The 55,077-nt window shown below is 73.4% G+C and carries 54 protein-coding genes and 2 pseudogenes (2 of these 56 only partly in view); 37 read left to right on the forward strand and 19 right to left on the reverse strand.

The window, feature by feature from the left end:
• On the forward strand, positions 1-913 hold the 3' portion of the coding sequence (locus OG509_RS34295) for a CoA transferase (RefSeq protein WP_406186467.1). The gene continues 902 nt to the left of window position 1, outside the view; 913 of the gene's 1,815 nt are visible here — the last part of the coding sequence; the start codon falls outside the window, past its left edge; its stop codon occupies positions 911-913.
• Entirely contained in the window at positions 910-2,616 is a 1,707-nt protein-coding gene (locus tag OG509_RS34300) for a class I adenylate-forming enzyme family protein (protein ID WP_406186468.1), read from the forward strand. The genes OG509_RS34295 and OG509_RS34300 overlap by 4 nt, the downstream gene beginning before the upstream one ends.
• A 100-nt stretch (positions 2,617-2,716) precedes the next feature.
• Here the strand turns inward: OG509_RS34300 and OG509_RS34305 are convergent, their stop codons facing one another.
• From OG509_RS34305 to OG509_RS34320, 4 genes are all read right to left on the reverse strand, one after another.
• On the reverse strand, positions 2,717-3,535 hold the full coding sequence (locus tag OG509_RS34305; protein ID WP_406186469.1) for an ABC transporter substrate-binding protein: 819 nt from the start codon (positions 3,533-3,535) through the stop codon (positions 2,717-2,719).
• Positions 3,493-4,359, reverse strand: coding sequence for a metal ABC transporter permease (locus OG509_RS34310; protein WP_406186470.1), 867 nt, complete (start codon positions 4,357-4,359; stop codon positions 3,493-3,495). The genes OG509_RS34305 and OG509_RS34310 overlap by 43 nt, the downstream gene beginning before the upstream one ends.
• Positions 4,356-4,991 carry a metal ABC transporter ATP-binding protein gene (locus tag OG509_RS34315; RefSeq protein ID WP_403726341.1) on the reverse strand — a complete coding sequence of 212 codons (636 nt, stop codon included), beginning with the start codon at positions 4,989-4,991 and terminating at the stop codon, positions 4,356-4,358. Before OG509_RS34315 ends, OG509_RS34310 begins: the two co-directional genes overlap by 4 nt.
• A gap of 131 nt (positions 4,992-5,122) precedes the next feature.
• Positions 5,123-5,812, reverse strand: coding sequence for a DUF4389 domain-containing protein (locus OG509_RS34320; protein WP_406186471.1), 690 nt, complete (start codon positions 5,810-5,812; stop codon positions 5,123-5,125).
• Positions 5,813-5,974: 162 nt separating this feature from the next.
• Here OG509_RS34320 and OG509_RS34325 point away from each other — a divergent pair, with 162 nt between their 5' ends.
• A complete protein-coding gene (locus tag OG509_RS34325) occupies positions 5,975-6,955 on the forward strand; it encodes a GlxA family transcriptional regulator (protein ID WP_406186472.1) in 981 nt (326 codons plus the stop codon).
• Positions 6,956-7,026: 71 nt separating this feature from the next.
• Complete coding sequence (locus OG509_RS34330) at positions 7,027-7,665, forward strand: isochorismatase family protein (protein WP_406186473.1); 639 nt, start codon at positions 7,027-7,029, stop codon at positions 7,663-7,665.
• 28 nt (positions 7,666-7,693) lie between these two features.
• Here the strand turns inward: OG509_RS34330 and OG509_RS34335 are convergent, their stop codons facing one another.
• Positions 7,694-8,044 carry a hypothetical protein gene (locus OG509_RS34335; protein WP_406186474.1) on the reverse strand — a complete coding sequence of 117 codons (351 nt, stop codon included), beginning with the start codon at positions 8,042-8,044 and terminating at the stop codon, positions 7,694-7,696.
• Between the two features lie 122 nt (positions 8,045-8,166).
• Between OG509_RS34335 and OG509_RS34340 the strand changes: the two genes are divergently transcribed.
• From OG509_RS34340 to OG509_RS34355, 4 genes and pseudogenes are all read left to right on the forward strand, one after another.
• The gene (locus OG509_RS34340) at positions 8,167-9,366 is read left to right on the forward strand and encodes a Gfo/Idh/MocA family protein (protein ID WP_406186475.1); all 1,200 of its coding nucleotides are present in this window, start codon (positions 8,167-8,169) and stop codon (positions 9,364-9,366) included.
• A gap of 93 nt (positions 9,367-9,459) precedes the next feature.
• Entirely contained in the window at positions 9,460-10,203 is a 744-nt protein-coding gene (locus tag OG509_RS34345; RefSeq protein ID WP_406186476.1) for a carbonic anhydrase, read from the forward strand.
• A gap of 156 nt (positions 10,204-10,359) precedes the next feature.
• Positions 10,360-11,172: a class I SAM-dependent methyltransferase gene (locus tag OG509_RS34350; protein WP_406186477.1), complete on the forward strand. Its 813-nt coding sequence runs from the start codon at positions 10,360-10,362 to the stop codon at positions 11,170-11,172.
• Positions 11,173-11,288: 116 nt separating this feature from the next.
• Positions 11,289-11,627: pseudogene (locus OG509_RS34355) on the forward strand (aminopeptidase); the annotation flags it as partial.
• Positions 11,628-11,688: 61 nt separating this feature from the next.
• Here OG509_RS34355 and OG509_RS34360 read toward each other — a convergent pair.
• The gene (locus OG509_RS34360; protein WP_406187766.1) at positions 11,689-14,349 is read right to left on the reverse strand and encodes a SpoIIE family protein phosphatase; all 2,661 of its coding nucleotides are present in this window, start codon (positions 14,347-14,349) and stop codon (positions 11,689-11,691) included.
• A 111-nt stretch (positions 14,350-14,460) separates the two neighbouring features.
• Positions 14,461-14,862: a DUF1992 domain-containing protein gene (locus OG509_RS34365; RefSeq protein WP_385590165.1), complete on the reverse strand. Its 402-nt coding sequence runs from the start codon at positions 14,860-14,862 to the stop codon at positions 14,461-14,463.
• Positions 14,863-15,000: 138 nt separating this feature from the next.
• Here OG509_RS34365 and OG509_RS34370 point away from each other — a divergent pair, with 138 nt between their 5' ends.
• Positions 15,001-16,386, forward strand: a complete 1,386-nt coding sequence (locus OG509_RS34370; RefSeq protein WP_406186478.1) for an MFS transporter — start codon at positions 15,001-15,003, stop codon at positions 16,384-16,386.
• A gap of 89 nt (positions 16,387-16,475) precedes the next feature.
• Complete coding sequence (locus tag OG509_RS34375) at positions 16,476-16,982, forward strand: ATP-binding protein (RefSeq protein WP_406186479.1); 507 nt, start codon at positions 16,476-16,478, stop codon at positions 16,980-16,982.
• Here the strand turns inward: OG509_RS34375 and OG509_RS34380 are convergent.
• Both OG509_RS34380 and OG509_RS34385 read right to left on the reverse strand, forming a co-directional pair.
• Positions 16,912-17,754, reverse strand: coding sequence for a SigB/SigF/SigG family RNA polymerase sigma factor (locus tag OG509_RS34380; RefSeq protein ID WP_406186480.1), 843 nt, complete (start codon positions 17,752-17,754; stop codon positions 16,912-16,914). The two genes, OG509_RS34375 and OG509_RS34380, sit on opposite strands and share 71 nt — an antisense overlap.
• Before the next feature lie 120 nt (positions 17,755-17,874).
• Positions 17,875-19,023: an AI-2E family transporter gene (locus tag OG509_RS34385; RefSeq protein ID WP_406186481.1), complete on the reverse strand. Its 1,149-nt coding sequence runs from the start codon at positions 19,021-19,023 to the stop codon at positions 17,875-17,877.
• Positions 19,024-19,289: 266 nt separating this feature from the next.
• On the opposite strand from OG509_RS34385, the gene OG509_RS34390 reads away from it, so the two are divergent.
• Positions 19,290-20,390 (forward strand): glutamate--cysteine ligase, encoded by a 1,101-nt coding sequence (locus OG509_RS34390; protein WP_406186482.1) that lies wholly within the window; start codon positions 19,290-19,292, stop codon positions 20,388-20,390.
• 132 nt (positions 20,391-20,522) lie between these two features.
• On the forward strand, positions 20,523-21,272 hold the full coding sequence (locus tag OG509_RS34395) for a VOC family protein (RefSeq protein ID WP_406187767.1): 750 nt from the start codon (positions 20,523-20,525) through the stop codon (positions 21,270-21,272).
• Here the strand turns inward: OG509_RS34395 and OG509_RS34400 are convergent, their stop codons facing one another.
• Both OG509_RS34400 and OG509_RS34405 read right to left on the reverse strand, forming a co-directional pair.
• On the reverse strand, positions 21,273-22,193 hold the full coding sequence (locus OG509_RS34400; RefSeq protein ID WP_406186483.1) for a cobalamin-binding protein: 921 nt from the start codon (positions 22,191-22,193) through the stop codon (positions 21,273-21,275).
• Between the two features lie 50 nt (positions 22,194-22,243).
• On the reverse strand, positions 22,244-22,975 hold the full coding sequence (locus OG509_RS34405; protein ID WP_406186484.1) for an SDR family NAD(P)-dependent oxidoreductase: 732 nt from the start codon (positions 22,973-22,975) through the stop codon (positions 22,244-22,246).
• A 118-nt stretch (positions 22,976-23,093) separates the two neighbouring features.
• On the opposite strand from OG509_RS34405, the gene OG509_RS34410 reads away from it, so the two are divergent.
• On the forward strand, positions 23,094-24,041 hold the full coding sequence (locus OG509_RS34410; RefSeq protein WP_406186485.1) for a tellurite resistance/C4-dicarboxylate transporter family protein: 948 nt from the start codon (positions 23,094-23,096) through the stop codon (positions 24,039-24,041).
• Here OG509_RS34410 and OG509_RS34415 read toward each other — a convergent pair.
• The gene (locus tag OG509_RS34415) at positions 24,038-24,745 is read right to left on the reverse strand and encodes a YoaK family protein (RefSeq protein ID WP_406186486.1); all 708 of its coding nucleotides are present in this window, start codon (positions 24,743-24,745) and stop codon (positions 24,038-24,040) included. The two genes, OG509_RS34410 and OG509_RS34415, sit on opposite strands and share 4 nt — an antisense overlap.
• Positions 24,746-24,877: 132 nt before the next feature.
• Between OG509_RS34415 and OG509_RS34420 the strand changes: the two genes are divergently transcribed.
• From OG509_RS34420 to OG509_RS34435, 4 genes are all read left to right on the forward strand, one after another.
• Positions 24,878-25,312, forward strand: coding sequence for a VOC family protein (locus OG509_RS34420; protein ID WP_406186487.1), 435 nt, complete (start codon positions 24,878-24,880; stop codon positions 25,310-25,312).
• 18 nt (positions 25,313-25,330) lie between these two features.
• Positions 25,331-26,017, forward strand: coding sequence for an epimerase (locus OG509_RS34425; RefSeq protein WP_406186488.1), 687 nt, complete (start codon positions 25,331-25,333; stop codon positions 26,015-26,017).
• Between the two features lie 61 nt (positions 26,018-26,078).
• Positions 26,079-27,293, forward strand: a complete 1,215-nt coding sequence (locus tag OG509_RS34430; RefSeq protein WP_406186489.1) for an RNA ligase — start codon at positions 26,079-26,081, stop codon at positions 27,291-27,293.
• Between the two features lie 3 nt (positions 27,294-27,296).
• Positions 27,297-28,229, forward strand: coding sequence for an AAA family ATPase (locus tag OG509_RS34435; RefSeq protein ID WP_406186490.1), 933 nt, complete (start codon positions 27,297-27,299; stop codon positions 28,227-28,229).
• Positions 28,230-28,371: 142 nt separating this feature from the next.
• On the opposite strand, the gene OG509_RS34440 is transcribed toward OG509_RS34435, so the two are convergent.
• Positions 28,372-28,926 carry a hypothetical protein gene (locus tag OG509_RS34440; RefSeq protein WP_406186491.1) on the reverse strand — a complete coding sequence of 185 codons (555 nt, stop codon included), beginning with the start codon at positions 28,924-28,926 and terminating at the stop codon, positions 28,372-28,374.
• Between the two features lie 248 nt (positions 28,927-29,174).
• On the opposite strand from OG509_RS34440, the gene OG509_RS34445 reads away from it, so the two are divergent.
• From OG509_RS34445 to OG509_RS34460, 4 genes are all read left to right on the forward strand, one after another.
• Positions 29,175-29,408, forward strand: a complete 234-nt coding sequence (locus OG509_RS34445; RefSeq protein WP_406186492.1) for a DUF397 domain-containing protein — start codon at positions 29,175-29,177, stop codon at positions 29,406-29,408.
• A gap of 37 nt (positions 29,409-29,445) precedes the next feature.
• A complete protein-coding gene (locus tag OG509_RS34450; protein WP_406186493.1) occupies positions 29,446-30,381 on the forward strand; it encodes a helix-turn-helix domain-containing protein in 936 nt (311 codons plus the stop codon).
• Between the two features lie 73 nt (positions 30,382-30,454).
• Positions 30,455-30,829, forward strand: coding sequence for a YbjQ family protein (locus OG509_RS34455; RefSeq protein ID WP_406186494.1), 375 nt, complete (start codon positions 30,455-30,457; stop codon positions 30,827-30,829).
• A gap of 155 nt (positions 30,830-30,984) precedes the next feature.
• Positions 30,985-34,431 carry an endo-alpha-N-acetylgalactosaminidase family protein gene (locus tag OG509_RS34460; protein WP_406186495.1) on the forward strand — a complete coding sequence of 1,149 codons (3,447 nt, stop codon included), beginning with the start codon at positions 30,985-30,987 and terminating at the stop codon, positions 34,429-34,431.
• Here OG509_RS34460 and OG509_RS34465 read toward each other — a convergent pair.
• Positions 34,419-35,279: a helix-turn-helix domain-containing protein gene (locus OG509_RS34465; protein WP_406186496.1), complete on the reverse strand. Its 861-nt coding sequence runs from the start codon at positions 35,277-35,279 to the stop codon at positions 34,419-34,421. The two genes, OG509_RS34460 and OG509_RS34465, sit on opposite strands and share 13 nt — an antisense overlap.
• A 32-nt stretch (positions 35,280-35,311) precedes the next feature.
• Positions 35,312-36,229: an EamA family transporter gene (locus tag OG509_RS34470; RefSeq protein WP_406186497.1), complete on the reverse strand. Its 918-nt coding sequence runs from the start codon at positions 36,227-36,229 to the stop codon at positions 35,312-35,314.
• A 29-nt stretch (positions 36,230-36,258) separates the two neighbouring features.
• Between OG509_RS34470 and OG509_RS34475 the strand changes: the two genes are divergently transcribed.
• The 5 genes from OG509_RS34475 to OG509_RS34495 all read left to right on the forward strand — a co-directional run bounded on the left by OG509_RS34475 (position 36,259) and on the right by OG509_RS34495 (position 41,273).
• On the forward strand, positions 36,259-37,791 hold the full coding sequence (locus OG509_RS34475) for a PLP-dependent aminotransferase family protein (RefSeq protein WP_406186498.1): 1,533 nt from the start codon (positions 36,259-36,261) through the stop codon (positions 37,789-37,791).
• A gap of 67 nt (positions 37,792-37,858) precedes the next feature.
• A complete protein-coding gene (locus OG509_RS34480) occupies positions 37,859-39,445 on the forward strand; it encodes a glycosyltransferase (RefSeq protein ID WP_406186499.1) in 1,587 nt (528 codons plus the stop codon).
• Positions 39,446-39,580: 135 nt separating this feature from the next.
• Entirely contained in the window at positions 39,581-40,000 is a 420-nt protein-coding gene (locus tag OG509_RS34485) for an LAETG motif-containing sortase-dependent surface protein (RefSeq protein WP_406186500.1), read from the forward strand.
• A gap of 131 nt (positions 40,001-40,131) precedes the next feature.
• Positions 40,132-40,755 (forward strand): RNA polymerase sigma factor, encoded by a 624-nt coding sequence (locus OG509_RS34490; RefSeq protein WP_406186501.1) that lies wholly within the window; start codon positions 40,132-40,134, stop codon positions 40,753-40,755.
• The gene (locus tag OG509_RS34495) at positions 40,752-41,273 is read left to right on the forward strand and encodes a hypothetical protein (RefSeq protein ID WP_406186502.1); all 522 of its coding nucleotides are present in this window, start codon (positions 40,752-40,754) and stop codon (positions 41,271-41,273) included. The genes OG509_RS34490 and OG509_RS34495 overlap by 4 nt, the downstream gene beginning before the upstream one ends.
• 28 nt (positions 41,274-41,301) lie before the next feature.
• On the opposite strand, the gene OG509_RS34500 is transcribed toward OG509_RS34495, so the two are convergent.
• A complete protein-coding gene (locus OG509_RS34500; protein ID WP_030154116.1) occupies positions 41,302-41,754 on the reverse strand; it encodes a MarR family winged helix-turn-helix transcriptional regulator in 453 nt (150 codons plus the stop codon).
• Between the two features lie 164 nt (positions 41,755-41,918).
• On the opposite strand from OG509_RS34500, the gene OG509_RS34505 reads away from it, so the two are divergent.
• The 4 genes from OG509_RS34505 (at position 41,919) to OG509_RS34520 (ending at position 45,888) form a co-directional block, all read left to right on the forward strand.
• Positions 41,919-43,139 (forward strand): MFS transporter, encoded by a 1,221-nt coding sequence (locus OG509_RS34505; protein WP_406186503.1) that lies wholly within the window; start codon positions 41,919-41,921, stop codon positions 43,137-43,139.
• Between the two features lie 47 nt (positions 43,140-43,186).
• Positions 43,187-43,624: a heme-binding protein gene (locus OG509_RS34510; protein ID WP_406186504.1), complete on the forward strand. Its 438-nt coding sequence runs from the start codon at positions 43,187-43,189 to the stop codon at positions 43,622-43,624.
• Between the two features lie 71 nt (positions 43,625-43,695).
• Positions 43,696-45,387, forward strand: a complete 1,692-nt coding sequence (locus OG509_RS34515; protein ID WP_406186505.1) for a beta-N-acetylhexosaminidase — start codon at positions 43,696-43,698, stop codon at positions 45,385-45,387.
• Positions 45,388-45,456: 69 nt separating this feature from the next.
• Entirely contained in the window at positions 45,457-45,888 is a 432-nt protein-coding gene (locus tag OG509_RS34520) for a GNAT family N-acetyltransferase (RefSeq protein WP_406186506.1), read from the forward strand.
• A 47-nt stretch (positions 45,889-45,935) separates the two neighbouring features.
• Here OG509_RS34520 and OG509_RS34525 read toward each other — a convergent pair whose 3' ends face one another.
• Both OG509_RS34525 and OG509_RS34530 read right to left on the reverse strand, forming a co-directional pair.
• Complete coding sequence (locus OG509_RS34525) at positions 45,936-46,247, reverse strand: DUF3040 domain-containing protein (protein ID WP_403726485.1); 312 nt, start codon at positions 46,245-46,247, stop codon at positions 45,936-45,938.
• A 115-nt stretch (positions 46,248-46,362) separates the two neighbouring features.
• Positions 46,363-47,196 (reverse strand): endonuclease I family protein, encoded by an 834-nt coding sequence (locus OG509_RS34530; protein WP_406186507.1) that lies wholly within the window; start codon positions 47,194-47,196, stop codon positions 46,363-46,365.
• 263 nt (positions 47,197-47,459) lie between these two features.
• Here OG509_RS34530 and OG509_RS34535 point away from each other — a divergent pair, with 263 nt between their 5' ends.
• Positions 47,460-48,026, forward strand: a complete 567-nt coding sequence (locus OG509_RS34535; RefSeq protein WP_406186508.1) for a DJ-1/PfpI family protein — start codon at positions 47,460-47,462, stop codon at positions 48,024-48,026.
• Positions 48,027-48,202: 176 nt separating this feature from the next.
• Complete coding sequence (locus OG509_RS34540) at positions 48,203-49,147, forward strand: SMP-30/gluconolactonase/LRE family protein (RefSeq protein ID WP_406186509.1); 945 nt, start codon at positions 48,203-48,205, stop codon at positions 49,145-49,147.
• Here OG509_RS34540 and OG509_RS34545 read toward each other — a convergent pair.
• Positions 49,131-49,946 carry a glutamate ABC transporter substrate-binding protein gene (locus OG509_RS34545; RefSeq protein WP_406186510.1) on the reverse strand — a complete coding sequence of 272 codons (816 nt, stop codon included), beginning with the start codon at positions 49,944-49,946 and terminating at the stop codon, positions 49,131-49,133. The two genes, OG509_RS34540 and OG509_RS34545, sit on opposite strands and share 17 nt — an antisense overlap.
• 374 nt (positions 49,947-50,320) lie before the next feature.
• Here OG509_RS34545 and OG509_RS34550 point away from each other — a divergent pair.
• The 5 genes and pseudogenes from OG509_RS34550 to OG509_RS34570 form a co-directional block, all read left to right on the forward strand.
• Positions 50,321-50,393 (forward strand): annotated as a pseudogene (locus OG509_RS34550).
• Positions 50,394-50,451: 58 nt separating this feature from the next.
• The gene (locus OG509_RS34555) at positions 50,452-51,591 is read left to right on the forward strand and encodes a gala protein (RefSeq protein ID WP_406186511.1); all 1,140 of its coding nucleotides are present in this window, start codon (positions 50,452-50,454) and stop codon (positions 51,589-51,591) included.
• Positions 51,588-53,384 carry an ankyrin repeat domain-containing protein gene (locus OG509_RS34560; RefSeq protein WP_406186512.1) on the forward strand — a complete coding sequence of 599 codons (1,797 nt, stop codon included), beginning with the start codon at positions 51,588-51,590 and terminating at the stop codon, positions 53,382-53,384. The genes OG509_RS34555 and OG509_RS34560 overlap by 4 nt, the downstream gene beginning before the upstream one ends.
• A complete protein-coding gene (locus OG509_RS34565) occupies positions 53,381-54,595 on the forward strand; it encodes an AAA family ATPase (protein WP_406186513.1) in 1,215 nt (404 codons plus the stop codon). The genes OG509_RS34560 and OG509_RS34565 overlap by 4 nt, the downstream gene beginning before the upstream one ends.
• A gap of 19 nt (positions 54,596-54,614) precedes the next feature.
• Positions 54,615-55,077, forward strand: partial view of a DUF2201 family putative metallopeptidase gene (locus OG509_RS34570; protein ID WP_406186514.1) — the beginning only. Its footprint extends 764 nt past the window's final position; the window shows 463 of its 1,227 coding nt (coding positions 1-463); its start codon is at positions 54,615-54,617; its stop codon lies beyond the right edge, outside the window.

Genomic DNA, 55,077 nt, shown 5'->3' on the forward strand with positions numbered 1-55,077 from the left:
GCTGGCCGGGCTGACCGTGCTCGAAGCGGGCCGCCGGATCCAGGCCCCCCTCGCCGCCCACCTGCTGGGCCTCCTCGGGGCCGATGTCGTCCGGATCGAGCCCCCGGGCGGAGACCCGCTGCGCGGAATGCCGCCCGCCTGCTCCGGGATCTCCGCCCGCTGGCTCGCGCTGAACCGCGGCAAGCGGGCCGTCGAAGTGGACATCAAGTCCGCCGCCGACCGGCGCCGACTGCGCCAGTTGGCCGCCGACGCCGACGTCTTCCTGCACAACTGGGCCCCCGGCAAGGCGGCCGCGCTGGGACTCGACTCCGTCCACCTGGCCGCCGTGAACCCCGCGCTCGTCTACACCTACACGGGCGGCTGGGCGGGCCGGATCCCCGGCGCCCCGATGGGCACGGACTTCATGGTGCAGGCCCGCACCGGCGTAGGCGAAGCCGCCCGCCCGCAGGACGAGGCACCGGCGCCCTCCCTGATGACCCTGCTCGACGTACTGGGCGGACTCCTGGGCGCCGAGGCCGTACTGGCGGGACTGCTCCTGCGCGAGCGCAGCGGCGGAGAGGGCGTCCGCGTCGACTCCTCGCTGCTCGGAGCCGCCGACGCGCTCACCGCCCCGGCCCTGCGCCGGGCGCGGCGCGGAGAGGACCCGCGCCGGCCGGCCGGCTTCCGGCGGCCGCTGCGCACCGCGGACGGCTGGATCACCCCCACCGACGCCTGCGCGCCCGCGGCCGCCGCGTACGACCTGCGCGAACTGCCCACCGCGGAGGCCCTGGCGCAGCTGCGCGCCCACGGCCTGTCCGCGACCGCCGTCACCGCCGATCCGGCCGACCTGCACCACGACCCGCGCTTCCCCGGCTCGATCAGCCGCGACGCGCACGGTGCCCCCGCCGTTCCCGACCCCTGGAGCTTCCTATGACCGTCGCCCTGCACGACCTGCTGCCCGCCGGCCTCCGCCGCAGCTGGGCCGTCGACGGGACCTGCCCCGACCTCGACCTCTACAGCCTGTTCCGGGCCCGGCAGATCGCAGACCTGCACGCCACCGCCGTCGTCGACGCCAAGGGCAAGCTCTGCTACACCGCGCTGGACCGCAAGGTGCGATGTCTGGCCGCCGGCCTCGCCGGCCTCGGCATACGCCCCGGCGAGGTGGTCGGCGTCCAACTCCCCAACGGCCGGGGAGCGGTCATCGCCGATCTGGCCCTGGCCGCCGTCGGCGCGGTGGCGCTGCCCTTCCCGGTCGGCCGGGGGAGCCTGGAGGCGCAAGCCCTGCTGCGCCGGGCGGAGGCCGTCGCGGTCATCGCTCCCGTCGAACACCGGGGCAGCCACCCTGCCGCCGAGCTGCGGGCCCTGGTCCCGGCCCTGCCGGAGCTGCGCCATGTCATCGCCGCCGGGCGGGCCGGCAGCGCGCCTGAAGGAACGATTCCGCTCTCCGGACTGCTGCGCTCCGACCCGGCCGCGTTCGTGCCCGCCCGGCCCGACCCCGACAGCGCCGCCCGCATTCTCGTCTCCTCCGGGTCGGAGGCGGAGCCGAAGATGGTCGCGTACTCCCACAACGCGCTCGCCGGGGGCCGGGGCAACTTCCTCGCCTCGCTCATCCCTGACGGGACCCCGCCGCGCTGCCTGTTCCTCGTACCGCTCGGGTCCGCGTTCGGGTCCAACGGCACCGCAGTCACGCTCGCCCGGCACGGCGGGACGCTGATCCTGCTCGACCACTTCACCCCGGAGGCCGCCCTGGCCGCCGTACGCGAGCACCGGCCGACGCACATCCTCGGCGTCCCGACGATGGTCCGCATGATGCTGGACCGGCTGGAAGGTGTTGAGCCGGGTGCGGGCGAACTGCCCGCACCCACCGCCCTGGTCCTCGGCGGCTCGGCCTTGGACGAGACCACGGCCGAGGACGCCGCCCGCGCCTTCGGCTGCCGGGTCGTCAACCTCTACGGCTCGGCCGACGGGGTCAACTGCCACACCGGGCTGGGCGACGAGGCCCCGGAGGCCGAGGTGCACGCCACGGGGGTGGTGGCCGGCCGCCCCGACCCCCGAGTCGCGGACATCCACATCACCGACCCCGACACGCACGAGCAGCTCCCGGACGGCGAGATCGGCGAGATCATCGCGCGCGGGCCGATGACCCCGATGTGCTACGTGGCCTCCCCGGAGCTGGACGCCCGCTACCGCACCCCCGAGGGCTGGGTCCGTACGGGAGACCTCGGCCTGATCGACGAGGACGGGGTCCTGCACCTCGTCGGCCGCCTCAAGGACATCGTGATCCGCGGCGGGGCCAACATCAGCCCCGCCGAGGTCGAGCGGGAGCTCGCCGCGCATCCCCGCGTACGGGACGTGGTGTGCGTCGGCATCCCGGACCGGCTGATGGGCGAGCGCCTCGCGGCCTGCGTCGTACCGCGCGGCCCCGAGGCCCCCACGCTCGACTCGCTCGGCGAGCACCTCACCCGCCGCGGCCTCGAACGGCGCAAGCACCCCGAACACCTGCTGGTGCTCGCGGAACTCCCGCTCACGCCGGCCGGCAAGCCCGACCGCGCCGCCCTGCGCGAGCGGCTGGCGCAGCCCGTGCGCACCGCCCCCACGCCGGCCGCCCCTGCCCCTCCGCTCGCCCACGCGGGCTGACCCGCCCGCGGACCGGCGACGCCGGGGACACGAGGAGGGGGAGAGCAACCTGAGTTGCTCTCCCCCTCCTCGTGCGCCGCCTTCGCGTGTGCCGCGCGCGTCAGGAAGCGCCCGCGGCCTTCTTCAGTTCGGCCGCCGCGTTGCGGTAGACGGGCAGCAAGTCGAGGTCCGTGCCCGGGTAGTTGACGATCTCGATCTGCCGGGCGCCCGAATCGGGCAGGACGGTCCCGGTCGACATGTGGGCGTTGTCCAGCACCAGGGCGGGCTTCTTCCCGGAGAGCTCGGCGAGTTGCGCCGGGGTGACCGCCTCGGGGCCGTAGGTGCCGACCGGCGCGGCCCCGGCCAGCTTCGCGGACCAGGTGGTGAACACCTGGCTGACGACCGCCGGGCTCTTCCCGCCAGGCCAGGAACCCTGGACGTCCTTCGACAGCTTCGCGTACTCGGCGTCGAACGACGCCGTCCACCGCGCGGCGGCCTCCTCCGTGCCGAACAGCTTGCCCAGCTTGGCCACTTCGCCCTTGACCTTGTCGGCGTCGTTGTCGAGGTTCACCTCGACCAGTTCGGCCTTCGAGCCGGCCGCGTCCTTGATCTTCGCCGCGTACGGCTCGAAGGGCGCGTAGAGCACGAAGTCGGCCTTGCCGACGGCGGCGAGGTCGGAGGGCTTGGGGTCGTAGTCCGGGGCGTGGTGTACCGACTGCGGCACGATCACCTTGACGTCCTCGGCGCCGGCGGCCTTGGCGAAGGCGCCCTCCCAGGTGGTCGTGACCACGACGACCGGTTTCCCGCCGTGGTGGCCGGGCGCGGCGTCCTTCGAGGAGGTGCCGGTGTTGCCGTTGCTGTTGCCGCAGCCGGTGACGAGGGCCGTCAGTGCCGCGGTCAGTGTGAGGAGGGAAGCGAATCGGACGCGGGTGCGCGCCATGTGCTGATGCTCCGTTCGGGGATGAGATGGACCGCGAGGACGAGCGCCCCCGCGGTGAGGACGAGGACCGGCCCCGGCGGCCAGTCGAGCCGCAGGGCGACGAGGAACCCGGTCAGGTTCACGGCCACCCCGATGCCGACCGCCCACAGGGTGATGGACCGCAGCGAGGTGCCCAGGCGGCGCGCCGCGAGTGCCGGCAGCAGGGTGAGGGCGTCGACGAGCAGCGCGCCGGTGAGCTTGATCGCCCCGGCGACCGCCACGGCGACCAGGACCAGCAGGACGACGGTCAGCGCCTGGACGGGGACGCCCGAACACTGGGCCAGCTCACGGTCGTACAGCAGCAGGGCCACATCGCGCCGCCGCCACCAGAACAGCCCCGGTACGAGGGCCGCCAGCGCGCCGAGCACCACGAGGTCGGCGGTGCCCACGGACAGGATCGAGCCCCACAGCAGGGCGAACGCACCGGAGGCGTTGACCCCCGACACGGCCAGGACGAGCAGCGCGGCCGCGATGGCCAGGCTCATCAGCAGGCCCATCGCCCTGGACAGCCCGTCCGGGGTACGGGCGAGCGGTGCCACCCCGGCCCCGGCCAGGGCGCAGGCGACGAGCGCGCACAGCATCGGATCGAGCCCGGTCAGCAGCCCGATCGCGATGCCCAGCAGGGCGACGTGCATCATCGCGAAGCGCACCGGCATGATGTCGAGCCCGACGATGACCACGCCGATCACCGGCAGGCCGATCGCCGCCAGCAGCAGGGCGAAGCCCGCCCGCTGGACGGGGACCAGCTGGAGCAGTTCGCCGAGGTCGGCGCCCGCGAGGATCACGCGACCTCCCGCAGCCGGCCCGCGGCCATCTCCAGTACGCGGTCACAGCGCTGCGCGAGCGCCCGGTCGTGCGTCACCACGACGAGGGTCACCGGCAGGGCGGTCAGTACGTCGGCCGCCTCCTCCTGGCCGTCGAAATCCAGCGCGGCGGTCGGCTCGTCGGCCAGGAGCACCTCGGCCCCCGCCGCCACCGCGCCGATCGCCCGGGCCAGGTACATCCGCTGCAACTGCCCGCCGGACAGCGTGTGCAGCGGCCGGCCGAGCAGTGCGCCGACGCCCAGTTTCCGTGCCGCTTCGGCCGCTTCGGCCGGTGCGCCGCCGCTGGCCAGCAGCTCGTCCCCGAGGAGCGGGAACCGGCCGGCCGCCGGCTTCTGCGGGATCCAGGCGCAGGAGCGCCGCCGCCAGGCCCATTCCGCGGCCGAGCAGGTGCCGCGGCCGCCGACCAGGATGCTGCCGGACACCTGGCGGTGCAGCCCCAGGACCGCGCGCAGCAGCGTGGTCTTGCCCGAGCCGTTGGTCCCGGTCAGCGCGACGCGCTCGCCCGCCGCGATCTCCAGGTCCACGTCGGCGACCGCCTCGACCCGGCCGTGGCGGCAGGCGACCCCCCGCATGCGTACGTCCAGCCCGCCCATCCGTCGCCCTCCCGTCGTCCGGTGCCGGGTGGCTCCCGGCACGCGGAGTTGGTCGGACGGAGGCCGGTTCCGGTTCCGGCGGGGGGCGGATCCGCTTCGGTCCGGGTCAGGTCAGGCCAAGTCGGAGCAGGTCAGGCCAGGTCAGGCGATGTCGCCGGGTCCGAGGCCGGGGCGGGTGCCGGGTCGGTGCCGCCCTGGTCGAGCCGGAACGGCGGGTACTCGTCCGTCATCAGCGTGGCGTACGCGGCGACGCGCAGCACCCACCGGTGCAGCCCGACGATCAGGTCGAACAGGCCGCGCGGGTACGTCGCGGTGAAGGCGAGCGCCACCGCCGCGATCAGGGCCAGCAGCGTGATCAGACCGCCGCCTCCGCACCAGCCGTGGCGCATGCCGCCGATGAAGAAGGCGATGATCAGGTAGTGCGGGATCGCCAGCAGCCACCACTTCACCAGGACCAGCGGCCGGGACAGGCGCTCCGGGTAGGCGACCTCCAGGCGTGCCGGGTAGCCGGGCTCCGGGCCCAGGCTGAAGGGCGGGTACCGGTCGGTGCCGAGGGCGCCGTACGCGTAGAACGAGACCCGCCACGACCAGCGGAGCACGCCGACGTTGAAGTCGAACAGGGCGCGCGGGTAGCGCTCGGTGAACAGGATCGCGAAGAAGGCGATCACGCTGACCAGGATGAAGGCGATCCAGAGGAAGAACAGCACGATGTAGTGCGGGATCGCCAGGATCCACTTCACCAGCCAGAGCCAGCGCGACAGCGGGCTGTCGAGGTCGGCGTTCACCCTGACCGAGCGGTGGTACGAAGCGTTCGCGGACATGATTGCGTCACCGTCCCGTGTCCGGCGTCGTCGAACCCCCCGGACCTTGTGCCCCTCCATCATCCGCGCCGCACGCGGCAGGCTCCAGTCGGCGTCCGCGGTGTCCGGATGTGACAGACAACCGTCATTGCGGACACCTGGCCGTCCGGCCAGGATGGACACATGTCCACCCCCCACCGCGTCGTGATCGCGGTCTTCCCCGATGTCGACCTGCTCGACGTCACCGGCCCCGCCGAGGTCTTCGCCCTCGCGAGCCGGGAGGCCGGGCGTCGGCTGTACGACGTACGCCTGGCGGGTCCGGACGGCGGCCAGGTCACCACGTCGGCCGGCGTCCGGCTGGTCACCGACCTCTCCTTCGCCGAGGTCGGCGCCGCCGTGGACACCCTCGTGGTGCCCGGCGCCGTCGAGCTCGCGCAGGAGGGCCCGGTCGCGCGGGTCGACGAGGCGGTGGTGCGGTGGATCGCCGCGACCGCCCCGTACGCCGGGCGCGTGGCCTCGGTGTGCGTCGGCGCCCACCTGCTGGCGGCGGCCGGCCTGCTGGACGGGCGCCGGGCCACCACCCACTGGTCCACGGCCGGCCAGCTGGCGGCCGAACACCCGCGGGTCGAGGTCGACCCGGACCCGATCTTCGTCCGGTCCGGCCGGGTGTGGACCGGGGCCGGGATCAGCGCCTGCATGGACCTGACGCTGGCCCTGGTGGCCGAGGACCACGGCGAGGAACTGGCCCTCGCGGTCGCCAGGCAGCTGGTCATGTACCTCAAACGGCAGGGCGGCCAGAGCCAGTTCAGCGTGCCGCTCAGCCGCCCGGCGGCCTCCCGCAGGGACATCGACGCCCTGCGGGCCTACATCACCGAGCACCTCGGCGCGGACCTGTCGGCGGCCGCGCTCGCGGCCCGGATGAGCCTGAGCGAGCGCCATTTCGCCCGTACCTTCCGCAAGGAGCTGGGCACCAGCCCCGCCGCCTACGTGGAGGCCGTACGGGTGGAAGCCGCCCGCCGGCTGCTGGAGACCACCGACCAGCCGCTGGAGCAGGTCGCCGCGGCGGCCGGCCTGGGCTCGGTGGAAACCCTGCACCGGGCCTTCCGCAAACAGATCGCGACGACCCCGGCCGCATACCGCCGCCGCTTCCGCACCGCCCACTGACCGCTCGGCGCGATGGCGCGCCGAGCCGCGGCTTCGCCGTGCCCGTTTCCCGAGAGAAGGACGCCTTCACCATGTCTGCATCCACCGCACCCACCGCATCCGCCGCACCCACCGCATCCAGGACCCTGCGCGATGTGATCGGCCTGCCCGGCACGCTGCCCCGCCTGGCCGAGTCCGTCCTGATCATGGTCGACTTCCAGAACACCTACCGCTCCGGTGTGATGGCCCTCGACGGCGCCGAACCGGCCCTCGCGGCGGGCGCCCGCCTGCTGGCCGCGGCCCGGGCCGCCGGCACGCCGGTCGTGCACGTCGTCAACGACGGCGGCGAGGGGACCCCGTACGACATCCGGGCCGAGATCGGCGCCATCAGCGCCGAGGTCGCGCCGCGCGAGGGGGAACCGGTCGTCGTCAAGCAGTTCCCGAACGCCTTCCACGCCACCGAGCTGGAGAAGACCCTGCGGGAGCTGGGCGCCGGACCCGACCTGGTGATCGCCGGGTTCATGACGCACATGTGCGTCACGTTCACCGCCCAGGGCGCCTTCAACCTGGGCTACCGCCCGACCGTCGTCGCCGAGGCCACCGCGACGCGTACCCTCACGGCCCCCGACGGCACGCTGATCCCGGCCGCCACCCTCCAGTCGGCGAGCCTCACCACGATCGCCGACCTCTTCGCCCCGGTGGCCCCGACGGTCGACTCCCTCCCGGCCTGATCCGGAGCAGGCGTCACCGGAGCCGGCGTCAGTGGATGACGCTGAAGCTGCGCCAGGGGAGGCTGACCGGGGCCGTCACGTTCGAGAGCGTGGTGGCGACGTAGATGCCTTCGTTCCCCAAGGGCGTGGTGCAGTCCTCCGTCCTGTACAGCACGACGTCGACGAGGGTGTTGTTCTCCACGTGGGTGGCGCCCTTCGGGAGGGCGATCCTGTGGCATCCGTTCACCGAGGTGTTCGAGTAACTCAGCTCCGCCGGCGAGTCGTGGCTGCGGAACGTCAGCATGCCGACGGTGCTCCGGCCCAGGCCCGAGCAGGCGGTGGCGGTCAGCAGCAGTGCTGCGGCCGCGGTGATGACGCCGATACGCCGGCTGTGGGACATGGCGCGGTCCTCGTCTGTGCGGTGGTGACTGCCTTGCCCACAGCGTGCCCCGGCCGGGCGCGGGCGGCATCCGGTGCTCGGCCGGGCGGATGAACGCGGCCGGGCCGGGAAGGGACTCCGCCATGACCACCGACCTTCGCATCGGCGTCCTCGGATACGGGCTCCGCGGCAGCATCGCGCGTACGGCACACCGGCCCGGCCGCGGCGCGACCGTCACCGCCGTCGCGGATCCCGATCCGCGGGCCCGGGCGGAGGCCGCCGCGGCCTTCCCGGGTGCGTACGCCACCCCCGATCCCGCCGCCGTGATCGAGGATCCGGACGTCGACGCCGTCCTCGTCCTGACCCCCGACCACACCCACGCCGACCTGGCCTGCCGGACGCTCGTCGCCCGCAAGCCCGTCTTCGTCGAGAAGCCGCTCGCCATCACCGTCGACGGCTGCGACGAGATCCTGCGCACCGCCCGCGCGACGGGCACCCGCCTGTACGTCGGGCACAACATGCGGCACATGCCCGTCGTGCGGACGATGCGCGAGCTGATCGCGGCCGGTGCGATCGGGCGGGTCAGGACCGTCTGGGTCCGGCACTTCGTCGGCTACGGCGGCGACTGGTACTTCAAGGACTGGCACGCCGAACGCCGCCACACCACGAGCCTGCTGCTCCAGAAGGCCGCGCACGACATCGACGTACTGCACTGGCTGGCCGGTGCCTACACCGACGACGTCCAGGCGATGGGCGACCTGCTCGTCTACGGGGACAACCCGCACCGGCGCGCTCCCGGCGAACCCAAGACCGACGACTGGTACACGGAAGACGGCCACTGGCCCCCGCACACCCAGCGCGGACTCAACCCCGTCATCGACGTCGAGGACGTCTCGCTGCTCAACCTCCGCCTCACGGGCGGGGTGCTCGCCGCCTATCAGCAGTGCCATTTCACCCCCGACTACTGGCGCAACTACACGGTCATCGGCGACGCCGGCCGCCTGGAGAACTTCGGCGACGGCCCGGGCGCCGAGGTCCGGGTCTGGAACGCCCGGCGCTCCGGCTACCGGGCCGCGCCGGACGCCTCGTACGTCGTCCCCGACGCGGAGGGCGCGGGCGGGCACGGGGGCGCCGACCCGCTGCTGATCGACGAGTTCCTGCGCTTCGTACGCCACGGGGGAGCGACGGACACCTCGCCGGTCGCCGCCCGGATGGCGGTCGCGGCGGGCTGCATGGCGACGGAATCCCTGCGCGACGGGGGCACGCCCCGGCGGGTGCCGCCGCTCGATCCGGCCCTGGCGGCCTACTTCGACCAGGGCCAGGGCACGTCCCGGGACCGTTGAACCGCCACGCGGGCCCCGGCATTTGCCCAAGAGTTCCCCAAGGGCGGGCCCGCCTCCGGGTCCCCGGCCGCGCGGGGCCTAGCTTGGGCCCGCATGAGCGTCCTTGCCGAGCAGCACCGGGCCGACGGGACTCCTGGGCGGCGTCGCCTGGTACGCGGCGCCCTCACCGGGGCCGTGGCCCTGTGCGCCGGGCTGGCGGCCGGCGCCGGCTCCACCGGCGGCTCCACCCGGACGGGGCCGAACGGTCCGCGGCCCGGCACGCCGGAGGCGGCGCTGCGGGAGCTGTCGGCCGGCAACGCCCGCTGGCGGACCCTCCACGAGCGGCATCCCGACGCCACCCGGACGGTACGGCAGGCGCTGGTCGGGGGCCAGCATCCGTTCGCCGTCATCCTGGGCTGCGTCGACTCCCGCGTCCCGCCGGAGCTGGTCTTCGACCAGGGGCTCGGCGATCTGATGACCGTACGGTCGGCCGGTGAGGTGCTGGACGACGCCGTGCTCGGAAGCATCGCGTTCGGGGTCGTGGAGCTGGCCATTCCGCTGGTGGTGGTCCTCGGGCACCAGTCCTGCGGGGCGGTGACCGCCGCGGTCCGCGCCGCCGAGGGGCTGGAGCAGCTGCCCGGACACCTGCGCTACCTGGCGGAGCAGATCCGTCCGGCCGTCGACCGCACGCTGAGCAGGGACGCGCGCGTCGACGCGGCGGTCACCCAGAACGTCCGGCTCGTCCGCTCCCGGCTGGCGGCCGAGCCCGATCTCGCCGCCCGGGTCGCGGCCGGAAGGCTGGCCGTGGTCGGAGCACGGTACGAACTGACCAGCCAGCGGGTGCACCGGATCCGCTGAGCAGATCTCCAGGTCCACATGTGCGGGGCTCTTGTTTGTTTTGCCAGGCATCTGCCAACCGATTTACGTGAGTGACCTTGCAGATGCACTATGGGGGAGGCCACCGCCCGGGCGGCAACGCTCCCGACTCCTGCTCACGAGGCGAGGTATGGATCCATGGATGTACGCAGCTGGGACGGCAGCGCAGGCGATGTCGACTACGGCGCCATCGGCTCCGGCTACGCGGACTTCCGCCGCCCCGACCCCCGCATCGCCCGCTTCATCGCCGACGCGCTCGAAGGGGCCCGCACCGTGGTCAACATCGGCGCCGGGTCCGGATCGTACGAGTCCGCCGCCACCGCGGTGACTCCCGTGGAGCCGTCCCGGTCGATGCGGGCCCAGCGCTCGGAGGCCCTGCCGCGGGCGGTGGACGCCGTCGCGGAGGACCTGCCGTTCGCGGACGGGGAGTTCGACGGGGCGATGACCCTGTTCAGCGTGCACCAGTGGAGCGACGTCGAGGCGGGCCTGCGCGAGATGCGCCGGGTGACCCGCGGCCCGGCGGTCGTGCTGACCTGCGACCCCCACCGCGTACGCGACTTCTGGCTTTACGAGTACGCGCCCGAGGTCCTCGACACCGAGGCCCGCCGCTACCCGCCGCTCGAAAAGATGGCCGCGGCCCTCGGCGGCACCGGGACGGTGCGGACCGTACCCATCCCGCTGGACTGCACCGACGGGTTCAACGAGGCCTACTACGGCCGCCCCGAGATGCTGCTGGACCCCGCGGCCCGCCAGGCCTGCTCTGCCTGGAGCTTTGTCGACGACGGGGTGCGCGAGCGGTTCACCACCCGGCTGCGGGACGACCTCGACTCCGGTGCGTGGGACGAGCGCTTCGGCCACCTGCGCAGCCGGCCGTTCTACGAGGGGTCGCTCGTCATCGTGCGCGCGATACCCGAGCCCCGGACAGAGGAGCACCGCGATGGAGGTACCTGACCGCATGGACGAACGACTGCGCGTCCTGGGTCTGGTCGAGGCCCAGCGCAAGGCCGAGGCCCTGTTCGCCGAGATCGAGGCGCGGGGGCTGGTCGCGCCCGGCGCCGCGGAGCGGGCTGAGGGAGGACCTGGCCACGGTGTTCGCGGCGGGTCGCGCCGCCTTCCGCGCCGACCCCCACATCACCGGCAAGCAGCTGTACACGCAGGTGGAGCGGCTCGCCGCCGAGGCGGGCCGGACGCTGGGCGGGTGGCACGCCGGTCACCTCGTCGGGGAGTTCCCGCACGAGACGATCGACGGCGCCCGCGCGGAGTCGTACATCGCACCGGACAACGACACCCCGCTGCGCCGCACCGACCGGGCCGGGTGGCGCTGCCACTGGATCCTGGAGCTCCATCTGGTCGACGAGCCGCACGGATTCGGCGGTTTCCACGAGCAGCTCCTCGACCTCGCCTGACTCCGAGGGGGCGCGGCGGACCGGGGGACCGGCGGGCCGGGGGACCGGGGGTCCGGCCCGGTCACACCGGGTCGGTTTCCTCCGGGTCCGGCAGCGACTGCTCCGACCAGATGACCTTGCCCTCCGGCGTGTAGCGCGCTCCCCAGCGGCGGCTGAGCTGGGCCACCAGGAAGAGGCCGCGGCCACCCTCGTCCGTGGTCTTGGCGTAGTGCAGCCGCGGCGAGCTGCTGCTGCCGTCGAAGACCTCGCAGGTCAGCACCCGGTCGTGCAGGAGCCGTACGCGGACCGGCTCGGCCCCGTGCCGGATCGCGTTCGTGATCAGCTCACTCAGCACCAGCTCCGTACCGAAGGTGAGCTCCGACAGGCCCCACTCCTCCAGTTTCTCCATGGCGACGGCCCGCATGGCCCCGACCGCACTCGGCTCGAACGGGACTTCCCACTCGGCGATGCGGTCCGCCGGCAGCGCCGACGTCCGCGCGACCAGCAGGGCCACGTCGTCGCGCGGGCGCACCGGCAGCAGCTCCGCCAGGACCTCCCGGCAGGTCTCCTCCGGGCTGCGGTCCGCGTGCGCCAGGGCCGAGCGGAGCAGCGCGAGCCCCTCGTCGATGTCGCGGGCCCGGTCCTCGATCAGCCCGTCGGTGTACAGCACCAGCTGGGTGCCCTCGCTCAGGTCCAGCTCCGCCGACTCGAAGGGGAACCCGCCGAGCCCCAGCGGCGCACCCGCGGGCAGCTCCGGGATCTCCACCGTGCCGTCGGGGCGCACCACCGCCGGCGGCATGTGGCCGGCCCGTGCCACCGTGCAGCGCTGGGTCACCGCGTCGTACACGGCGTACAGGCAGGTGGCCCCGATCAGGCCGCCCTCGGCGCCGTCGCCACCCGCCACGCTCTGGTCGATGTACTGGACGAGATCGTCGAGGCGGGCCAGGAGCTCGTCGGGCGGCAGGTCCAGGGACGAGAAGTTCAGTACGGCCGTACGCAGCCGGCCCATGGCCGCGGCGGCGTGCAGACCGTGCCCGACGACGTCGCCGACGACGAGGGCGACACGGGCGCCCGGCAGCGGGATCACGTCGAACCAGTCGCCGCCCACCCCCGACTGCGCGGGCAGGTAGTAGTGCGCCACCTCCACGGCGCTCTGCTCGGGCAGATCGCGCGGCAGCAGGCTGCGCTGGAGGGTCACGGCCAGGGCGTGCTCGCGCGTGTAGCGGCGCGCGTTGTCGATGCTGACCCCGGCGCGGGCGACGAGCTCCTCCGCCAGCGACAGGTCCTCCTCGTCGAAGGGCTCCTTCTCGGAGCGCCAGAAGTTGACCACGCCGAGGGCGACGCCGCGGGCCTTGAGCGGGGCCGTGATCAGGGAGTGGACGCCGTAGTCGACGATGGCCTTGGCCCGCGGCGGGTCCTGGGCGTGCCAGCCCGGCGCGTCGGCCAGGTTGGTCACGAGCTCGGCGCGTCCGCTGTTGAGTCCGCGCGCCTGCGGGGTGGAGGGCAGGAAGTCGATCAGCCGGCCGCGCGGGTAGAGCGGGACGTCGTCCCGGATCCCGCTGACCCCGGTGCGCCGCAGGTCGGACTTGACGGCGGTGGGCTCGTCGCCGAGGAGAACGGGTTCCGCCAGGTCAACGGTGACGAAGTCCGCGAAGCGCGGTACGGCCACGTCCGCGAGCTCCTGGGCCGTCCGCTCCACGTCCAGGGTGGTGCCGACGCCGACCCCCGCGTCGTACAGCAGCCGGAGCCGTTTGCGGGCGGCCTCGGCCCGGGTGCTGAGCACCTGCATCTCGGTGGAGTCCCGGATGGTGACGGCCGTGCCCTCGGGCCTGCCGCGCGGGCGGGTCGCGCGCTGGTTGACGACCAGCAGCCGGTCCCCGGCCTCGTGCACCTCGTCGGTGGTCTCGCGGCCGGACAGCAGGAGGTCGGCCATCTGCGGGTCGAGCCCCGACAGCTCCCGGATGTGCTGCCCCTCGGCGTCGGGCGGGAGCCTGAGCAGACGTTTCGCCTCGTCGTTGGCGAGGAGGAGCCGGCCGCCGCCGTCGGTGATCAGCACGCCCTCGCGTACGGAGTGCAGCACCGCGTCGTGGTGCTCGTACATGCGGGTCATCTCAAGGGGGCCGAGCCCGCGGGTCTGGCGGCGCAGGCGTCGGCTGATCAGCGCCGCGCCGGCGGTGGCCAGGGCGAGGCCGATCGCACTGGTGCCGAGGATGAGGGGCAGCTGCCGCTGGAACACACCGGTGACGTTCTTCACCGTGAGGCCGGCCGACACCAGGGCCACGACCGGGCCGCCGTCCTTGTAGGGGTCGGCGAAGACGGGCACCACGGCCTGGATCTCCTGGCCGAGCGGTCCCTTCACGCTCTCGGTGTACACCTGGCCGGCCAGTGAGGGCGCGATGGTACCCACGAACTGTTTGCCGATGCGGTCGGGGAGCGGATGGGTGTAGCGGATCCCCTGGTCGTTCATGACGACGATGAAGTCCACCCCGGCGTCCTTGCGGGTCACCTCGGTGAGCGGCTGGAGGATCTTGGAGGGGTCGGGGGTGAGGAGGGCCGGGCGCAGCCCGAGCGAGTGGGCGAAGGTCTGCGCGACGGCCACCGAGCGGGTCCGGGCCTCCCGGTCCACGTCGTGCCGGGACTGGAGTACGAGGGCCAGTACCGCCCCGGCGGCGAGCAGCACCACGATCGCCACCTGAAGGACGAATACCTGTCGGGCGACGCTGCGCGGGCGCTTTTGCCTCAGTGACCGCACCGACGTCCCCGGCACGGGTTGCAAGGATGGGTCACGAGACCATTTGTAGCACTGTCGGTGGTCCGCAGCCGGGAGAGCCGCGAGCGCGGCCGGCGCGCGCCGTCAGTCGGTCCGGCTCTCGCGCCAGGTCCTGAGCACCTCGTCGACGTCGAATTCGGTGAGGTGGAGGGGCGGTCCGGGCGGGGGGCGGCGCAGGGCCGCGCGGATCTTCTCGTTGATCCCGGTGAGAATGTCACGGGCCTGGCCTTCCGAGCGGGCGGCGTGTACCGCCTCCAGGGCGTCCTCGGCCTCCTTGCGCAGGGCGAGCGCGGGCGGCAGAACGGCGAACCCCTCGCGGTGCATCTTGCCCTTGATCCACCACAGCTCGTCGTACGGGGCGTCGATCGAGGCCAGGGGCTTTCCGTAGCCCGGGAGCTGCTCGAACTCGCCGCGCTCGGCGGCCTCCCTGATCTGCCGGTCCACCCAGGACTCGAAGCTGACGCCCGGTGGTTTGCGGTCGGTCACGACTGCTCCTCTCGTCCGTGCGCCCAGCCTATGTGGCGGGGGCCGCGGATTTATCTTGACGTCAAGATTGATTTCCGGCAGGCTACCGCGAGGTATCTCGACATCGAGATACTTTGGCGGGGGATGCGGAGGCCCGGAATGATCTGGCGGCGCGGCGCGGGGAAGCGGACGGACCGGAAGGACCCGGGGGTCCGGAAGGGCGGAGCCGGGCTGCTCGCCCAGTTGCGCCGTCCGCCCGGCGGGCGGGACGCCCGGATCATGCTCTTCGCCCAGCTGCTGGACCGCACCGGGACCGGGGTGTGGGGCGCGTCATCCGTCCTCTTCTTCACCTTCGTGGCGGGCCTGGACGGGCGGCAGCTGGGCCTGCTGCTGGGTGCGGCAGGCGTGGCGGGCATCGCCGGCTCGCCGCTGGCGGGCCACCTGGCGGCCCGCTTCCCGGCGCGTGCGCTGCTGATCGGCTGTCACCTGCTGCGCCTGGCCGCGATCTGCGCGCTGCTCGTGTTCACCCGCTTCGAGGTGCTGCTGCTCGTGGTCGCCCTCACCTCGCTCGGCGACCGGGCGGCCAAGATGCTGGAGATGCTCTTCGCCACGCGGGCGGCGGGCGAGCAGCGCGGCACGTACCAGGCGCTGTCGCGCAGCGTTGCGAACGCCGGGTACGCGCTCGGCGCGGGATTCGCCGCCATCGGCCTCGCGGTGGGCACGCGCGAGGCGTACCAGGTCCTGATCCTCGGCAACGCACTGTCGTTCGTCCTGGCCGCGGCGCTGGTGTGGCGGACCCGGGAGCAGCCGCACGGCCTCGGGAGCGGGGAGGGGGCCGCGGAGACCGCGGACGCGCCCGGGGCGGGGAGGCCGGGCGTCGCGAATCCGTGGCGGGACCGCGGCTACCTCCGGTTCGTCCTCCTGGACATCCCGCTGTGCCTGGACGACTCGATCCTCGGGGTCGGGCTGCCGCTGTGGCTGATCGAACACACCGACGCCCCGCACGCCGTGGTCCCGGCCTTCCTCATCATCAACACCGTGCTCGTCGTGGCCCTGCAGATGACCGTGTCGGCGAGGGTCCGGCGGCCGCGCGAGGCCGCCGGAGCGGCCCGGCTGTACGGGCTGACCCTGCTCGGATGCTGCGTGCTCCTGGCCCTCACCCCCGAACACGGGGCCTGGGCCGCCTCGATCGCCCTCCTGGCCGCCGCCGTGCTGGCCACGGCCGCGGAGCTGCTGCGCTCGGTGAGCTCCTGGGAGCTGGCCGTCTCCCTCGCGCCCCCGGACGCGAAGGCCTCGTACCTGGGGGTGGCGGGCATGTCCCAGTCCATCCAGAAGTCGGCCGGGCCGCTGCTGCTGACCGGCGCGGTGATGGCGGCCGGCCCGGCGGGCTGGCTGGCGCTCGGGGCGGCCGTCGCGGGGGTCTCGGTCGTCCAACGGCGGACCGGTCTACGGCGGTTGGATTCCATGGAGCGGGCGGAGGCCGCGGCCGCCGTACCGGCCGGTTCCCGTACGGCGACGGGAAGTGATCCCGCGCCGGTGTCCTGACACGACCCGGAGGGCTTCTTCTCCTTCGGCCAGGCCATCGGATCATGCAGGCACGGTGTTTTCTCCCCCGGCCTGGGTAGGCGGCCCGCATGAGCGAGGACACCCGCACGCTGATCCTCGGCGGCGGGACGCAGAAGGCCGTCACCCGGTGCCGGGACTTCACCCGGCGGGCGCTGGCCGAATGGCAGTGGATCACGGATGCGGACGACGCGGGAAGCCCGTACGACCCGGACCGGCAGGAGGCCGCAGAAGACGTCCTGCTCCTGGTCTCCGAACTCGTCGGCAACGCCTGCCTGCACGCGGGCGGCCCCCGTGAGCTGGTGCTGCGCCGCACCACCGCCCGGCTGCGGATCGAGGTCAGCGACGGGAGCCCCGAGCACCCCCGTCGCCTGCTGACCGCCGGTTCCGCCCTTCCGGGCGGCCACGGCCTGCTCATCCTGGAGCGGCTCGCCCGGAGCTGGGGCTGCGAGCCCTACGGCCACGGGCGGACCGGCAAGACGGTGTGGGCGGAAGTCCCGACGCCGCTCACGGCTGCGCAGGCTCCTCCGGCGGATCCTCCAGGAGGCCTGTCCGCAGGGCGGTCAGCGTCCGGTTGAGCAGCCGCGAGACGTGCATCTGCGACAGCCCCAGCCGCTCGCCGATCTCGGACTGGGTCAGCCCGTCGCCGAAGCGCAGCGAGAGCAGCGTGCGCTCCCGCTCGGACAACTCGGCCAGGAGCGGCTTGAGCGACTCCAGACACTCGATCGTGTCGTACGCCGTCTCCTCCGCGCCGAGCGAGGGCCGGTCGGCGTACGTGGTGCGGTCGCCGTCCTCCTGCGCGGGCGCGTCCAGGGAGCGCGCGGAGTACGCGTGCGCCGCCTTCTGCCCCTCCACGAGCTCCTCGGGCGTGACGTGCAGGCACCCCGCCATCTCGGCTTCCGTGGGCTCGCGGCCCAGGTCCTGCTCCAGGGCGTCATGCGCCTTCGCGGCGTCGATCCGCAGCTCCTGGAGCCGCCGGGGCACCTTGACGGCCCAACTGGTGTCGCGGAAGAACCGCTTGACCTCGCCGACGATGGTCGGCATCGCGAAGGTCGTGAACTCCACCCCGCGCTCCGGGTCGAACCGGTTGATCGCCTTGATCAGGCCGATCGTCCCGACCTGGACGATGTCCTCCATCGGCTCGCTCCGGCCGCGGAAGCGGCGGGCGGCGTATTTCACCAGGCTGAGGTTGAGCTCGACGAGCGTGTTGCGCACGTACGAGTACGCTGCGCTCCCCTCGTCCAGGCTCCGCAGCCGGTGGAACAGTGCCCCGGACAGCGCCCGGGCCTCGCCGGTGCTCACACTCAGCGGGTCCAGCGGAATGCGTTCGGTGACCTCTGCATACCCCATCTCGGCTCCTCCGACGGGTGGTCGCGCCACTGCGGTGCGGCACGGCCGTCTCGTGAGCTGTTCTCGGTACATATACCCCCCTCCCGGCCGGATGAAGCCGTTCGATCGGGGAAGCGCAGCTCAGAGCCCGGCTTCCGGGGACCGCAGCGACTGGCGGACCGCCCAGACGACCGAGACCAGCGGTACCGCGACCACCGCGCCCAGCACGCCCGCGGCGATGGCCCCCGCCACCACGGACAGGGCCACGACCACCGGGTGCAACCGGACCGCCCAGCTCATCAGCATCGGGTGCAGCACATGCCCCTCGATCTGCCCGATGATCACGATCAGGGCGACCACGAGCGCGGCGATCAGCGGCCCCTTGGCCGCCAGCGCGACCACCACGGCCACCGCGAGGGCGACCGGGGAGCCGATCAGCGGGATGAACGCGGCGAAGAACTCCAGCAGCGCCAGCGGCACGGCCAGCGGGACGCCCAAGGCGTAGAGCGCCACCCCCACCAGGACGGCGTTGGTCGCCGCGACCAGCACGATCCCGTGGGTGTACCCGGTGAACGTCCGCCACGCGGCCCGGCCCGCGACCGAGATGCGCTGCTGCGCGCCCTCCGGGAACTGGGAGCACACCCAGCGCCACTGCCGGTCACCCGAGTAGATGAAGAAGACCGAGCAGAACATCGACAGCGCCACCACGGTCAGGGCCTGCACCAGCCGCCCCGCACCGCTCACGGCCGTGCTGAGCAGGCTCGCGCGGTGGCTGGAGAGGTAGTCGCCGATCCGGTCCCGCAGATCGCCCAGCGCGTGCGGGCTCAGCCGCAGGGGCGGCCGCTCCAGCAGGGGCTCCAGCCGGTCCAGCCCCGCCCGGAACTCCGCCACCAGCGAGTTCCACTCCGCGGCGACCGTCTCGCCGACGAAGGCGAGCGCGCCGAGCGCGAGCACGATGCTGCCGAGGAGCGCGCAGGCCACGGCGAGGGAACGGGGGATCCACCGGGCCAGCAGATCGGCCACCGGGCGCAGCAGCGCGGTCGCGACCAGGCCGAGGAAGACGGCCACGGCGAGCTCGTGGAACCGCCCCAGCACCATGAACACCGTGTACACGACCGCGCCGACCACCAGCAGCCGCCAGGAGTACGCCGCGGCCGTCCGCAGCGGGGGCGACACGGAGGCGTACGGTCGCTCGACCGGCCTCCCGCCCGGGCGGCGGCCGAGGGCCCGGGCGCGCCGGACGGCCACCCGGGAGCGGGGCGTCGGCCGGCCTGCGGATCGCCTGGTCATGTACCGCCTCTGCCGGTGGCCCGATGGGTGCATTTCCCTGTGAACTGCCACGCTGGATTCGACACCCCACGCACCGGGAGCCAGATTCGCCCGAAGGAACCGCCGAATGCCCGCGCCCGAAGCGCGGTGGCCGCCCCTGCATGAGGCGGCCCCGCCCGGGCAGACGCAAGGCCCACGGACCGGACCACGAAGGACCGCCGCCGTGGGTGTCGTGGGTGCCGCGGGCGCCGGGGATCGAAGAACTCGAGGCAGGAGTCCGACGCGACATGAACACGGTTGGGGTTGAGGAGGAGTACGTCCTGCTGGATCCGGTCACCCATCTGCCCGTGTCCCGGGCGGAGGAGGTGAGGACAGCGGCCGGCCTCGGGCCTTTCGTGGACGCCGGGGAGGTACAGAACGAGCTGCTCCAGGCCCAGATCGAGGTCGCCACACCCGTCTGCACGGACCTGGACGAGGTCGCCGGCCACCTGCTGAGGCTGCGGCACGCCGTCGGTTCCGCCGCCGAGGAGTACGGCTGCCTGCTCGCCACCTCCGCCGCGGCCCCGCTGCGGGACGCGGTACCGGTCCCGGTCACCCGCAAGCCCCGGTACCTGAAGATGCGGGAGGAAGCCCGCCGCCTCGTCGACGAGCAGCTGATCAACGGCATGCACGTACACGTCGGCGTACCCGACCGGGAGACGGGCGTGGCGGTCCTCAACCGGCTGCGGGTCTGGCTGCCGACCCTGGTGGCCATGTCGGCGAACTCCCCGCTGTGGGACGGGCGCGAGACGGGCTTCGCCAGCTGGCGCACGATCGTCTTCGGCCGCTGGCCGGTCAGCGGCCCGACGCCGTGCTTCCGTACGCTCGCCGACTACGAGGAACGCGCCGACGCGCTCCTGGAGGCGGGGTTGATCGCCGACCGGGGCCAGCTCTACTGGCAGGCCAGGCTGTCCGAGCGCTACCCCACGGTGGAGGTGCGCTGCCTCGACGTACAGCTGGACGCCACCGACGCGGTGCTGCTCACCGGGATCGTCCGCGGGCTGGTCAGCACCGCGATCGCCGAGGAGAAGGCGGGAGCCGCCCCCGTCGAGTGCGCGCCCGAGCTGCTCCAGGCGGCCATGTGGCACGCGGCCCGGCACGGCCTCGACGGCACCCTGATGGACCCGCAGGGCCGCCGGCGCAGCGCCGGAGACGTGCTGTCGCTGCTGATGGGGTACATCACGCCCGCACTGGAGGAGGCCGGGGACCAGCGCGAGGTCGGCTCCCTGCTGCACCGGCTCCTCAGGGAGGGCACGCCCGCGGACCGGCAGCGCCGGGCCCTCGCGGACGGGGGCATGGCGGCCCTCGCCGATCTGATCACCGGGCAGGGCGCCGGGAGCGGCCGCTGAGCAGGCCGCGGCGGTGCCCGGCCGACGTGCGGGGCGGCGGCCCCGACGGGACGATGGGCTGGACGAGGGACGGAGCGTGTGGTGGAGATTTCTACGAGGGAGGTCTTCGGCGCGCCGTGCTGGGTCAGCCTGATGGCCCGCGATCTCCAGGGGACCCAGCAGTTCTACGGCGCTGTCCTCGGCTGGAAGTTCCGGCCCGCCCGGCTGGGCGAGGGCTGGACCGTCGCCGAGCTGGACGGGGTGCCGGTGGCCGGCGTCGGCACGCTGACCGCCGACCTGCCGGTCGCCGCGGCGTGGACCCCGTACTTCGCCGTCGACGACGCCGACGAGGTCGCCGACCGGATCCGCGAGCGCAGCGGCACCGTCGCGGTCGGCCCGGTCTCCTTCCCCTCCGGCGGCCGCGGCGCGCTGGTCGCCGACCGGGACGGCGCCGTCTTCGGGATCTGGGCGGGCGGGGTGTCCGCCGACTGGCGGGTGGGCCGCGGCCCGGCACCGGCCTGGCTGGAGCTGCGGACCAGGGACGCCTTCGAGGCGGCGATCTTCTACGGCGAGGTGCTGGAGTGGGCCACCGGCCGTCCCGGGTGCTGCGAGGTCTCGTACGAGGACGACCAGGTCGTCCTGCGACAGGCGGGCGACCCCGTGGCCCGCCTGAACGGCGGGATCACCGAGGCCGCGACGCACGCACCGGAGACCAGACCCCGCTGGCACGTCTACTTCCGCGTACCGGACCTCGACGAGGCCATCGAGGCGGCCACCACCTCCGGCGGGGCCACGCTGTCGACCATCATGTCGAGCCCCACCGACCGCTGGGTCAACCTCCGCGACCCGGAGGGCGCCATGTTCACGCTCACCACGGCCCGCCCGGTACCCGAGACCTCCTGATCACGCCCCGGCGAGCCGGAACGCCTCCGCCGGGGTCACCGGATCGCCCACCGCGACCCCGTGCAGGACGTGCGCCAGGACCTCCGCGCCGCGCACGACCCGGGGGCCCGGCCGGTTGAAGTACGCCGGCCCGTCGAGCACCCACACCTCCCCGGCCCGTACCGCGGGCAGCTCCGCCCAGCCCGGCAGCGAGGTGAGCAGCTCCCGCTCCCGTACGGTGCGCTGCGGGCTGAACCCGCAGGGCAGCAGGAGCAGCACGTCCGGACGGGCCGCCCGGACCGCCTCCCAGTCCATGGGCCGGGTGTGCTCGCCCGGCGCGGCGATCAGCGCCTCGCCGCCCGCGGACGCGATCTGCTCCGGCACCCAGTGCCCGGCCGGCCAGAGCGGATCGAGCCACTCGACGGCCACCACCCGCGGCCGCGGCCGGCCCGCGGTCCGGGCCCGTACGGCCTCCAGCCGGGCCGCGAGTGCGGCCCGGCGCTCCGTGGCGGCCTCCCGTACGCCCAGCAGCTCGCCCACCGTGACCAGGCAGTCCAGTACGTCGCCGAGGGTGCGCGGCTCCAGGCTCAGCACCCGCGGCCCGCCGTCCAGCACGCGCACCGCCCGGCTCACCCCCGCGTACGAGACGGCGCAGACGTCGCACAGGTCCTGGGTCAGCACCACGTCGGGCGCGAGGGCGCCGAGCGCCTCGGCGTCGAGCGTGTAGAGGGAGGAGCCGCTGTGCGCGGCGCCGCCGACCGCCGCGGAGATCTCCCGGCTGCTCAGCGCGTCCGAGGAGAACTCGGCGGCGGTCACCACCGGCACCCCGGCCACGGCCGCGGGCGGCCAGTCGCACTCGTGAGTACGGCCCACCAGATCGGCGGACAGCCCGAGCTCGGCCACGATGTCGGTGGCGGCGGGAAGCAGGGAGACGATGCGCATGGCCCGAGCCTAGGCCGTGTCTTTCGGATCAGGGCCGGATCAGGGCCGGGTCAGACCTGGGCGGCTCCGCCGTCCACGAACAGTTCGATGCCCGTGATGTAGCTGCTCTCCTCCGAGGCGAGGAACAGCGCCGCCGCGGCCACTTCCTCCGGGCGGCCGGTCCGGCCCAGCGGGACCCCGGACGTGACCTCCTCCAGGATCGCGGCGGGCGCCCGCGCCAGCGCGGGAGTGTCGATCGGGCCCGGGCTGAGCGCGTTCACCCGGATCCCGCGCCCCGCGAGCTCCAGCGCCATGCTGCGCGCCATCGACCGTACGGCCGCCTTGGTGGCGCCGTAGACGCCGAACCGGGTGGACCCCGAGGAGCCGGCGGTCGAGCCGACCAGGATGACCGAGCCGCGCTCCCCGAACAGCGGCAGCGCCCGCTGCACGGTGAAGAAGGTCGCGCGGAAGTTCAGGTCCGAGACGATGTCGAACTGCTCCTCGGTGAACTCGGCGACGCCGCCCGCCTTCCCGCCGCCCGCGTTGGTCACCAGGACGTCGATCGCCCTGCCTTCGGCGGCGACCGCCGCGTACAACCGCTCCAGGTCCGCCGACCGGGTGACATCGCCCGGCACCCCGACCGCGCCGCTCCCCAATTCCTCCACCGCAGCGGCGAGTTCGGCCTCGCGGCGCCCCGTGACGAACACCCGGGCGCCCTCCCGTACGAACCGGCGCGCCGTCGCCAGTCCGATGCCGGCGGACCCGCCGGTGACCACCGCGACCTTGCCGTCCAGCTGTCCCATGAGCGCAGAGGGTCGGGCAGCACCCCGAGGAAGTCAAGGCACGGGCACGGTGCACGTGATTTGGGCCGGGTGGCCCACCGCGCTCGCGGGCCGCGGCCCGGCGGTGTCCGCTGGCACGGTGAAGCAGGCGTTCCCCCTGCCCGGCCGCCGGTGGTGGACGGGACTCCCCCCGGCCGCGGGCGCCGCCGTCATGGCCGACGGCATCCTCTCCGTCGGCCTGCACCTGATCGGGTTCGACGGGCTGTCCCTCGCCGCGCTGGTCCTCGCCGCCGCGCTGTGGCTCGTACTCGCCGCCGACTTCACCACCCGGCTCGTGGGCGACCGGGGCCGCTTCCGGGCCGAGGCCGACACCCCGGCCGCCCTGATGGCCGTGGCCGCCACGACCGTGCTCGGCACCCGGATCTCCATGCTGGGGTGGCAGGGGATCGCCGCCGCCCTGCTGGCGCTGGCGGCCGTGCTCTGGCCCGGACTGCTGATCACCGTCGTACGGCACTGGGCACGGCGGGTGCCCGGCACCGCGTTCCTCGTCTGCGTCGCCACCCAGGGGCTCGCCGTCCTGGCGGCGACCCTGGCCGCCGCCGTCCACCGCGACTGGCTCGCCCGGGCGGCGCTGGCCGCTTTCTGCCTCGGCCTGCTGCTGTACGCGGTCGCCCTCGTACACTTCGACTTCCGCGAGGTGCTGCGGGGCGCGGGCGACCAGTGGGTGGCCGGCGGCGCGCTCTCCATCTCGGCGCTGGCGGGATCGAAGCTCACGGCATCACCCGTATGGACCGGTTCGGCGCACGCGGCGCTGCGCATCGCGACGCTGGTGACGCTCGCCCTGTCCCTCGGCTGGTACGTGCTCCTGCTCGCCGCCGAGCTGCGCCGGTGGCGGCCGCACTACGACATCCGGCGCTGGGCGACCGTCTTCCCCCTCGGCATGACGGCCACCGCCTGCCTCTCGGCGGCCGGCCCCACCGGGGTCGGCCGGCTGCGCCCGCTGGGCGAGGTACTGCTCTGGATCGCGGTCGGCGCCTGGCTGCTGACCTTCGCCGCCCTGGCCGCCACCCGCCCGGGCACCCCCTAGGTCGTGTGGTGTTCGGCCGCCCTCAGGGCGCCCGCCAGGGCGATCACCAGGAGCAGGGCCACCGCCAGCGCCAGGGCCCAGCGCGATCCGTGGTGGATCGTCAGCACCCCGCCCGCCAGGGCCCCGCAGAACAGGACCGCCACCGAGACCACCCTGCGTACGGCGGCCCGGTCCCACGGGTCGGAGGCCAGGCCCGTCAGCGTCCGGGTGACCACGGTGGTGGTCAGATCGGGCACGCCCAGCCGGAGCACGACGGCGTTCTGCAGGCCCATGCCGAGCGCGAGCAGCCCCACCACCGGCAGCGCCCCCGCCCCACCCGCGGACAGGGCGAGCGCCCCGGCCACCAGTACGGTCTGCGCCGCCACCAGCGGAGCGAACATCCGCGCCGGCTCGCGGCCGTGGCGCAGCCGCCCGGCGGCCGTCGCACCGGCCAGGAAGGCACCGAGCGCCAGCAGGGAGGCCGCGGCCGAGAGTTGGCGGTCACCGGCGAGCGCGAACCCGAGGAAGACCACATTGCCGGTCATGTTCGCGACGAAGGTGTGGTCGAGCCCGAGGTAGCTCACCGCGTCGACCACCCCGCTCACGAAGGTCAGCGCGACCAGCAGCGCGGGCAGCACCCCGTGCGGCCCGATCCCGCCCTCCGGCCCCGGCGGGAAGAGCAGCCCGGCCAGCAGCCGCAGGATCCCGCGCCGGGCGAATTCCATGCGCCAACCCCGTTCCGAAAGGGAGTTACGGCGCAAACCGTACCCGCCGAACGAGCGGCATCGGATGACCGACCCGGAATCCCAGGACGCCTTCCGGAGCCGTTGTCAGTGGTCCTCAGTAGGGTCCCCCTCATGGCATACACGTTCCAGGTGACGATCGATTCCGCCGGCCCGCACCCCCTCGCCGACTGGTGGGCCGACGCCCTCGGCTGGGAAGTGGAGCCCACCGACGAGGAGTTCATCCGCAAGATGGTCGCCGAGGGCCGGGCCACCGAGGAGGACACCACCACCCACCGCGGAGCCCTCGTCTGGAAGGTCGGCGCGGCCATCCGCCACCCCGAGGGGATCGAGCGCGCACCCCGCGTCCTCTTCCAGCTCGTCCCCGAGCCGAAGACGGTCAAGAACCGCGTCCACCTCGACGTCCGCACCGGCTCCGACAACCCGCGGGAGGTCGTCGAGCGCCTGATCGCCAAGGGCGCCCGGCACCTGCACGACAGCAGCCAGGGCCCCTACACCTGGACCACACTCGCCGATCCGGAGGGCAATGAGCTCTGCGTCTCGCACTGACGCCTTTAGGCTGCGCATGTGAACGTCATCCTCTTCGGCGGAACCGGAATGATCGGCCGGGGTGTTCTGCGGGAATGCCTGCGAGACGACTCCGTCACGGCCGTCCTCTCCGTCAGCCGCACCCCGCTCGGCGTCTCCCACCCCAAGCTGCGCGAACGCATCCAGGACGATCCGTCCGACCTCTCGGCCCCGGATCTGGACCTGGCCTCCTTCGACGCCTGCTTCTTCTGCCTCGGCGTCTCCGCCGTCGGTATGAAGGAGCAGGAGTACCGCCGCATCACCCACGTCCTCACCCTCGCCGTGGCCCGCCCGCTCGCCGCCGCCAACCCGCGGCTGACCTTCGCGTACGTCTCCGGCGAGGGCACGGACAGCACCGAGCAGAGCCGCACCATGTGGGCCCGGGTCAAGGGGGAGACCGAGAACGACCTGCTCCAGCTGCCGTTCCAGGCCTACATGTTCCGCCCCGGCCTCGTACAGCCCGTCCGCGGCATGCCCTCCAAGACCCTCCTCTACCGGGTCGGCTACCTGGTCACCGCACCGCTCTTCCCGCTGCTGCGCCGCTTCGCGCCGAACCTCGTCACCACCACCGAGGCCCTGGGCCGTGCGATGATCGCCGTCGCGAGGCCCGACGCCGGTGTCCGTACCCGGATCCTGCGGTCCCAGGACATCAACCGGCTGGGCCGGAGCCCTTCGGACCAGCGATAATTCGGTACCGGGCCACCCCTCCCGCACGTGAGAATGAACCATCTCGAACCGGGAGGAACCCATGGGCCACAACCAGGCCTACCCGACCCTGCACGACCTGCTGCCGCAGCAGGAGCTGGCGGCCGCCATCGACGCCGGACACGTGACCCGCAAGGCGCACCCCGAACTGCCGCTGTCCATCTACACGTACACGCGGACGGCACAGTACGAGCAGGTCTGGAACCGGATCACCATGCGCTGCCGCGGACTCGTCGCCGACGACGCCACCGGCGCGATCGTCGCACTGCCGCTGCCGAAGTTCTTCAACGTCGGCGAGCACGAGTCCGGCCGGCCGTACGCACCGGCCCTGCCCGACGAGCCGTTCGAGGTGTACGACAAGGTCGACGGCAGCCTCGCGGTGGTCTTCCACTACGCGGGCTGCTGGCGCGTCGCGTCCAAGGGATCCTTCATCAGCACCCAGGCCACCTGGGGCCAGCGCCACCTCGACGGCCGCGACACCTCGGCCCTCGTCCCCGGCGTGACCTACCTCGCGGAGATCCTGTACCCGCAGAACCGTATCGTCGTCGACTACGGCGACCGCCGGGACCTGGTGCTCCTCGCCGCGTTCGGCCTGGACGGCACCGAGGTCCCGCTCGCCGAGGCGGCCGGCCACTGGCAGGGCATCGGGTCCGTCGTCACGGTGTGGCCCGCCATGCCGCTCGCCGAACTCCTGGCGCTGGCCGAGTCGAACACCCTGCCCGGCGGGGAGAACGCCGCGGGCACCGACGCCGAGGGCTTCGTGCTGCGGTTCGCCTCCGGCGTGCGCGCGAAGGCCAAGCTGTCCGAATACGTACGCCTCCACAAGCTGGTCACCGGCGTCACCGAGCGGGACGTCTGGCGCAGCCACGGCATCGAGCGCTTCGCCGGACTGCCCGCCAAGGAGCTGGCGCAGGGCCTGAACTGCACCGTCGCCGACATCGAAGCCTCGGGCGGCAAGCCGCTCGAAGCGCTGCTGGAGCAGGTGCCGGACGAGTTCGACACCTGGGTGCGCGAGGTGGTCGCCCGCATCGAGGACGCGGCGGCGCGGCGCGAGCGCGCCATCGACGAGGCGTACGCGCAGCTCGCCCATCTGGCGGGCGACCGGGGCGCGTTCGCGCGCGCCGCCAAGGCGCTGCCCGACCGCTGGATCCGCGCCGCGATGTTCCTGCGCCTGGACGGCCGGTCCACGGAGCTCGTCGTATGGCGGCACGTGCGGCCCGAAGCGTCCGACCCCTTCACGACCGATGAGGAGAACTGACCAGTGTCCGAAGACCCCGCACGCCCCGTCGTCCACGTCATGACGGGGTTGCCGGCCTCGGGGAAGACGACGGCCGCGCGCGCCCTGCAGGCCGAGGCCGCGGGCCGGATGCGCCGCGTCAACCTGGACGACCTGCGGGCCATGCTCGACCTGCCCGACCCGGCGCGCGGCCGCTCGTACCGGCACGAGCAGACCGTCCTGGCCGTGCAGGACGCGGCCGTGCGCGCGGCCGTCGACGGCGGCTTCGACGTGGTCGTCGACAACACGCACCTGACCTCGCACATCCCCAAGCGGCTCAAGGCGGCGGTCGCCGGGCTCGCGACCTTCGTCGTGCACGACTTCACCGACGTGCCGGTGGAGGAGTGCCTGCGCCGGGACGCCGCACGGGAGCGGCCGGTCGGCGAGGAGATCATCCGGATATTGAACGACAAGCACATGAGCGCCAAGAAGGGCGGCTGGCGGCTCACCGCGGAGTGGCTGAACGACCAGCCCGTGGTCGTGCCGTACGTGGCCGACCCGGCGCTGCCCTCCGCGGTGATGTGCGACATCGACGGCACGCTCGCGCTCACCGGCGACCGCAGCCCGTACGACTTCTCGCGCTGCGAGATCGACGCGCTCAACGAGCCGGTGCGGTACGCGCTGGACGCCTTCCGGCGCGCCGACGGGGACACCATCGTGCTGCTGTCCGGGCGCGGCGAGGAGCACCGGCCGCAGACGGAGGCGTGGCTGCGCCGGCACGAGGTGCCGTACGACGAGCTGTGGATGCGGCCGCTCGGCGACACGCGCCGCGACGACGTGGTGAAGGCGGAGCTGTTCGACGCGCACGTGCGCCACCGGTACGCGGTGCGGGTGTCGCTGGACGACCGGGACCGGGTGGTCGCGGTCTGGCGCCGGATGGGCCTGGCGACCTGGCAGGTCAACTACGGCGACTTCTAGCGCGGACGGCTGCCGGACTTCCCCGTACCGGGGCCATGAGCGTGCTGATCGTGGACGCCGCGAACGGGCGTGCGGAGCGCGGTTTGTCGGGCCGCGTACCGTACGCCCGGCGGACTGACCGTCCGGTGCGGGGACCGGAAGGTCAGTCGCACCACTTCACGTGGTGGAGGTTCTTCACGTAACGGGCGGTGACCCAGGCCTCCTTGCGGTCCTTGCCGTCCTTCCCTTCCATCGCGTCCGCCCCGTTCTCCGGGTTCGAGACCGTGGGCTGCTCCATGGGTTGTTCCATGGGCTGTTCCATGGGCTGCTCCATGGGCTGCTCCATGGGCTTCTGTCCGTCCTTCTCCTTCTCCTTGACGTGGAGGAGGTACCAGACGTTGTTGCCGTCGACCGACTCACCGCGCACCTTGCACACGATGGCGACCTTGTGCTCCGGCTTCACGTGTCCCACGGACTTCGAGCGGCTGGTCGGCTTGGAGCGGAGCTTCAGCGGTCCGTGCGAGACAACCTTGCCGACGGAGTACTCCTTGCCCTGGTAGGTGCCGGCCTGGTCGCTGTCCGGTTCGAGAACGACCAACTCCTGCGACGGGCCGTCGGTCGTCGGACCCTCGTCCGCGACGGCGGCGCCCGCCCCGACCCCGCCGAGCACCAGGCTTGCGGCGGCGAGAGCGAGGATGGTCCTGGTGGGCTTCCGCATGTGCAGGCTCCTCTGCGAAGACTTCCGCCCGGCCGCGGTGAGCCGCGGGCCGGGGCGGCAGCCAGTCGGCTGCCATGGTCGACTATGGCGAGGGCGGGTCGAGCAGCCCCGGTGACCCACCGCCGTTTAGCCCGAAATGCGCAATAAGCGCCCCATGGCCCCGGGGGTCGGATCATCGGGATATCGGGCAGTCGAGGCACCCATTCGAGGGACTCCCGTGCCCCGTACATCTGGCTAGCATTTCTGTCATGCAGATCGACAATGGCGTGGTGGCCGGCGCGATTCCCGGCGTGGTGTGGGTCAAGAGCAGTGCCAGCGTGGGCAACGGCAACTGCGTGGAAGTCGCCGCCCTGACGGGCGGCGGCGTGGCGATGCGGAACTCGCGCTTCCCTGACGGGCCGGCGCTGGTGTTCACGGCCGCCGAGATCGAGTCGTTCCTCCGCGGCGCCAAAGACGCGGAATTCGATCATCTGACCGGATGACGGCTCGATTCGAGGCCGGAGCGTGAGGGGTGGACCGATGGGCGGCGATCGGGTCCGGGCGGCGGCCGACCGCCTGCTGGGGCGGGAACTGCGCAGGTGCCGTGAGGCGCGGGGCCTCACCCTGCGGCAGGTGGCACCGGTCATCCGCGGCTCGGTGTCGAAGATCAGCCGGCTGGAGCGCGGCGAGAGCCCGCCGAGACCGCGCGACGTACGGGACCTTGCCCGGTACTACGGCGTCGACGCCGACGAGATGCGGGCGATAGAACGGCTCCTGGAACACGCGCGGGACTCCGAGTGGTACGAGCAGTTCAGTGATGTCACCCCCGACTTCCTCAAGCGTCTGATCCAGCTGGAAGGCGACGCCGAGGAGATCTGCGTCTACGAGAACCTCGTCGTCCCCGGCATCCTCCAGACCCGCGCCTACGCCCGGCACATGGCGCGGGCGGTCGTGCCCGGCGCCGAGCGGGAGGAGGTCGACCGCGTCGTCGAACTCCGCGCCGAACGGCAGCTGCGGCTGATGAACGGTCCGCTGCCCCGGGTGACCGCCCTGCTGGAGGAAGGCGTACTGCACCGCCGCTGCGGGGACGCAGCCGTGATGGACGAGCAGCTGACCCACCTGCTGCGGGCCGGGGAGACCGGAAAGGTGAGCATCCGTATCCTCCCGATGGCCCGCGCGTACGGGGCCACACCGCCCTACCCGATCACCCACCTGAGGTTCCGCGACGGGGAGCACGCCGAGCTGGCGTACGTGGAGCACATCAACGGCGCGAACTACGTGACCAGGCCGCGGCCCCTCGACGACTACCGCAACGCCCTGACCAACCTGCGCACCGCGGCGGCCTCCAAGGACGAGAGCGCCGACCTGATCCGCACGGCGCAGCGCCAGTTCAGCGCCGAAGACCTCCGGGCGGGCTGCCGCGCCCAGGACGTGGCACTGGCGCACGAATCGGGTCTCGCCGCCCGGCTGCCCTGAAGCCCGCTGAAGGACGGCCGGAACGGGTTCCCTCCGGATGCGCGGGGCCGCGCCCGGCGCCAGAGTGGTCGCCATGGGTATCGAAGATTACAGCGGCGGCCCGGGGGTCCAGCAGACCGGCGTCCTGGTCGTGACGACGAACGACATCCCCGGGTACCGGGTCGAGCAGGTCATCGGCGAGGTCTTCGGCCTCACCGTCCGCTCCCGCCACCTCGGCAGCCAGATCGGCGCGGGCCTGAAGTCGATGATCGGCGGCGAGCTGAAGGGCCTGACCAAGACCCTGGTGGAAACCCGCAACCAGGCCATGGAGCGGCTCATCGAAGCGGCGAAGGCCCGCGGCGGGAACGCGGTCCTGATGATGCGCTTCGACGTGACCGAGGCCGCCGACGTCGGGACCGAGGTGTGTGCGTACGGGACGGCCGTCGTGATCACTCCCGCCGCCTCCTGATCCCCTCCATCCACTTCCGTAAGTCCAGGACGGGGCTCCGCTTTGTCCATGGGCCTGCGGTGGCGCGGTCCGCAAGCTGACAGGTCAGTGAGCGGACCGCGGGCCTCCGTGCCGTGCGGTCTTCCGCCCAGGAAGCACCGACTCCCGGAGGCCCGATGCGCACCCCCCTCTGGCCGACCGCAGCCGCGGTCGCCGGTCTCCTCGCCACCCTCGTCGTCTCCGTGCCGGCGGCCTCCGCGGCGGATGCCACCGCCGCCGCAGCCGTGACGATCAGCTCGCCCGAGCTGTCCGTCAGCGTCGACAGCGGCTTCCCCCGCGTCGTCAGCTACACCCGGCGGGCCACCGGGGACGTGCTGAACGGCAACGAGGACGCCCTCTCCGCGATCGTCGTCAACGGCACCACGTACACCCCCACCGTGACCTCGACGCCCTCCGCCTCCGCCGTGGACTACGCGCTCTCCTTCTCCGGGGTGACCATCAGATCCCGGCTCTCGGTGACCGGTTCGGTCGTGGAGTTCAAGGTCACCGCGATCCAGGACACCGCCGCCCTGCGGGTACGCAGCCTCGCCATCCCCGACCACACCCTCGTCAGCGTCCGCAGCGACCAGCCAGGCGCCGCGCTGGCCACCGCGAACATGTACACCGCCACCACCGGCACCGGGGACACCTTCACCCCCGTCACCGCGAGCACCCCCGTGGACTCCGCCGCGACGACGGTGATGTACGGGCTGGCCGGCACCGCCAAGCTGGCCGCCGCCATCGACTCCAACTCCCTCTACGACACCCCATCCGGCCCCGCCGCCCGGGAGAACGGCCGGATCAGCAAGCGCGTCACCGACAAGGGCGCCTACCGGCGCGCCGGACTGTGGAGCGGAGCCTGGCTCTACCGGGCCGCGGGCGCCGCCGACACCGACACCGAGCCGCTCCCGTACGCGCGGATCGCGATCACCGGCGACCGCAACGGGGATGCGACCGTCGACTGGCAGGACGCCGCCGTCGCCTACCGGGACATCTGGACCCCGCCCACCGGCTGGCAGCAGACCGCCGACCGGGTCGTACAGCGCATCCCCTTCAACTTCGCCTCCCAGGCCACCCACCCCTTCGCCGAGACCCTCGACGAGACCAAGCGCGTCAGCCTCGCCACGGACGGCCTCGGCCAGTTCGTCCTCCTCAAGGGGTACGCCTCCGAGGGCCACGACTCCGCGCACATGGACTACAAGAACATCGGCTCCAAGCTGGGCGGAGCGGCCGACCTGAACGCCCTCACCACCGCCGGACACGCCTACAACGCCGACTTCGGCGTCCACATCAACGCCACCGAGGAGTACCCGGTCTCCGCCACCTTCGACCCGGCCCACCAGAGCGGCGGACAGGGCTGGGACTGGCTCGACCAGTCGTACTACGTGGACACGCGCAAGGACGGCCAGTCCGGCGAGCGGCTGAAGCGGCTCCAGGACCTCAAGGCGGCCGCGCCCGGGCTCGACTTCCTGTACGTGGACGTCTGGTACGGGGACGGGTACGTGTCCCGCAAGCTCCAGCGCGAGATCGGCGGCCTCGGCTTCCAGATCGCCACCGAGTTCCCCAACACCCTGACCGAGCAGTCCCTCTGGCACCACTGGGCGGCCGACGTCAACTACGGCGGCAGCGACCTGAAGGGCATCAACTCCACCATCGCCCGCTTCATCGGCAACCACACGAAGGACGACTGGATCGCCGCGAACCCGCTGCTCGGCGGCGCCGAACTCGCCGCGTACGAGGGCTGGCAGGGCAAGAAGGACTACACCGCCTTCCTGAACACCACCTTCGCCGTCAACCTGCCGACCAAGTACCTCCAGGAATCCCCGATCGTGAAGTGGACCTCCGACACGGTCACCCTCGCGAACGGGACCACCGCCACCACCGCCGGCGGCACCCGGAAGATCACCACCGGCGGGCGCACCGTCCTCAGCGGCGGCAGCTACCTGCTCCCGCGCGACGGGAAGCTCTACCACTGGAACGACAAGGGCGGCTCCACCACCTGGACCCTGCCCGCCGGCTGGTCCGCGCCCAAGCTGTACAAGCTGACCGACACCGGCCGGCAGCTGGTCGGCGACCTCGCCGTCAGCGGCGGCCAGGTCACGGTCAACGCCACCGCGAAGACCGCCTACGTCGTCACCAACGGCGCAGCGCCCGCCCAGGCCGACCCGAAGTGGGGCGAGGCGACCCCGGTCAAGGACCCCTCCTTCTACGCGGGCGACCTGAACGCCTGGACGGTCACCGGGACCGGCGCCGCCGTCGCCCGCAACGCACTGGGCCAGAACGAACTCACCCTGGCCCCCGGGACCGCCCCCGCCGTCTCCCAGCAGCTCACCGGCTTGACTCCCGGCACCTACGCGGCCTCCGTCCGGGTATCCACCCCGACGGGCCGCTCGACCACCCTCACCGTCACCCCGGCCGGCGGCGCCGCCGCATCCGTGTACGCCGACTCCTCGACGCTGACCGACAACCTGGGCGGCAGTGAGAAGAACGGCACCAAGATGCAGCGCATGAAGGTGCTCTTCGACGTACCGGCCGGACAGTCCACCGCCACCCTGAAGCTCTCCGCCGCGGCCGGCTCCGGCACCGTCCACCTGGACGACGTACGGGTCGTCCGCTCGGCCCGCACCCCGCTCGCCGGCCACTGGTTCACCGAGGACTTCGAGAACGTGGACGCCGGCTGGGGCCCCTTCGCCTTCGGCGGCGCCGGCGGCTCGGCCACCGATCCGCGTACGCACATCGCCCAGCGCAACGCCCCGTACACCCAGGCGGGTTGGAACGGCAAACTGGTCGACGACGTGATCTCCGGGCAGAACTCGCTCAAGTCGCACGAGGAGCGCCAGGGCCTGGTCTACCGCACCCTCCCGCAGACGCTGCGCCTGGTGCCCGGCCACGCGTACAAGGTGACCTTCGGCTACGAGAACGGCTTCTCCGGCGACTACCAGTTCATCACCGGCTCCGGCAGCACCGAGACGGCCACCGCGCTGAACCAGGCGCGGACGGCCACCACCTTCACGAAGACCTTCACCGCCGGGAACGACGCCTGGATCGGCATCCGGAAGGCCACCGCCGAAGACTCCCACAACGAGGCCGACTTCATCCTCGACGACCTCGCCGTGGACGACCTCGGGCCGGTCGGCGGCGGCGAACTCCTCGTACCGCAGGCGCAGATGAGCGTGAAGGCCGTCGACAGCCAGGAGACCACCGGCGAGAACGGCAGCGCCGCCAACGTCCTGGACGGCGACGCCGCCACCATCTGGCACACCCAGTGGTACGCCGCCACCGCGCCGATGCCGCACGAGATCACCCTTGACCTCGGCGCCTCGTACAACGTCTCGGCGCTGCACTGCCTGCCCCGGCAGACGCAGAGCAACGGCCGTATCGCCGACTACCAGGTGTTCACCTCCACCGACGGGGTGAACTGGGGGACGGCCGCCGCCACGGGCACCTTCGCGAACACCACCGCCCAGCAGGACGTGCCGTTCACCGCCAGGACCGCCCGGTACGTCAGGCTCAAGGTGACCAGGGAGGTGGGCGGCAATCCCTGGACCTCGGTCGCGGAGCTCAACGTCGGCTACCTGCCCTGAGGTTGCGGTATCGACTGCTGCGGTACCGACTGCTGCCGGCGGAAGCGGACGGGCGCCATGCCCACCCGGCGGCTGAACAGCCTGCTGAAATACGCCGGATCCTCGTAACCGACCCGCCGGGCGACCCCCGCGACCGGCAGGTCGGTCCGGGCCAGCAGCTCCTTCGCCCGGCTGAGCCTGATCCCCAGGAGGTACTCCTTGACCCCCTCGCCGGTGCTGCGCCGTACGGCCGCGCGCAGCTCGGGCAGGGGTATTCCGAGCCGGGCCGCGTGCTCGGCCACCGAAATGGGCAGCAGCGCGTCCCGGGCCAGGGCGTCCATCACCGCGTCCCCGTGCCGGGACACCTCGGCGCGGGCGTAGCGCAGTGCCACGAGCAGTCCGTGCACGGCCGCGGCGGCCTCCACCTCCAGCAGCGGGCCGCCGCGCCGGGCCGCCCGTACGATCCCGTCGACCACGTGCCGTACGCCCTCCGTCCCGCTCAGCGGCACCAGCGGGCGGTCCGGGGTGACGTAGCCGAGGTCGGTGTACGCCTCCACGCCGCGGCCCGTGAAGTCCACGAAGCACTCGTCCCAGCCGGTCTCCGGGTCCGGGCCGTAGTGGTGCTCCACGCCCGGCACCAGCCACAGCAGGGCGGGCGCGGTCACCTGCTGCGGCGGGCGCCCGCCGTGGCTGAACCAGCCGCGCCCCCGGCCGACGACCACCGCGACGTGGTGGTCGAGGGCCCTCGGGCCGACCACCGGCAGCAGGCCCTCCTGCACCCCGACGCCGAGGCAGACCAGGCCGAGTCGCCGGTGGTTGGCGGTGGGGGAGAAGTACCGCATCCAACTGCTGTACGGGAGCTTCGGCATCTGCGGATTGTGATCCACCGGGCCGGGCGCCCTCAAGGGGACGCGGGCGACCGCTCCTTGCGCGGCCGCGGCTCCTTCCGTACGGGCCCGCGGCGCGGGGCGCGGAGCCCGGCCGCCAGCCCGGCGACCACCACGACCAGGCCGAGCCAGACCGGCGGGCCCGGCATCCCGCCGCCGGAGAGTGCCCCGATGGCGGCCGCGGCGAGGGGCGCGATCCCGGCCAGCAGCCCGGCCCGGCCGGCGCCGACGGCGGCCACCGTGCGGTACCAGAGGAGGAAGGCCACCGCCGTCACCATGACGGCAAGGTACCCGGCGGCCGCCCACTGGGCCGGTCCCAGGGCCGGCAGATCGGTGGGGTCCTCGGTGAACAGCGTCAGCACCGCCAGCATCGACGCCCCCAGCCATACGGCGTGTACGGAGACCCCCCACGGCCCGTGGCGCCGCAGTACGGGTACGGCGAGCAGGGTGAAGGCGGCCTCGCAGGCCAGCGCGAGCGCGGCCCAGGCCACTCCGGCGGCGTCGGTCCGGCCGGTCCCCTCGACGAGGACGGCCCCGGCGACGACCACGACGGCCGCCACCAGGATCCGAGTGGTGGGACGGCGGCCCTCCAGCAGCGGGCCGAGCACCCCGAGGAGGACGGGTACAGAGGCCACCGCGACGGCGATGACGGCCGGTTCGGCGTGCGCGACGCCGCGGACGACGGCCACGTTGAACAGCACGAGCCCGGTGGCCGCGATCCCGGCCAGCCACAGCCACTCCCGGCCGCGCGGGCGCAGGATCGGCACCCGGGCGGCCCGGGCGAACGCGATCAGGAGGAGGGTGGCGGCCGTGTATCGGACGGCCTGGGTGGCGAACAGCGGGGCGTGGACCAGGGAGCGCGAGATAGTGACGCTGCTGCCGACCAACACCATGCCGAGGGCGCCGGGGACGAGGGGAGCGAAGGTGTTCATACGACCCAGCCTCTGCGAGCATTGGCCCCATGGGCAGTGCCGAACCACATCGTTCCCAGGGGTCCAAACCGGCCGAGCCCGCAGGCGGCTCGGACTTCCTCCAGCTGGACCGGCGGGTGGCGCCGCCGGGCGGCCGCACGCAATGGCTGACGGCCCGCATCCGGGCCGCCATCGCCGACGGCACGTTGCCGGTCGGCAGCCGCCTCCCGTCGAGCCGGGTGCTCGCGGCGGAGCTCGGCGTCTCCCGCGGCCTGGTCACCGAGGCGTACCAGCGCCTGGCGGACGCCGGCCAGGTCCAGGGCCGCGGCCGCTCGGGCACGACCGTGGTCGCCGCCCCCCTGCCCCCGCCGGCCCCGGCCGACCGGAACGGGCCGGGCGTACCACCGACGCCAAGTGGGCCAAGCGAGCCCGGCGGGCCCGGCGGGCCGTTCGGGCCGGGGGCTGCCGGGGCGCTCGTCGACGCTCTGCGGGCCGTGCCGTGCCGGATCGATCTCTCACCGGGGGTGCCCGACCTCACCGCCTTTCCGCGTACCGCCTGGCTGCAGGCCGAGCGGCGCGTGCTCGGCGCGCTCACGCCCGCCGACTTCGGCTACGGGAACCCGCAGGGCGTGCCCGCGCTGCGGACGGCGGTCACCGGCTGGCTCGCCCGCAACCGCGGGATCCGCGCCGACCCCGACGAGGTCGTCATCGTCGCCGGAGTCGCCCAGGCGCTGGCCCTGGTGGCCCACGTCCTGCGCGAGGGCGGCGTACGCAAGGTCGCCGTGGAGGACCCCGGCTCGCTCGGGGCCCGGCAGCAGCTGGAGTACGGCCGGCTGGAGACCGTACCGGTACCGGTGGACGAGGGCGGGCTGGACACCGCCGCCCTCCGGGCGAGCGGAGCCCCGGCGGTGCTGCTCACCCCGGCGCACCAGTTCCCGACCGGGGTCGTGCTCGACGGCGAGCGCCGCCGGGAGCTGCTCGACTGGGCGGCGGCAGGGGGACTGGTCGTCGAGGACGACTACGACGCCGAGCACCGCTACGACCGCGCCCCCGTCCCCGCGCTGCGCGCCCTGCTGCCCGAGGGCGTCTGCTACGCCGGGAGCGTGTCCAAACTGCTCGCCCCCGCGCTGCGCCTCGGCTGGCTGCTGGTCCCGCCCCGCCTGCGGGACGCGGTGGTGGCCGCGAAGCGCTACGCCGACCTCGGCAATCCGGTCCTCGCCCAGCTGGTGCTGGCCCGGCTGATGGACTCGGGCGAGCTGGAGCGCCACCTGCGCTTCGTCCGGCGCCGCCACCGCCGCCGGCGCGACGCCATGCTCCGGGCGATCGCCGCGCACCTGGCGGGCGCCCGGGTCCACGGCGCGGCGGCCGGCCTGCACCTGATGGTCACCTTCGACGGCGCGGCCTTCGAGGACACCGCCCTCGCGGCCGAGGCCCTGGCCCTGGGCGTCAAGGCCCACCCGCTGTCCTGGCACCGCGTCCGACCGGGCGCACCCGGCCTGGTCCTCGGCTACGCGGCGGGCCCGCCGGGCGAACTGGAAGAAGGCATCGCCCTGCTCGGCCGCGCCCTGCACCGACTCCGCTGACCCGCCCCGACCCGCCTGCGGGGCACCCCCTCCGGAGGCCGGGAAGCGGAACTTTATGCTCAGGCGCATGCACCACGCGTCCGTCCCCGACATCACCGTGATCATCGCCGTCTACAATGCGATGCCCTACCTGAACGAGTGCCTCGACTCCGCGCTCGGCCAGAGCCTCGGGGCCGAGCACCTGGAGGTCATCGCGGTCGACGACGGCTCCACGGACGGCAGCGGCGCCGAGCTGGACCGCTACGCCGCCCGGTACCCGCAGGTCCGCGTCCTGCACCAGCCGAACTCCGGAGGCCCCGGCGCCCCCCGCAACCGCGCCCTCGACCTGGCCCGCGGCCGGTACGTCTTCGTCCTCGACGCCGACGACTACCTCGGCCCCGAGGCGTTGGAGCGGCTCCTGGACATGGCCGAGACCCAGGGCAGCGACGTCGTGCTCGCCAAGCAGGTCGGGCTCGGCCGGACGGTGTCGGACAAGGCTCACCGCCACGCCGAGGAGGCCGCCCTCCACACCTCGGAGGTCTACCGCTCGCTGCACTCGGCCAAGCTGATGCGCCGCCAGGTCATCGAGGACGCCCGCCTGCGCTATCCGGAGGACCTCTGGTACGGCGAGGACCAGGTCTTCATGACGGAGGTGTTCCTGGCCGCCGGGAAGATCTCGGTCGTCGGCGACTACGACTGCTACTTCCTGCGCCGCCGCGACGACGGCCAGAACATCACCGCCCGCCCCCGGACCGCCGGCGAGACGGTGGCGCACATCGAGCGCGTCATGGCCCTGGTCTCCGAGCGGGTCCAGGACCCGGTGGGGCGGCGCCGGATGCTCGGCCGGCACTTCCGCAGCCTGCTGCGCACGGCGCTGCGACCGGCCGCCCTGGCCCGCCACGAGAACCCCGGTTTCACCGGCGAGGTGTACGACCGGGCGCGGGCGCTGGTGCAGACGTACTGGCGGCCGGACATGGGCGGCGAGCTGCCGCCGATCGACTGGATCCGGCTGTACGCCTTCGCCTGCGGCCCGCTGCCTGCCTTCGAGCAGCTGATGGAGTACGACCCGGCCCTGGAGCCGGCGCCGCAGGAGATCGTCGACAACGGGCGCGTGTACCGCTGCTACCCGCTGTTCCGCGATCCGGCGGCGGCACTGCCGGACGTGCTCTTCGACGTGACCGACAGGCTCAAGACGCAGCACCGGCTCACTTCGCTGACCTGGGTTGGCGGCCGCGTGCTGCTGACCGGCCACGCGTACATCCAGTCGCTGGGGACCGGCCGCATGGAGAGCGAGCTGCTGCTGCGGGCGCGGGAGACGGGCGACGAGCACCGCGTACCCGCCCGGGCCCGGCCGGCGCCCGAGCTCACCGAGCAGAACCCGGAGCTGATGATGGCCGGCTTCCTGGCGGAGGTCGACCTGGCCAAGCTGGCCGGCGGGGGTCCGATACCGCCGGGCACCTGGGACTGCTTCCTGAACGTACGGGCGGACGGGGTCACGCGTACGGTCCGGCTGGGCCGCCGGCACGACCCGGAGCTGGACCGCACGGCCCGCCGGGCCAAGGTCCTGGCCCGCGACCCGGGCAGCGCCACGGAACTCACGGCCGCCGCCTTCTTCACCTCGTACGGGAATCTGAGCTTCGAGGTGGTCCGCAGGATCCCGCTGCCCACCGCCTGAAGAAAATTTCTTCGGCCTGAGAAAAATTCTTCGGAATCGGCGGCAACCTCGCGGGGGGTCGCGCGTCGTGCGGGGGTGAAGGGCGGCATTCCGAGCCCTGCACCGACCGTGACCCGACCGTGGAGAACCACTGTGATGAACCTGAAGCGCGTCCCCTCGACCGTCCGCCGTGCGGCCGTCACCGCTGCCGCCGCCGGGGCGGTCCTCGCGCTCGCCGGGCCCGCCTTCGCCGCACAGGGGGCCTCGGCCACCCCGTCGCCCGTCCCCAGCGTCTCGTCGAGCGCCACGCCCACCCCCTCGCGCAGCCTCCCGCCGACCGCGGCGCCGAGCGTCCAGCCCACCCCCTCGCGCAGCGTTCCGCCGACGGCGGCGCCGAGCGTCCAGCCGTCGGGCCGGCCGAGTGCGGCGCCCAGCGCGGCCCCTTCGCAGGCCGGTGACGAGCTCGCGAAGACCGGCTCCTCCGCCACCACCGCCGCCATCGGGGGCGGGGCCGCCGCGCTCATCGCCGCCGGCGCCGGCACCCTCTACGCCGTCCGGCGCCGCGCCAACGGCTAGGCACCCAGAAACCCGGGAATCCAGTGGTCCACCTCGTACCACCCGCACCTTCCGCTCGCCCCCTCACGCTCGGCTTCGGCCGGGCGTGGCGGGGCTCGTGGTCGTGGTCGTGGCGGGGCTTGTGGTCGTCGGTGCTGCGCCGCGAGCGCGCCACCCAGCCGCCGCACGCCCTGCCGTACGGGAACGCCTACGGCCAGGGGGCCGCGTACGGGGCGGGGGCCGCGTACGACCGCGACGCGTACGCCGGCGGCCCGCGCGTCGACGCGCCGCAGCCCACCGTCACCGAGCTCTACCACGCGCACCGGCTGCGCATGGTCCGGCTGGCGGTGCTGCTCGTCGACGACCTCGCCACCGCCGAGGACGTGGTCCAGGACGCCTTCACGGCCCTGTACCGGCGCCACGGGGAGCAGATCAGCGAGGTTGACAACGCGCTCGGCTACCTGCGCACCGCCGTCGTCAACACCTCCCGGTCCGTGCTGCGCCGCCGCCGCACGGCCCGCGCGTGGACCCCGCCCGCGGCGGCCGACATCCCGTCGGCGGAGGACCACGTCGTCCTCGACGAGGCGCACCGCGAGGTCCTCGCCGCACTCGGCCGGCTGACCCCCCGCCGCCGGCAGGTCCTCGTACTGCGCTACTGGGCCGAACTCAGCGAGGCGGAGATAGCGACCACCCTCGGAATCAGCCGGGGCGCGGTGAAGTCGAACGCGAGCCGAGCCCTGGACGCGCTGGAACGGATTCTGGAGGGACGGATATGACGCACGGCGAACGCCCCGTCGAACGCAGGCTGCGCCAGGCCCTCGACGCCCGCGCGGCCGGGATCACCGTGCGCGAGCTGCGCCCCGCGGATCCGCCGGCCCTGCACGTCCGGCGGCTGCCCGCAGCGCGGCTGCGGCGGAACCTGCGCCGGTTCGCGCTGCCGCTGGCGGGACTGGCCGCGGCTGCCGCAGCCGTGACCGGGTACCTCGTACTGGGCCCGGACCCGTCCCCGGCCCGGCCGGTGCCGCCGGCTTCGCCGCCCGAGATCACCGGACCCGGGCCGACCCCGGATTCCCGTACGGGAACCGGCAGTCCGCACCCGTCGGTGGTGCCGTCGTCCCCGATGCCCCCTGCGGCCCCCGGGACCCGCTCGCCGCAGCCGCCCCAGCCGACGCCTACCCCGTCGGGCGGGCGCTCCGCCGCCCAGCCGTCGAGGTCCGCGCCCCCGTCCGCCACCCCCTCGTCCACACCGTCGCGGTCCTCACCGCCCCCGAGCGCGGGACCGTCCAAGGGGTAGGGGTTTTTCGGGTCAGGCGCTCGGGCGCTCAGGCGCGGGTGTTCTCCACCGCCGCGACCAGCGGGGCGAGTTCGGGGTTGCGGCCGGCTTCGGCCAGGGCCTCCCGCAGCGCGGTGTCGTTGGTCGGCCGGGCGGCGGCCAGCAGGGCCAGGCCCGCCTCGCTCACGTCGGTGTAGATGCCCCGGCGGTCCGTGTCGCAGATGTAGCGGTTCAGCAGCCCGCGGTCCTCCAGCCGGCTGACCAGCCGGGTGGTCGCGCTCTGGCTCAGCACCACCGAGTCGGCCACCTGGTGCATCCGCAGGTGCCCGCCCGGGCCGCTGTGCTGGCGGCTCAGGACGTCCAGCAGCGAGTACTCGCGCACGCTCAGCCCGTGGCCGGCCTGCAGGGCCCGCTCGATGTGCGCCTCGATCCGCCCGTGCAGCAGGGAGAGGGCGCACCAGCCCTGGGCGAGGCCGGTGAGTGCGCTGTCGGTGGCCGTCATGGCTGCTCCCTGCTCGTTCCACGGGTGTCCTCCCAGGATAGGCCACCACCGCAATAGCCCGCGCTTGCAATTAGCCCGCGTCTGCAATTAATGTGGACGCATGTAAGCGGCGACGGCAAGCGCCGCGGACTGCACCACCACCTCCCCTTGAAGGACACCCCCTCATGCCCCTCGCACTCCTCGCCCTGGCCATCGGGGCCTTCGGGATCGGCACCACCGAGTTCGTGATCATGGGCCTGCTCCCCGAGGTCGCCGCCGAGTACGGCACCTCGATCCCCACCGCAGGCTTCCTGGTCACCGGATACGCCCTCGGCGTCGTCCTCGGCGCCCCGCTCATGACCGTCCTCGGCACCCGCGTCCCCCGCAAGCGCATGCTGATGCTGCTCATGGGCCTGTTCATCGCGGGCAACGTGCTCTCCGCGCTCGCCCCCGCCTTCGGCGTCATGCTCGCCGGGCGCGTCGTCGCCTCCCTCGCCCACGGCGCCTTCTTCGGCATCGGCTCGGTGGTCGCCGCCGGGCTCGTCGTCCCCGAGAAGAAGGCCGGCGCGATCGCCATGATGTTCACCGGCCTGACGGTCGCCAACGTGGTCGGCGTCCCGCTCGGCACCCTCGTCGGCCAGACCCTCGGCTGGCGCGTCACCTTCCTGATCGTCGCCGCCCTCGGCGTCCTCGGTCTGCTCGGCATCGCCAAGCTGGTCCCCGAGCTGCCCCGGCCCGAGGGCGTCCGGATCCGCCACGAGCTGGCCGCCTTCCGCAACGTCCAGGTACTGCTCGCGATGGCGATGACCGTCCTCGGCTTCGGCGGCGTCTTCGCCGCGATCACCTACATCACCCCGATGATGACCAACGTCACCGGCTTCGCCGACACCTCCGTCACCTGGCTGCTCGTCCTCTTCGGGCTCGGCATGGTCGCCGGGAACCTCATCGGCGGCCGGTTCGCCGACCGCGCGCTGATGCCGATGCTGTACGTGTCCCTGGGCGCCCTTGCCGTCGTCCTGGCCGTGTTCACCTTCACCGCCCACCACAAGATCGCCGCCGCCGCCACGATCACGCTGATCGGCGCGCTGGGCTTCGCGACCGTGCCGCCGCTGCAGAAGCGGGTCCTCGACCAGGCCGCCGGCGCCCCCACCCTGGCCTCGGCCGTCAACATCGGCGCCTTCAACCTCGGCAACGCGCTCGCCGCCTGGCTGGGCGGCCTCGTCATCGCCGCCGGGCTCGGCTGGACCGCCCCGAACTGGGTCGGTGCCGCGCTCGCCGCCTCCGCCCTGGTCCTCGCCCTGGTCTCCGGCGCGCTGGAGCGGCGTACGGCCGCCCGCCCGGGCGCCGGTGGCCGGGCCGTCGCGGCCGGAGCCCCGGCCGCCGCCCCCGTGCCCGCCCACCACTGATCCACGCCCCCGTACATCCCCCCGCACCACGATTCAGGAGAACCCGCATGTCCGCCGCCACCACCCCCACCCGTACCGCCGTCGCCCCGCTGACCACCGAGGACGCCGAACTCCTCCTCTCCGCGGCCCGCACCGCCGCCGAGCGGGCAGGGGCCACGGTCAGCGTCACCGTCCTCGACGCCGGCGGGCACCTGCTCGCCTTCCGCCGCGACGACCGGGCCGTGCTGATCTCCGGCGAGACCAGCACCCGCAAGGCCTTCACCGCCCTCCAGCTCGACGCCCCGACCGCCGACCTCGTCGACGCCGTCCAGCCCGGCGGGCCCTTCCACACCCTGCCCACCGCCCTCGACCGGCCCCTGCTGTTCCTCGCGGGCGGGCTGCCGGTCCACCGCGACGGCCGCCTCATCGGCGCCATCGGCGTGGGCGGCGGCGCACCCGACCAGGACCACGGCTTCGCCGCGGCCGCCCTCGACGCGCTGGTCTGACGCTCCCGCCCCGGCCTCCGGGTCGCGCGCCCCGGTCCCCCGTGCCACGTTGGTACGGGGGACAGGGGAGCATGATGCGAGAGCCCAGGCAGGTCCGGTCGTCCAGGCGGGTCAGGCAGGTCAGGCACGTCAGGCGGAGCCACGTCATCGCGACGGCGGTCGTCGCCGCCCTGGTCTCCCTCGCCGTGCCGGGCTGTACGGCCGCCTCCGACGAGGGCCGCGGCCCCGGTGACGGCAGCACCACCGGCTCCGCCACCCCCGCCACCTCCGCCACGACGGTCTCCGCGCCGACGGCCCCGCCCCCCTCGCCGACCCCGTCGTACGCGCTGTCCACGGCCCCGCGCACCATTCCGGCCGTACGGGAGCACACCCCGGCCCGCGGCCCCGGCTGGAAGCCGGCCGCCGACGCGCGGGTCGTCGTACCGCCGGGGAACGCGGCCGCCCTCGCCGACGAGGGCAAGCTGCTCGCGGGGGAACTGCGCATGGGCTTCGCCGAGACCACCGACCCGCGCCCCGGCGACGTGGAACTGGCCCTCGGTGCCAAGAACTCCGGACCGCCCGAGTCCTACACGCTCACCGTCCAGGGCGGCCGCGTCCGCGTCACCGGCCCGGACGAGGCCGGGGTCTTCTACGGGACGCGCACCCTCAAACAGGCGGTGAAATCCGCCGGTTCGGCCCCCGAGGGCACCGTGCGCGACGCCCCGGCCAAGTCCCAGCGCGGCCTCAACTTGGACATAGCCCGCAAGAACTTCACCGTCGGCTGGATCGAGGACGAGCTGCGCCGCATGGCGGACCTCAAACTCAACCAGCTCGGCCTGCACTTCTCCGACGACCAGGCGTTCCGGATCCAGTCCGACACCCATCCCGAGATCGTCTCCACGCCCCACCTCACCAAGGCCCAGGTCCGGCAGATCACCGCGCTCGCCGCCCGCCTGCACATCACGGTCGTCCCCGAGCTCGACTCGCCCGGCCACCTCGGCGCCGTGCTGCGCGCCCACCCCGCCCTCCAGCTGCGCGACGTACAGGGCAGGGCCGTGAAGGGCGCCGTGGACATATCCGACCCGGCCTCGGCCAAGCTGATCGACGAACTGCTCCGCGAATACCTGCCGCTGTTCCCGGGCGGGTTCTGGCACCTGGGCGCCGACGAGTACCAGGCGCTGGTCTACCGCGACCCGCAGGCCTCCTTCCCGCAGCTCGCGCGGGCGGCCCAGCAGAAGTACGGACCCAAGGCGCGCATCCAGGACCTGGCCGAGGGCTGGCTCGACGACCGCGCGGACGTGGTGCGTCCGGCGGGCAAGACGCCCAAGGCGTGGAACGACGGCTTCTTCACCGGAGGCGTGGTCCAGGCGGCCAAGGACATCCAGGTCGAGTACTGGACGGGCAAGGAGATCGGGGCCCGGCCGCCGCTGGAGTACCTGCGGGAGGGCCGCAAGCTGGTCAACCTGAACGACGAGTACCTCTACTACGTGCTCGGCCAGCCGAACCAGTTCACCTATCCCACCGGCAAGCGGATCTACGAGCAGTGGACCCCGCTCGTCCTGCGCGGCACGACCCCCGTGCCCGCCCGGTACGCGGCGCAGGTGCTCGGCGCCCGGCTCGCCGTGTGGTGCGACCTGGCCGGCGCCCAGACCCAGGCCCAGGTCGCCGAGGGGATACGGCTGCCGCTCGCGGCGCTGTCCCAGAAGGTCTGGGACGCCCGCCCGCCGCAGCCCGCCTGGGCCGAGTTCAAGGCACTCGCCGACCGGCTCCAGCCGCCGGGCTGACCCGCGTACGGCCGCCCCGCCCCGGATATTCGCTGGCCCGACCGCCGCCCGCGTTGCTTGGATGCCGGGATGAACAGTGAGCTGCCGGACGGCTATGAGTTGTCCACCGACCCCGCCCGACTCGACGCCGAGCTGATCCACCGCTGGCTGTCGCAAGACGCGTACTGGGCGCTGGGCCGGAGCCGGGAGAAGCAGGACCGGGCCATCGCGGAGTCCCTGAACTTCGGCGTCTACGACGCGGCCTCGGGCGCCCAGCTCGGCTACGCCCGCGTCGTGACCGACCGGGCCACCTTCGCCTGGCTGTGCGACGTCTACATCGACCGCGCCGCACGGGGCAAACGGCTGGGGACCGGCCTCGTCGCCGCGATCCGCGACCACCTGGCCCCGTACGGGCTGCGCCGGGTGATGCTCGCGACGGCGGACGCGCACGGCGTCTACGCAGAGGTCGGCTTCGCGCCCCTGGCGGACCAGGAGAAGTGGATGCTGCTCGGAGAGCAGTAGGGGAGCGGCCGCTACGGCCCTTGAACCCCTACGCCCCCTGCGACCCTCTACGACCGCTCGGCGTGCTCCCGGCGCTGCCAGCGGCGGCGGATCCACTGGCCGAACAGCGGCAGGGCCAGGACCACGGTCAGGGTCCAGGCCGCGGCGAATCCCCAGATCAGCGGGAGCGACACGGTGATCGCGGCCGCCACCAGCAGGGCCACGGTCACCGCGCCGAGGAGACATGCGGCCACGGTGCGGTGCCGCGGACGGGTGTGCGCGGAGCGCAGGATCCGCTGGAGAGAGCGGTCCGCTTCAAGATCGGCCTCGATCGCCGAGAGGGCGCGCCGCTCGTGGTCGGACAGTCCGGCTCCGTCCATGACGACCTCCATCGGCCGGCGTCACCGGGCGGCGCGCACCACAGCCTCTGGCCTGCGCATACCCGACCAGGGGCGGCCCAACCCTCGCGGGCCGTCCCCTGGCTGCCGGGGATGGTCACCAGATGGAGTTGACCCACTCCGGGTGGTCGATGAACGGGTTCCGGTTGTGCTGGAACGTGTCGAATATGACCTGGTTGCGGCGCTGCTCGAAGGCGTCCGGCGGGTCCTGCTGGTTCCACTGCTTGAGCACGCTGATCCGGCCGATGGCGGGGGCGGTGCCGTTGTCGACCTTGTCGTTGACTTCCAGGTCCGCGAAGCCGTCGCCGCCGTCGTAGCGCACGGCCATGTAGAGGAGCATGCGCGCGACATCGCCCTTGACCGCGTCGCGCGGCTCGAAGGAGTCGGAGTCGGTGAAGCTGCCAGGGGCCTCGGAGACCGGGCTGCCGCCCATGTCGAAGTCCTTGTTGCCGCGGGTGCTGTTGACCGTGACGTCCTCGGGGCGCAGGTGGTGCAGGTCCGTGCCCGGGCCGGTGGCCGTGCCGAAGTCGCCGTGGCTCTTGGCCCAGACGTGCTCGCGGTTCCAGTCGTTGACGCCGCCGCCGTTGGTGGACTTGGACTGGGAGCGGCCGGAGTAGACGAGGATGACGTTGTTCGGGTTCGCCGGGTCCTGGTCGGTCACCTTCAGGGCGTTCCACACGCCTTCGTAGGTCACCTTGGACTGGGTCTTGATGATGTTGTGGAGCGCGGTCTTCAGCGCGGCTCCGGTCTTGCCCTCGGCGGCCGCGTAGTAGGCGTCCACGGAAGCGGTGGTGGTGGCCGTGGTGGCGGCGGCCGCGTCGGCGTGGGGAGCCGCCGTGCGCTGGGAGCCGGCCGACGCGGTGGCCGGAATGAGGGTCAGGGCCGCGACGGCGAGGCCGGCGACCCAGGGGGTGCGTGGGGAGATTTTCATGATGTGGGGGATACCTCTTCGCAGGCACCGCCCCCGCCACGGCAGTTGGCGGGGCGTCAGGTGGCAGAGCAGAGGCTCACATTGTCATGTGCCCTACAGGTAAAATCCATGTGTCGGAAGGCCGGATTCTGCTCCTGGCCGCCACGGGGCCGAACGGGTGAGGGCCCCTTGGCAGATCGCTCCGCTGCGGGCACGGTGGCGGTGGCCCCGGCCGGGGCCGCTCGGACGGTACACACCGTGAACATCCCTACCGGGAGTAGCCCATGGCAGTGAAGATCCTCATCGTGACCGGCGACGCGGCGGAGTCGCTGGAGGTCCTCTACCCGTACCAGCGCCTGCGCGAGGAGGGGTACGAGGTCCACATCGCGGCGCCGGCGGTCAAGAAGCTGCGGTTCGTGGTGCACGACTTCGAGGAGGGCTTCGACACCTACACCGAGAAGCCCGGCTACACCTGGCCCGCCGATATGGCGTTCGCGGACGTGGTGCCGGAGGAGTACGCGGCCGTGGTCGTCCCGGGCGGCCGGGCGCCCGAGTACCTGCGCAACGACCCCGAGGTGCGGCGGATCCTGGCCGCCTTCACCGGCTCCGACAAGCCGGTCGCCCAGATCTGCCACGGCCCGCTGATCACGGCCGCGAGCGGCGGGCTGGACGGCCGCCGGGTGACCGCGTACCCGGCGCTGGAACTCGACATGAAGGCCGCCGGGGCCACGTACGAGGACTCCGAGGCCGTGGTCGACGGCACCCTGGTCTCGGCGCGCGCCTGGCCCGACCACTCCGCCTGGATGCGGGAGTTCCTGAAGGTGCTGCGCGCCAAGGCTCCGCTGGCCTGACGTACGCGGTGGTGGCGGTGGCCACGTACGCGGTGGTGATGAAGGGGAGGCTCCGCATTCCCTTGTGAAGTGTCCGGATCCGGGACTGACGGGGCGGCTGCGGTGTGCTGAGGTGGCAGGGTCAACCGATGCTGTTCAACCACCGCTGTTCGTACGGCAGTCGAAAGGACACCACCGTGACTGGACCCTTGGGCCGGCGCAGTTTCCTCGGCGCGGCCGCAGCCCTCGGCGGCGCCGCGCTCGTAGGGCCGCTCGCACCGCTCGCCCGGGCCCGGCCCGCCGCGTCCCGGCCGGACACCCTGCACACCCCGCCCGGATTCCAGCCCGAGGGCATCGCGGTCTCACCCGGCGGCCTCGCCTACACGGGCTCCCTGCTCGACGGGTCCGTCTACCGCGTGGACCTCGCCACCGGGGCCGGGCGGATCATCACCCCGGCGCTGGGCCGGGGCGAGGCCTCCGTCGGGCTCAAGCTCGACGGGCACGGCAGACTGCTCGTCGCGGGCGGTGCGAGCGGCCGGATCCGCGTCGTGCACGCCGGTGACGGCCGGGTGCTGGCCACCCACCAGGCGGCCACCGGGACCGCCTTCGTCAACGATGTCGTCGTCGGCTGCGGCGGAGCCTGGTTCACCGACTCCTTCAACGACGTGCTGTACTTCCTGCCCGCCGGCCGGTCCCCGCGCGCCGTGGCGCTCTCCGGGGAGTGGGCGCCGACCCCGCCCGGCGGCCAGGTCTGGGGTGCCAACGGCATCGAGCGGACCCCGGACGGCCGGGCGCTGCTGGTGGTCAACGACAACGTGCGGGCGCTGTTTCGCGTCGACCCGCGGACCGGCGCCGCGACCGAGGTCGAGCTCGACGGCGGATCGGTGGCCAACGGCGACGGGCTCGTCGTCCACGGCCGCACGCTGTACGTCGTCCGCAACCAGGACCAGGCCGTCGACGTGTTCACGATCGCCGCGGACGCCCGCCGGGCCGGGTTCGTCCGGCGGATCACCGACCCGCGCTTCGACGAACCCACCACGGCGGCGGTCCACGGCGGCCGCCTCTACGTGGTCAACGCGGCCTTCGACTCCGACTGGTCGGATCCCGCCACCGCGTCGACGATCGTCAGTTGCCCGTCGTGATCTGCGGGGCCGGCTCGTTCCGGTAGTTGGCCGGTCCGAAGTTCTTCTTCACCGCGGCCTCCCAGGAACCGTCCTGGACCATCTTCTGCAGGGCGGCGTTGATCTTGCCCTGGAGGTCCTTGTTGCCCTTCTTGACGCCGATGCCGTAGTTCTCGTTGCTCAGGCTCAGCCCGACCAGCTTGAACTTGCCCGTGTTGCCCTTCTGGGCGGCGTACCCGGCCAGGATGGAGTTGTCCGTGGTGAGGGCGTCGACCAGACCGTCCTGGAGCGCGACGACGCACTCCGAGTACCCGTCGAGCTCCAGGACGCTGGCCTTCGGCGCGAGGGTCTTCTTGACGTTCTCGGCCGAGGTGGAGCCGGTGACCGAGCAGAGCTTCTTGTTGTTGAGGTCCTCGGCCTTGGTGATGGTGGTGTCGTCGGCGCGGACCAGCAGGTCCTGGTGCGCGAGGAAGTACGGGCCGGCGAAGTCGACCTTCTCCTTGCGCTTGTCGTTGATCGAGTAGCTGGCCGCGACGAACTTGACCTCGTTGTACTGGAGCAGCAGCTCGCGGTCGGAACTGTCGACCTTCTTGAACTCGATCTGCTCCGGCTTGTAGCCCAGCTCCTTGGCGATGTACGTCGAGACGTCCACGTCGAAACCGGAGAAGGTCCCGCCCGTCTCACGCAGCCCGACACCCGGCTGGTCGAACTTGATGCCGATCGCGAGGTTCCCCTTGGGGCCGCTGTCGCTGCCACAACCGGAGGCGGTCAGGGCGAGGCCGACCACTGCGACCAAAGCACCGGCCTTGGGAACCTTCATGCTGCACTCTTTCCTAGGGGCCGCGGGATGTGCTGCGGGGATCGCCGGCAGCGGGGGGAACCGCGGGTTCGTACGAAGCGTCAAGAAGAGTCGAGACGCGTGTACGAGGAAGCTAGGAAGGCGCCCGCCGCGATGTCACTGCAATTGAGCAAAACTTGAGGTAACGATCCGGCGCGACCGGCGTTTCTCCGGCGAATGTGCTGTGAACGGCATAAAGGGGGCCGAGTCCATGGCGAATTCGGTACGGGTGGCTTGAAACGCACCGCTATGGGGCGAAGGGGTGCGGGTCCGGTTTGTCCGTACATCGCGCCTACCCGAACGGCTCAAACTGGTGATCGATTTCAGGCCTGCGGGTGGGTATGATCTCCCGCAGCAAGGCCGTAGCGCAGAGGTCGTCGCGCCCACGCATCGAGCTGGAGGACGTCGGTTCGAATCCGGCCGGTCTTGCGTTTTCTTCCTTGTCGTTGTGGACGCCGGGCACCGGCGAAGGACCGGTGGAGTGGTGATGACACAACCGACACCCGTACGGTGCCCCGCGATCGAGCACCCCGACCTGCCGATCGTCGACCCGACCGGGCTCGACCCGCTGCTCGCGCGGCTCGCCGCCGAGGACGCCGTCGGGGCCGACGAGGCCTTCCCGATCGGCACCCTGCGCGCGGACGGCCGCGTCGACCTGTGCAAGCAGGGCCTCGGACCGGCCGGCGCCGCCCGGGTGGCCGCCGTCGCCGCCGGCTCCGCCCACGCCCGGCACCTCCTCCTCGGCACCAACTCCATCGGCGACGAAGGAGCCCGTACGCTCGCCGGCGCCCTCACCGACGGACACGGACTGCACACCCTCTACCTGGGCTGCAACCGCATCGGCCCCGACGGCGTGGCCGCGCTCGCCGGCGCCCTCGCGGACGACACCGGCGTCAAGGCCCTGTGGCTCAAGCGCAATCCGGTCCTCGAAGACGGCGCCCGCACCCTCGCCGCCCTGCTGCGCCGCAACCGGACCCTGCGCACCCTCGACCTGGTCAACACCGGCATCGGAATCGACGGCGTACGCCTCCTCCTCGACGCCCTGCGCACCCGCGAGACCCCGCTCGAACGGCTCTTCCTCGGCGGCAACGGCCTCACCGCCGAGGCCGCACCGCTGCTCGCCGCCCTCATCCGGGAGGCCGGGGTGCGCGAGCTGTACCTCCCGGCCAACCACCTCGGCGACGAGGGCACCGCCGTCCTGGCCGCCGCCGCGGCCGCCGACCCCGCGCGGCCGGTCCGACTCGGCCTCGGCGGCAACGGCATCGGCCCGGCCGGCGCCCGCGCCCTCGCCGAGGCCCTCGGCGGGATCGAAGCCCTCGACCTCGGCCGGGCCATGTCCGAGCGCAGCCTCGGCTCCGCCGGCAACGACACCGGCGACGAGGGAGCGCACGCCCTGGCCGCCGCCCTCCCAGGCAGCCCGCTGCGCCGTCTCGAACTGCGCCACACCGGGCTCACCGGGCGCGGAGCGAAGTGCCTGCTGGCCGCGGTGCCCGAAGACTCCCCGCTGGAGTACGTGGGCCTCGGCCCCGGCCTGCCCCGCAAGGTGAAGCGGTCCTTCACCGCCCGGCTGCGGCCCGCCCTGCCCGCCCACCCCGACCTCGCCGCGATCACGAGCGTGTACCGGTGAGCGGGTACACCGAGCACGGCGCGCTGCCCGGGGGCTTCCGGGCCGAGGACGGCGCGGCCTGGCAGCGGATCCGCCGCTACGCCGTACCCGGCTGGATGATCGAGCGCGCCACCGCGCACCGGCTGGCCGGCGACTGGCAGGCCGCCTGTGCGGCCGCCGCCGTGGACGTCACCTTCGACCTGCCCGGACTCGCCGGCCGCTACGGCGCGCCGGTCGCCGCCGCGGTGGCGGAGGACCTGCGCCACCTCGCGCCCGACCTGGTGCGCTGGCACCTGCCCCGCGTCCTGGGCGGCCGTACGACCGTCGAGCCCGACGTGCGCGTGCTGCTCGCCCGCTACGGCGGCGGCGCCGATGCGCCGGTGCTGTCCGTGGCCACCGGCCCGATGATCGAGGGTCCGCAGCGGCTGCGGCTGGACTGCGAGCCGGTCGAACCCCCGCCGCTCCACCGCACCTTCGGCGGCGCCCACCGGCTGCGCCCCGAGGACTGGACCGCGGCCCGCCCGCTCTGGGACGCCCGGCACACGGCCGCGCTGCGCGAGCGCTTCAGCGGCGGCGGCCGGCGGCTGCCCTTCTTCCGCCCGGACGGCACCCCGCTGCCCGCGTCCGAGCTGCCCATCGCCGATCCCGCCACCGGTGACACCGGCACCACCGACCCGGCCGGGCGCGCCGAGCGGGTCGCCCTGCTCCAGGCCCGCGGAGACTTCGCCGAGGCGTACGAGGCCGCGGGGATCGAACGGGACCTGACCAAGCCCGCGGAGAACCCGCGGTACGGCACCGCGGCGGACCCGGAAACCCTGATGGCCACCTCCTCGGCCGACCTGACGCGGCTGGGAGCGGAGGTGCGCCGCCTCGCTGCGGCCGGCGCGGGTGAACGCTTCAGGCTGGCCGTCGACTGGCGCGGCAGCCTGCTGGTGGAAACCGCCGGCTCCGGTCCGGGCGACGGGCTGCGGGTCCGGGCGGCGGGCGCGGACGAGCTGAGGGGAGTGCTCCCGCTGCCGCTGTTCGCCTGGAAGCGGCTCCCCGACCTCGAACTGGTCCGCACGGGCCGGCTCACCCCGGGCGAGCTGCACCCGCTGGTCGCCGCCGCGCTGTTCCCCGAGGCCGGCCCCGCCGCCGGTCCGCCCGGCCCCGCCGAGGCGAAGTCCGTACGGGTGCGCTGCCGCGGCGAGTGGCACGAGGTCCGCTCCCAGGGCGGCGTACTGGACCTGCTCCCGCACAGCGCCGAGGAGCAGCAACGCGAGCGCGCCATGCGGGCGTTCGGCGGCGCGATCCAGGGCTGCTTCGCCGTGCAGCAGATCTGGACCACGGGCGAGGGGCGGCTGCCGCGCGCCCTGCGGGCACAGCGCCAGGACCTGTTCCTGCGCCTCCAGCACGGGGACACCCCGGGCGTCGTCGCGCTGCTCGACGCGGGCACGGATCCCCGGATCCGCGACGCCCGCGGGTACACGCTGCTGCACGTCCTGCACCTGCTCGACCACGAGGTGCTGCTGCCGCGGCTGCTGGCGGCGGGCCTGGACCTGGAGGCCCGGACCAAGGCGGGGCTCACCCCGCTCCAGCTGGCGGTCCAGTACGGGGGCTCCGCGGACCTGGTCAGGGAGTACCTCGCGGCAGGCAGCCGGATCGACGTCGTCGACGACGCGGAGCTGTCGCTGGCCCAGGTGGTGCGCCGCTACAAGCGCACCGACCTCGCCTTCCTGCGCAGCCGGGTGGAGGAGGAGTTCCCCGGCATCGGCTCGGAGTGGTTCGACGAGTACATGGAAGAGCGCGAGGAAGAGGAGCACGAGGACGCATGAGCACCCCGCCGCAGCGAGGGCCGCAGCCGCAGCCCTCGCGGGCCCTGGCGGCCGCCGACGCCCTGGGCGCCCGGCTCCGCGCCACCCGCACCGAGCCCGCGACCAACCCCCAACTCGAAGCGCTGGCCCTGGCCGTGACGGCCAATCAGCCCGTCCTGCTGTGGGGCGAGCCGGGCATCGGCAAGTCCGCCGGCATGCAGCAGCTCGCCACCGCCCTCGGCGTCGAGCTGGAGACCGTCATCGCCAGTGTCCACGAGCCCTCCGACTTCGCCGGGCTGCCCATCGTCGGCGACGACCCCGCCACCACCGGCGTGCCCATGGCCCCGCCGGACTGGGCGGTCCGCCTCGCCCGCACCGGCCACGGACTGCTGTTCTTCGACGAGCTGTCCTCCGCCCCGCCCGCCGTGCAGGCGGCCCTGCTGCGCGTGGTCCTGGAGCGCCGGATCGGCAGCCTCGTCCTGCCCGAGTCCGTACGGATCGTCGCCGCGGCCAATCCACCGTCCAGTGCGGCGGACGGCTGGCACCTCAGCCCGCCGCTGGCCAACCGCTTCGTCCACCTCGACTGGACCCACAACCCTCGCACCGTGGCCCGCGGCCTGGCCGGCACCTGGCCCGAGGTGGCCATCCCGGCCGTCGACCCCGCCCGCGCCTCCGGGGCCGCAGCCCGCGCCCGCGGCGTGATCTCCGGCTTCCTGACCGCCCGGCCGGGCCTGGTCCACCACATGCCGAACGAGGCCGAGGGCCGCGGCCGCGCCTGGCCCTCCCCGCGCACCTGGGAGATGGCGCTGCGGCTGCTGGCCACCGGGTACGCGGCCGGCGCCGGCCGGGAGGCCCTGGCCGCCGCGCTCACCGGGGCCGTCGGGGACGCGGCCGGGATCGAGCTGCTCTCGTACGTGGAACACCTCGACCTGCCCGACCCGGACCGGGTGCTCGCCGACCCGGACGCCTTCGCCCTGCCCGAACGCGGCGACCGGCAGCTGGCCTTCCTGATCGCCGTGGTCGCCGCCGTCCAGGGCGAGCTCACCCGCCCCCGCTGGGAGGCCGGCTGGGCGGTCCTCGCCAAGGCGGTCGACGCGGGCGTGCCCGACGTGGCCGCGCGGGCGGCCACCGACCTGGCCGCCATGCGCGACCTGGACTGGCCGGTGCCCGCCGGGATCGACGCCTTCGTCGAACTGCTCCAGCTCTCCGGCGCCCTGCCGGGCGGCGGCTGACGGGCGGGTGAGCGTGTCCATGGACGGCCCGACGGGCGAGCCCGGGGACGGAGCTCCCGCCGGCGCCCGCCTGGACCGGGCCAAACTGCTGGCCGCCCGGTACAAGGCGGCCGAGGCCCGGCCGTACCTCGCCTCCGCCCTGTACGCGCTCACCGTGGTCCCCTCGGCCGGGGTCCCGACGATGGGTGTGGACCGGCACTGGCGCTGCTACGTCTCACCCGCGTTCGTCGACGCCACGCCGGTCGCGGAACTGGCCGGGGTGTGGATCCACGAGGCGGCCCACCTGCTGCGCGACCACCACGCCCGCGCCGACCGGCTCCCGGCCGCCGACCAGCGCGACCGGCGCCGCGTCAACATCGCCCAGGACTGCGAGATCAACGACGACCTCCTCGCCGACGGACTGGCGTTGCCCGAGGGCCGGATGGAGCCCCGGCACTTCGGTCTCGCCACCGGCGGGATGTTCGAGACGTACCTGCCCGCGA

The organism is Streptomyces sp. NBC_01006, from assembly GCF_045162725.1.
Classification (GTDB): Bacteria; Actinomycetota; Actinomycetes; order Streptomycetales; family Streptomycetaceae; genus Streptomyces.

What these genes read in the sequence shown, in the direction of transcription:
- OG509_RS34430 (WP_406186489.1), top strand. Translation starts at nt 26,079, where the DNA reads ATGGGCCACAACCAGGCCTACCCGACCCTGCACGACCTGCTGCCGCAG.
- OG509_RS34460 (WP_406186495.1), top strand. Translation starts at nt 30,985, where the DNA reads ATGCGCACCCCCCTCTGGCCGACCGCAGCCGCGGTCGCCGGTCTCCTC.
- OG509_RS34300 (WP_406186468.1), top strand. Translation starts at nt 910, where the DNA reads ATGACCGTCGCCCTGCACGACCTGCTGCCCGCCGGCCTCCGCCGCAGC.
- OG509_RS34330 (WP_406186473.1), top strand. Translation starts at nt 7,027, where the DNA reads ATGTCTGCATCCACCGCACCCACCGCATCCGCCGCACCCACCGCATCC.
- OG509_RS34345 (WP_406186476.1), top strand. Translation starts at nt 9,460, where the DNA reads ATGAGCGTCCTTGCCGAGCAGCACCGGGCCGACGGGACTCCTGGGCGG.
- OG509_RS34400 (WP_406186483.1), bottom strand. Translation starts at nt 22,193, where the DNA reads ATGCGCATCGTCTCCCTGCTTCCCGCCGCCACCGACATCGTGGCCGAG.
- OG509_RS34520 (WP_406186506.1), top strand. Translation starts at nt 45,457, where the DNA reads ATGAACAGTGAGCTGCCGGACGGCTATGAGTTGTCCACCGACCCCGCC.
- OG509_RS34315 (WP_403726341.1), bottom strand. Translation starts at nt 4,991, where the DNA reads ATGGGCGGGCTGGACGTACGCATGCGGGGGGTCGCCTGCCGCCACGGC.
- OG509_RS34475 (WP_406186498.1), top strand. Translation starts at nt 36,259, where the DNA reads ATGGGCAGTGCCGAACCACATCGTTCCCAGGGGTCCAAACCGGCCGAG.
- OG509_RS34525 (WP_403726485.1), bottom strand. Translation starts at nt 46,247, where the DNA reads ATGGACGGAGCCGGACTGTCCGACCACGAGCGGCGCGCCCTCTCGGCG.
- OG509_RS34500 (WP_030154116.1), bottom strand. Translation starts at nt 41,754, where the DNA reads ATGACGGCCACCGACAGCGCACTCACCGGCCTCGCCCAGGGCTGGTGC.
- OG509_RS34485 (WP_406186500.1), top strand. Translation starts at nt 39,581, where the DNA reads ATGAACCTGAAGCGCGTCCCCTCGACCGTCCGCCGTGCGGCCGTCACC.
- OG509_RS34455 (WP_406186494.1), top strand. Translation starts at nt 30,455, where the DNA reads ATGGGTATCGAAGATTACAGCGGCGGCCCGGGGGTCCAGCAGACCGGC.
- OG509_RS34340 (WP_406186475.1), top strand. Translation starts at nt 8,167, where the DNA reads ATGACCACCGACCTTCGCATCGGCGTCCTCGGATACGGGCTCCGCGGC.
- OG509_RS34420 (WP_406186487.1), top strand. Translation starts at nt 24,878, where the DNA reads ATGGCATACACGTTCCAGGTGACGATCGATTCCGCCGGCCCGCACCCC.
- OG509_RS34380 (WP_406186480.1), bottom strand. Translation starts at nt 17,754, where the DNA reads ATGGGGTATGCAGAGGTCACCGAACGCATTCCGCTGGACCCGCTGAGT.
- OG509_RS34505 (WP_406186503.1), top strand. Translation starts at nt 41,919, where the DNA reads ATGCCCCTCGCACTCCTCGCCCTGGCCATCGGGGCCTTCGGGATCGGC.
- OG509_RS34305 (WP_406186469.1), bottom strand. Translation starts at nt 3,535, where the DNA reads ATGGCGCGCACCCGCGTCCGATTCGCTTCCCTCCTCACACTGACCGCG.
- OG509_RS34395 (WP_406187767.1), top strand. Translation starts at nt 20,523, where the DNA reads ATGGCCCGCGATCTCCAGGGGACCCAGCAGTTCTACGGCGCTGTCCTC.
- OG509_RS34515 (WP_406186505.1), top strand. Translation starts at nt 43,696, where the DNA reads ATGATGCGAGAGCCCAGGCAGGTCCGGTCGTCCAGGCGGGTCAGGCAG.
- OG509_RS34390 (WP_406186482.1), top strand. Translation starts at nt 19,290, where the DNA reads ATGAACACGGTTGGGGTTGAGGAGGAGTACGTCCTGCTGGATCCGGTC.
- OG509_RS34480 (WP_406186499.1), top strand. Translation starts at nt 37,859, where the DNA reads ATGCACCACGCGTCCGTCCCCGACATCACCGTGATCATCGCCGTCTAC.
- OG509_RS34470 (WP_406186497.1), bottom strand. Translation starts at nt 36,229, where the DNA reads ATGAACACCTTCGCTCCCCTCGTCCCCGGCGCCCTCGGCATGGTGTTG.
- OG509_RS34565 (WP_406186513.1), top strand. Translation starts at nt 53,381, where the DNA reads ATGAGCACCCCGCCGCAGCGAGGGCCGCAGCCGCAGCCCTCGCGGGCC.
- OG509_RS34450 (WP_406186493.1), top strand. Translation starts at nt 29,446, where the DNA reads ATGGGCGGCGATCGGGTCCGGGCGGCGGCCGACCGCCTGCTGGGGCGG.
- OG509_RS34350 (WP_406186477.1), top strand. Translation starts at nt 10,360, where the DNA reads ATGGATGTACGCAGCTGGGACGGCAGCGCAGGCGATGTCGACTACGGC.
- OG509_RS34535 (WP_406186508.1), top strand. Translation starts at nt 47,460, where the DNA reads ATGGCAGTGAAGATCCTCATCGTGACCGGCGACGCGGCGGAGTCGCTG.
- OG509_RS34530 (WP_406186507.1), bottom strand. Translation starts at nt 47,196, where the DNA reads ATGAAAATCTCCCCACGCACCCCCTGGGTCGCCGGCCTCGCCGTCGCG.
- OG509_RS34510 (WP_406186504.1), top strand. Translation starts at nt 43,187, where the DNA reads ATGTCCGCCGCCACCACCCCCACCCGTACCGCCGTCGCCCCGCTGACC.
- OG509_RS34325 (WP_406186472.1), top strand. Translation starts at nt 5,975, where the DNA reads ATGTCCACCCCCCACCGCGTCGTGATCGCGGTCTTCCCCGATGTCGAC.
- OG509_RS34545 (WP_406186510.1), bottom strand. Translation starts at nt 49,946, where the DNA reads ATGAAGGTTCCCAAGGCCGGTGCTTTGGTCGCAGTGGTCGGCCTCGCC.
- OG509_RS34495 (WP_406186502.1), top strand. Translation starts at nt 40,752, where the DNA reads ATGACGCACGGCGAACGCCCCGTCGAACGCAGGCTGCGCCAGGCCCTC.
- OG509_RS34370 (WP_406186478.1), top strand. Translation starts at nt 15,001, where the DNA reads ATGATCTGGCGGCGCGGCGCGGGGAAGCGGACGGACCGGAAGGACCCG.
- OG509_RS34320 (WP_406186471.1), bottom strand. Translation starts at nt 5,812, where the DNA reads ATGTCCGCGAACGCTTCGTACCACCGCTCGGTCAGGGTGAACGCCGAC.
- OG509_RS34415 (WP_406186486.1), bottom strand. Translation starts at nt 24,745, where the DNA reads ATGGAATTCGCCCGGCGCGGGATCCTGCGGCTGCTGGCCGGGCTGCTC.
- OG509_RS34445 (WP_406186492.1), top strand. Translation starts at nt 29,175, where the DNA reads ATGCAGATCGACAATGGCGTGGTGGCCGGCGCGATTCCCGGCGTGGTG.
- OG509_RS34465 (WP_406186496.1), bottom strand. Translation starts at nt 35,279, where the DNA reads ATGCCGAAGCTCCCGTACAGCAGTTGGATGCGGTACTTCTCCCCCACC.
- OG509_RS34385 (WP_406186481.1), bottom strand. Translation starts at nt 19,023, where the DNA reads ATGACCAGGCGATCCGCAGGCCGGCCGACGCCCCGCTCCCGGGTGGCC.
- OG509_RS34440 (WP_406186491.1), bottom strand. Translation starts at nt 28,926, where the DNA reads ATGCGGAAGCCCACCAGGACCATCCTCGCTCTCGCCGCCGCAAGCCTG.
- OG509_RS34375 (WP_406186479.1), top strand. Translation starts at nt 16,476, where the DNA reads ATGAGCGAGGACACCCGCACGCTGATCCTCGGCGGCGGGACGCAGAAG.
- OG509_RS34405 (WP_406186484.1), bottom strand. Translation starts at nt 22,975, where the DNA reads ATGGGACAGCTGGACGGCAAGGTCGCGGTGGTCACCGGCGGGTCCGCC.
- OG509_RS34335 (WP_406186474.1), bottom strand. Translation starts at nt 8,044, where the DNA reads ATGTCCCACAGCCGGCGTATCGGCGTCATCACCGCGGCCGCAGCACTG.
- OG509_RS34555 (WP_406186511.1), top strand. Translation starts at nt 50,452, where the DNA reads ATGACACAACCGACACCCGTACGGTGCCCCGCGATCGAGCACCCCGAC.